Genomic DNA, 57,671 nt, shown 5'->3' with positions numbered 1-57,671 from the left:
GCCGGAGTTCAGCATCCGCGAGTGGATGACCGACGCGCAGTACGACAGCAGCTGGCTGTTTATCTCCACCACGGCCCGCCACCGTAAAGCGGTGCGCCCGCTGATATCGATGTGGCTGTCGCTGGCCACCCTGCTGCTGCAGAGCATGGGGGAGAACAGCGATCGGCGCGTGTGGTTCGTCGGCGATGAAATTGCCAGCCTGCAGAAGATACCGGAGTTTAACGAAACGCTGGCCGAGGCCCGCAAGTTCGGCGGCTGCTTCGTGCTGGGCATCCAGAACATCCCGCAGCTGGTGCACATCTACGGCCGCGAGATGGCCAAAGCCATCCTGGACCTGCTCAACACCCGCGCCTACGGCCGCTCGCCGAGCGCCGAGGTGGCCAAAATGGTGGAGGAGGAGCTGGGTCACCAGCGCCGGCGCGAGGCGCGCGAGCAGAACAGCTACGGCCTCGACCAGATTCGGGACGGTATCTCCATCAGCAAGGACAAGGTCAACGAGCCAATCGTGGACTACGACCAGATTATGAAGATGCCGAATCTGCAGTTCTATGTGCGCCTGCCCGGCGAATACCCGGTGGTGAAGCTGAGCCTGAAGTACCGCAGACAGAAGAAATATCATCCGGCGCTGATGGAGCGCGACTTCCGTGACCGGCTGAGTCCCGAACTCGAGCGCATTATCGAAAACAACGAGCGCAGCGCCCGGGCAGCGGACATTGCGTTCCCGACCGGAGAGGAGTGGCTGGAAGGGGAGGACCGCGCTTCCGCGCCCGCACCGGTTAAACCTGCGGCTGCCTCGCCGTCCGCCGCGCCGGCAAAAGCTGACGTCCCCGTGACGACGCCGGAGCCGGCTACCGTGAGAGAGGTGAAGCCGTCTGTCGCACCGGGCCAGCCTGCTGTTCCCGCTACGCCTGCCCCCGGCATAAGCGCATCGTCAGGGTCCTCTAACGTGCGACCGTTCCCGCGCCGCGAAGTGGTTCCGCGCGTCACTACGGTTCCGGCTGAATCATCCACACCTGCCATTCTCCCGGAGGGCGGTACCGCCACAGCACCGAAGGAAATCATCAGGGCTGTTTCCACGCCGGCACCGGCCAGGAAAGAGGCGGGTTCGCCGCTTTCTCCACTGGAGAGGATGAGAAGGCTCCAGAACACCACATCTGGTAATGCAGAAACCGACAGCGAAGCCCCCGCAGGTGAAGCCCCCGAACTGCACATGCAGATGGAGAAAGACGACGGGGGCCGGCTGACCGTGCGGCACATCAGCCCGCGTAAAACCGAACAGCAGCGTGAGGAGGAGCGCGCCGCACTGCACGGCGACGCCAACGAGCGCATGGCCGACGACGAAAAAAACATCCTGCGGCACCGCGACGACTACGCGGCGTACCAGGAGATGAGTGACAGCCTGGACCCGGGAGGATATGAACGATGATGACCGTTGCTCCGGTGGCCTCTGCCGCCGACGCTGCCGGCTACTACAGCAGCAAGGATAACTATTACTTTCTGGACGACATGCCCACCCAGTGGCTGGGGGAGGGCGCGCGCGAGCTGGGGCTGGAAGGCCCGGTTGATCTCGATACTTTCACCGGAATTCTGCACGGCAGCCTTCCCAACGGTGTGGTACTGGGTAAGGAAGTTCAGGGTGCACACGTGCACCGCCCCGGTCATGACTTTACCTTCTCGGCACCCAAGAGCGTCTCAATGCTGATCCTCGCCGGCGGCGATAAACGCCTGCTGGAGGCGCACCACGATGCGGTGAAAGAAACGCTGGCCATCATGGAACAGATGGTGAGCGCGCGCGACACGAAGGACGGCGTCACGCGCATCACGCCAACCGGAAAAATGGTCGCTGCGCTGTTCACGCACGACACTTCGCGTAACCTCGACCCGCAGATCCATACTCACGCAGTGGTGGCCAACGTGACGGAGTTGGACGGGAAGTGGAAAGCGCTGGCTACCGATGCGATCCACGGCGCCGGCTTCATCGAAACGGTGTACCGCAACCAGATAACGTACGGCAAAATTTACCGCAACCTGCTGAAAGGTAAGGCGGAGGATATTGGGTATGAAACGTTGCCCACCGGCGGCCGGCACGACCTGTGGGAAATAAAGGGCTTTACCGGGGCGGTGCTGGACGAATTCTCATCGCGCCATCGTGAAATTCATGCGCGCGCAGGCGAAGACGCTTCGCTGAAAAGCCGCGACGTGGCAGCGCTGGATACGCGCCAGCGCAAGCAGGATATCAGTCAGTATGGCGCAGACGAAACGGCACCGTTACGCACCCGGCAGGAACCGCCCGCCTCACCAGAGCTGGCTGTGAATACGTCTGACAGAGTCCCTGAAGCAGGCACTGAGGCGACGTTAAAATCTGCAGTCCGGGAGCAGGAAGAGCCGATCGCCAAGCCGGAAACCGCAGACGGACGGGCCCGTCTGCGCGATCGCTGGCAGCGGCAGATGGACAACGTCGGTTTTGATCTTCAGGGCGTCATGAATGAAGCCCGCGAGCGTGAAAAATCCCGGCCTGATGCCGGTGAGGTGCAGGACGCGCCGGTGCAGGCGATGGAGGCGGTCCGCACCGCCATTTCCGTGCTGAGCGACAACAAAACGCGGTTTACCTATGGGGACATCCTGCTGACCGCACACAACGCCGGTGAACTGCAGAACAGCATTCCGGACCTGCGCAGGGCGCTGGATCAGGCGATTCATGACAACCTGCTCGTGCCTCTCGACGGAGATAAGGGCGTATTTACCTCGCACATTCACCTGCTGGATGAACTGTCGGTGCAGTCGCTGGCGGCGGATATTCTGAAAGAGAACAGGGTGGTCAGTTTTAGCCTCACCGGCAGTCCGGTTCCCGGGCACCTTGAGCACGTGGCCCGCGCGCCCGCCGTTATCATCAGCGCACCGGCCTCAGTCGGCCGTCTGCGTGCGGTAACAGAGGAACTGGTGACAATGTCACGCGAGCAGGGGCGTGAGGTCAGTGTACTGACCAGTTCAGCCGAGCGCGCACTCAGCTTTGCCAAATCACCGGCGCTCAGAGACCGGCTTCTCCACCGCAGCCGCATGCTTGGTGGCACCTTCAGCCTTGCTCCCCAGAGTACGGTCATCGTGGAAAGTGCGGAAAAGCTCAGCCTGAAGGAAATGCTGGTGCTGACCGGAGAGGCTCAGCTGCAGAACGCGCAGCTGCTGTTTCTGGACAGCGCCGGCCGGCAGTCAAACGCGAACGCACTGTCCGTGCTGACCGCAGCGGGGGTAGAACGTCAGAGCCTGAACGCACCGTCTGACGGTATTGAGGTCCGCGTGACCAGCATTCAGGACAAGCGCGAGCGCTATCGTGCACTCGCAGAGCGTTTTGCCGGAATGGACCCCGCAGAAGGTCACGTGACGGCGGTTGTGGCCGGTCCACGTGAGCAGGCCCAGCTGACCGGTGTCATCCGGAATGCGCTGAAAGATGCCGGACGACTGGGGGAGGCGCCGGTCAGCATTGCGGCGCGCACGCCGGTGTATATGACAGCAAAAGAGCGTCGCCTCCCTCAGACCTACCGCGCCGGTATGGTGCTGGAAGACAGGTCGGAGAGAAATGAAACGCGTCACTACGTCATTGACCGCGTACATGATGAAACCCGCATGCTCTCCCTGATTGACGGGGATGGTGTACTGTCCCGTGTAAAGCTCAGCGCACTTTCCGGTGACTGGCGCCTGTTTACACAGTCTCAGCTGGAGGTTGCTGCGGGGGAGCGGCTGTTTGCGCTTGCCGGCGACAAAAACGCCGGGCTGAAGGCACGTGATCGCCTCACCGTCACGTCCGTTGAGAATGGCGCACTTGTCGTGCAGCGGGAGGGGCAGAAAAAGCCGCTGCGTATCGACCCGGCAAATCCGCTTTACGTTACATACGGCTACGTCAGTGCCCCCGGAAGCCGGGACAACGAGCACGGTACCGTGCTGGCCAGCCTCGGGGCTCAGGATCTGTCGGTCAACATGATTAACGCGCTGGCGCAGTCTGGCCATGAGGCCGAAATATTTACCGGCGAAGCCCTGAGCCGGGCGGAAGAGAAGCTCGGCCGCCTGCGCTCAACACGCTCCCCGCTGTCTCTGGTCCGTCAGGCCAGCGGGAAGGAAGACGCCAGTGAGGCCATAGACACGCTCAGTACGCAGCTGCTCTCTGATGCGCAGAAAGCCGTTACGCGCGGCGTCGCGCAGATGCGGGAGGTCGCTTTCTCCCGGACAAAACTGCTTGATGAGGCGCTGACGTTCTGTGGTGACCTGAAGCTCATCGAAAATGAAATTACCCGGCAGGTCAAGGAAGGTGATCTCATCGGGGTACAGACCAGCGCCGGGCCCCACTTCGTTGCGCGGTCCACATGGGAGATGGAAAAAGCCATCCTCGGTGAAATCGATCGGGGTAAAAACACGCAGGTGCCGCTGATGGCACAGGTCGATCCGGCTCTCCTGTCAGGCCTGACGCAGGGGCAGAAAGAGGCCACCTCGCTGATTCTGAAGAGTCCGGACCGCTTTACGGCCGTGCAGGGGTATGCGGGCGTCGGTAAAACCACCCAGTTTAATGCGGTAAAGGCGGCTATTGATACCCTGCCGGCTGACGTGCGTCCGGTTATCGTCGGGCTGGGGCCGACTCACCGGGCGGTAAAAGAGATGGCGGGGACGGACATCGATGCGCAGACGCTTAAGTCGTTTGTACTGGACTGGCAGACGCGCAGCGCCGCCGGTGAGGACGTCCGCTACGACAATATGCTGTTTCTTATCGATGAGTCTTCCATGATCGGTAACCAGGACACCGCGGCGGCGTACCGCGCAATCGCTGCCGGCAACGGCCGTGCCGTGGCGGTGGGGGACATTGCGCAGCTGCAGTCGCCTGAAAGTGGCGCGCCGTTCCAGCTGATGCAGGAGCGGAGCCCGATCGACGTCGCGGTGATGAAGGAAATCGTGCGCCAGCGTGATACGGCGCTGAAGTCTGCGGTTTACAGCATCATCGGTAATGATTCCGCAGCGGCGCTGAGAAAGATTGAAAGCGTCGCGCCGGACGTTGTACCCCGCCGGGCAGGTACGGTGGTACCTGGCGGATCAATTGTTCAGTCAGCAGACCCGGTGTCCAGCATTGTGGCTGACTTTATGAGCCGCACCGATGAGGCGCGGGAGCAGACCATGATCATGGTGCAGTTGCATGAAGACCGCAGAGCCATCAACGAGGGCATCCATAATGCGATGGTGGTGGCGAAAGAGCTGGGCGGGGAAGCCCGGACCGTCTCAGTCCTGGACCGGATTAATGGCGGGCGGCACGATTTTAACCGCATAAAGGACTGGGAAACCGGTCAGGTGGTTATGGCAAACCAGCGGTATCTGCACGTTACCGGCGTGGACCACGAAAATGGCAACGTCACCCTGCGGGATGAAGCGGGGCGCACGCACTACTGGTCGCCGCAGGAGCTTAACGCAATGGAAATCGAGGTTTTTGAACACCGTGAAATTGAGCTGCGCACCGGTGACAGCGTCCGCCTGAGTAAAACCCAGAAGCAGGCCGGTCACGCTGCGCACGAGCAATACCGCGTCGATGAACTGCGCGAAAACGGTGAGATTGTTCTGCGTAACGGCAGCGGGGTGAAGGTCATCGACCCGGCGACAACGCTGGCAGACCGGCACGTGGATTACAGCTGGGCGGTCACCGGCTATGGTGCGCAGGGTGCCAGTGCCCGGTATTCGCTGGCGCTGGAAGGCGTGGAAGGTGCCCGTAAGCGGATGAGCGGCGCGCGGGCGTTTTATATCAACGTCTCACGCGCGAAGGACCATGTCCAGATTGTTACCGATGACAGAGCCGGCTGGATGGAGACGCTCGGCGTCCGAAAAAACGGACCGGCGACGGCGCATGATGCGCTTATGCCGGAGCCTGAGCGGGATCAGGCCCGGCGGATCTGGGCGATGGGGCAGGCCGCGTCGAAAACCGCAATTGGCCGTGCGTACCTGCGGTCAAACGGCCTCAGCGGCAGCCCCGTAACGGCACGTATCATCCCGCCGACGCGAAAGTTCCCTGAACCCCACCTGGCCCTGCCGGTGTTTGACGGTAACGGTAAACCGGCGGGCCTGACAATGGTTCCGCTGCGCCCCGGAAGCGGTGACGTCGATCGGGGGGCCGAGCGGCGTATCGTCACCGACGGCGCGCAGGCCGCTCTTGTACAGAAAAGCCGGAACGGAGAAACACTTGTGGTGGCCACGCTGGAAGAGGCGCTCAGCGAGGCGCGAAAATACCCGACGTCCGGCATTCTGCTGAAGACCGGGGACGCCGCTCCGTCTCCGCAGCTGCTGAAGGTTTCCGGCGGCCTGGAGCCGCTCGCCGGGGCGGCGGTGGAAGAGGCGGTCAGAAGCCTGCAGAGCCCGCCGCCTGTTCCGGATGAACCGGTCACGCCGGCGGCACCCGCCGGCATTGGCGACGAGACCATCAGAGACCTCGTCAGGCAGGACGCGCATCAGACTGATGTGCCGGACGCGCCGGAGGTGCAGATCAGCGTCAGAGACGGGCGGGCAGACGTGGCGGCAGAGGAAAAGCTCGCCGCAGACCTCAGCCGTACAGTTCCACAGGAGGCGGCTGACATTGAGCAGCCTGTGGACCCTGTCGCGAAGCCTGCCGTGGACGAAACGGATCTGGCCGGCCGGGCTCTGGAAGGCAGCCGGCAGGCTTATCCGGAGGTCAGGATGCCGGAGGAGAGCCGGGAGCAGCCGGTGCCTTCCGGAAAAGGAGAATCAGAACTGGCAACAGAGCTTGCCGCAGGTTCGCGGACGGACAAAGAGATTGCGGCGGGGATCAGCATGCCGGCTCAGCACGAGGGGCCCGAACGCCTGCCGCTCGAACTGTCTCACGAACCGTCCCGGAACATACAAAAAGAACGTTAATGACTGCGGCCCGCCCTGTGCGGCCGCCTCACCTTCCGCCTGCGCCGCGCAGGCATGCGAGAGAAATCATGAAACAGATCCTGAAACTGGCCGCCATTGCGCTGGCCATGAGCACCGCTTTGCCGTCAGCAGCATCAGACGCGGCCGGGGATGCAGAGTTTACCCCCGCGCAGCAGGTCCGCATTGGTGAAATTGCCGCTGACTACCTGGTGGCGCATCCCGACGTGCTCATTGAGGTGAGCAAAAAGCTGCAGGCGCGCCAGCAGGCCCTGCAGCAGCAGGCTTACGTGCAGTCAGTGCTGAAGGCCCACCATCTGCTGATGCAGCTCGACGGCGTACCGGTTAAGGGGCCGGCGGATTCGAAGGTCATCGTTACGGAGTTCTTTGACTACGAATGCATCGCCTGCAGCATGATGGCGCCGGTGATGGAAAAGGTGATGGCCGCCAACGCCGGCGTACGCTTTGCCTTCCGCGACTGGACCATCTTTGCCGCACGCTATCCGGAATCGCGGCTTGCCTCGCACCGCGGGCTGGTTATTTACCGCAGGCAGGGCGCGGAGGCCTACATGGCCTTCCACAACGGGATTTACCAGACCGGGCACAACGAGGGGAAACTCACGGCAGAGGATATTGAAAAGGTGGCCACGGCCGCCGGCGCAGGTACGGCTTCCGGTGATGACAGTGCTGCCTCCGACAGGCTCATCGAAAACAACGACGCGCTGGCGGAGATGCTGGGACTGACGGGCACGCCGGGCATCATCGTGATGCCCGCTGAAAATGTCACGGCAGACAATACCACCGTTATCCCGGGTGTCGTCAGTGAAGATGTTCTTCAGCAGGCCATCGTCCGCGCAGGCGGAAACTAAATGCCCCGGATATCGCCGATGGCTTGGCAACACATTTTGCTGAACGGGCATTATACTTTCCAAAATAGCATTGAAATTATTGACCTAGGTGTGCTGGTCACTGGGCTGAAACTGAGGTAACGGAAATTTCGGCGGTTCCGGCGTAAATGGTGCTGACAGAAAATGAATGGAGCGGCCGCCGCCAGCCGCGGCTCAGCCCGTCCGTTTCCGATATTTACCTCAGGCGCATCACGCTTGATAACACCTTTGACGAACACGGCCGGCAGCGCAGCCCCCTGCACGCGCGCATCACCAGCGACCTGGCCGCGCTGGATAAGCTGCTGCAGCGTTCGGGCTGGCGACGCGAGGCGGCCGGATGTTCTGATGAACATCTGCACCACCTGCTCGCGGACGGATTCAGCGCAGCGTGAAGGCAGGACGGAAAGGTAACGTACTTCACAGACTACAGTGAACCCCCGCGCCGGCCCAGGGGGGCCGGCCGGTAAACCCGCGTAAGCTGAATAATAAATTGTTTGATTCTACTCCCTAAACGGGGTGCTGCCTGGCGGCACCCCACTTTTTCGGACGGCGGCCACGTTAGCGATGCCCCTGACAAGTGCCACACTATGAACAGGCCTGAAGTGACGTCTCAGCTGTTTCGCAGTGCTGGATATGTCCCAACCACTGGCTTACTGGAACTGGAACGCGAAACGGACAACCTGCCCGCGCCGCATTATTACGCTTTTTGCCGTCAGCCTGACGTGCGGCCTCCGACATAGTCAGGGGCTGGTCAGCACCTTACTGCCCGTGTCAGCAATAGCGATTTCTGCAGGATTCGCTGCTCCGCTGACACCCACCGCGCCGACGACCTCGCCGTTAATTGTGACCGTGGCGCCGCCGCCCAGCGGCACTATATTCGGCAGCGTGGCTATTGCTGGCTCCGCGCCATTCGCGCGTGCCATATATTTATCGGTTGAGGTTCGGTACAACGCGGCCGCGTTACCTTTTTTAATGGAGGAGTCGATACAGCCCGGCGGCGCATTATCCATGCGTTTGAAGGCCAGCAACTGCCCGGCGCGGTCCAGCACGGCAATGCAAACCTGTGCTTTCAGCGACTGTGCCTGCTTCTCCGCGCGCGCAATCATGCGCTGCGCATCGTCGGCGTCAAGGATCGTTTGCGTCTGCGTGGCGCTGGCCGTGATGGTCCACAGCGCGGCCAGGGCGCAGAGAGCGCTACAGAGGGGTGATTTCATGTTGACTCCTTTTTATGGGATCGATAGCGCCATATCGCCAGACAAACCAGCAGCACCAGCAGGCCTGCTCCCGCCCAGGGCGCACGCCGCAGCCAGGGCGAATGTCTGGGATGGCGCAGGGTGTGATTGACCTGCTCTTCAGTAATATGCTGGTCGGCGGTGCCGAACTGCGTTGATACATAGTCCAGCAGGCTCGCCAGCTCGGCGCTGCTCATCTGACTGGAAAACGCCGGCATAAAGACGTGGCCTGCGGCGGTGGTGCGGTCTACGCCCTCTGCGACGGTCATAATCAGGTTTGCGGGATCGGAGTTGAGCACCGCAGAGGTACCGATCAGCCGGGGAAAGGTTTGCGGCGTGTCATGACTGCCTTCGCCCTGCGCGCCGTGACAGCTTGCGCAGGCAGCGTTATACAGCTGCGCGCCGTTCATCTTGCCTCCGCTGATTGCATCCTTCAGCGTCGCGGATGGTCCGGTCTCAAACGCGGCAATAGTGTGCGCTAGCGGTGGAAACGGCGCCTGCGCGTCTGCTGGCGCATGGCCCAGCGTCAGCAGATAGCGGGCCACGGAGCGTCGATCGCTGTCGCTCAGGTGGGAGAAGGAATTTTCCACCACGGTGGCCATTTCGCCTGCCGCCACCGCCTTGCCCGGCAGCGAACCGGTTTTCAGGTAAGACGCCAGATCGGATTCCGACCAGGTGTAAAGGCGTGCCTGCGTGAGACCGGGCGCCTGCCAGCTGCCGACCTCGCCGCCGCGCAGGAAATCGCCGCTTTTTTCCGCCATCAGCAGGTTGCGCGGCGAGTGGCAGCTGCCGCAGTGCCCCAGGGTTTTCACCAGATACTCGCCGCGCGCATTGCTGATCTTATCCGCACTGCCGCTGGCGAGCTGCTCCGGCGATAAAAACAGCCCGTTCCAGATCGCCATCATCGCGCGCACAGAGAAAGGGAAAGGAAGCTGCGTCGCGGGCACCTGGTGATCTTCGGTCGGCACGCCGTTCATAAAATAGTCGTACAGCGCGGCGATATCATCATCGGTCAGTGAAGCGAACGCGGTGTAGGGCATCGCCGGGTAGAGATATCCGCCATCCCGCCGCCGCCCCTCACGCAGGGCGCGGCGGAAATCCGCCAGAGAGTAATTGCCGATGCCGTTCACGCGCGACGGCGTGATATTGGTGGCGATAATGTCCCCCAGCGGCGAAGAAATACGATAGCCGCCAGAAAACGGGTGGCCGTTATCCGGGTTGCGATGGCAGGCGGAGCAGTCGCCTGCGATGGCCAGATATTCGCCGCGCTGCAGGGAAGCGCTATCGGGTTGCGCCAGCGCCAGCGCGGGTAAAAGTAGCAGCAGAAATGTTGCCGTTCGCATTTTTACAGCTCCTGGATCAGCGTATCGGCCAGACGGAGCGCCAGTGCGATGCCCGTCAGGGTGGGGTTCACGGTGGCGGACGTGGGCATCACGCTGGTCGAGGCGATAAACAGGTTGGAATGATCCCAGCTGCGGCAGTGCGCATCGACCACCGAGTCGCGCGGGTCATCCCCCATAATCGTGGTGCCCATAATGTGATACTGATTACGCCAGCCGGTGGGCGCCTCCACGATTTCGCCGTTAAACGCCATCAGAAAATTAGCGAAGTCGCGATAGGCCTGCGACCGCATGCCGCGCACATAGCTGTCCAGATGGTAGTTGACCCGCAGGGTCGGCAGGCCTGCCCCGTCGCGCCGCGTCGGGTGAGGCGTCACCCGGTTAGTGGGGCTGGGCAGGGTCTCGCTCATGGTGCTGATATTCATAATGCGCGAGGCGCGATCGCGTATCGCCGCGTCCAGCTCGCGTCCGGCCAGGCCCTGCTTCAGCAGCGCAGGCGTCACATCGCTATTCGGCACCAGATTACGCAGCGAGTAACGGATAGCGGAGTGTTGCGCGCGGCTAGGCTCATCGCGCCGGGTGACGATGCTGCCATGCTGGACCGAGCCGCGCCCGGTCCAGATCGGCTCGTCAGCGAGAAAGGTCAGGCTCAGCCCGGTGTGATCCATCAGGTTGCGGCCAACCTGGTCGGAACTGTTCGCCACGTCGGACATTAGCAACAGCTTGGGGGATTCCAGCCCGTGTGCGGCGACCACGAACGCCTTTGCGCTCAGGCGCACGTCGCGGCCGTCAGGTTTACGGTAGTGTACCGCGACGATCTGGTTCTTTGGGCCTTTCTCCAGCTTCCAGGCGACCGATTCGGTACGCAGATCGACCCCCAGCGCCACCGCTTTATCAACATGCATATCCCCGGAGTACATCGCCCCGATAGGGCAAACGGGTTCGCAGTTATTGTTGCCGGCGCAGGCGGGACGGCCATCGTAGGGACGGGAAACGCGCGCGTGCGGTTCATGGATCACCTGGTAGCCCAGCGGCCCAAGTTTCGATTGCATACGCTGTACCATGTAAGGCTTCGCTTCTGGCGGCAGCGGATAAGGCGCGGAGCGCGGCGGCCAGGCGTCGCGTCCCTGACCGCTCTGATCTTCTTCGGCGGTGCCGACAACCCCCACCTCGCGTTCGGCGCGCAGATACCAGGACTCCAGATCCTCATAGGCAATCGGCCAGTCTCGCCCGACGCCGTAGACGCTTCTCAGTTTGAAATCATTGGGCAGCAGCCGCCAGCAGGCCGACGCCCAGTGGCGTGTGCTGCCGCCTGCCACCTTGAGGAAGCTGGTAACGTAGTTGAAGTCGTCATCGCCCTCCGCCTCGATATAACCGTCGCTGTAGCTGTTTGACGCCCAGGGCAGGTTGGGGTAGGGGGCGCACCAGTTGCGTTTGCTGGCGCTGTTGCGATAGTTCTCGACGACCTTCCAGCGCGGGATATAGGGGCCGGCTTCCAGCATGATGACGGACTTGCCCGCTTTCGCCAGCTGAAAGGCCGCGTTGGCGCCTAACGCACCCGATCCAATAATCACCACGTCGGCGTCATACTGCGTCATGAGCGATCTCCTGCGCTATCGGTCAGACGCAGCGCCTCTGCGTAGGTTCTGGCGCGTCCTTCCACCATCGCCAGCCATGCGGGATGCGGCTCCGCGATATGCGATGCGGCGCGCGGCGACGCCTTTCCCCAGGCATGAATATTCGCCGGCATCGGCGGCGCGCTGACACCGTTCGGCACCTCCTGCCAGTAGTCGCTGCCGCGTTGGGAGTAGGAGGGGCGCGGCGTGACGTCGGCGGTGGGTTCGTACATCAGGGCGGAGAGAAAACTGACAAAGTGGGCGTCGTCAGTCGCGCGCGTTGTGGCGGGATCACCGGTATAGCCAAGATACCAGGGGGTAATGATAGCGAAAGCGGTATCGACATCTTCGTCGGACAGCGCTGCCACTCTGGCTTCAGGCGTGCGCGCGTCGCTGCGGCTAAGGTGCTCGGCCAGCTGCGTCAGACACTGGGGAAACTGCGGATTTTGGCGGACCAGCAGATTGTACAAACGCTGGCTAATAGCCGGATCCAGCCGCTGCCGCCCGGTTAACGCCTGGCTGACACGATGAAAGCGGCTCTCTGGCCCGGCGGATACGGCGGCCAGCGAATCAGTAGCGGGTACGATTATGATGATGCCTGATGCGAACATCATGCGCAGAAAGTGACGCCTGTTCATTTTTGCTCCGGGTACGGGTAAGGAAACGGGAATAACGATTATTTTTTTAAATTGAGACGTACTTATTATTTTTAAAATATTTTTTAAGCCAGTTATCCAGGCTCCAGTTGCCTGCGCCATGAATAATGAGCAGTAAAAACCCTGCGCAGCAGGAGATGTTTTTTAACCAGACCATAAGATGCGCATGTGAATAGCCAGGATAAAATAAAAAGACGGACATAATTGACAGGATCACCATAAACATACTGGTGAATCTCGTTAAAAATCCTGCGGTTATGGCAGTGCTTTCGGCAGCTTTCAGCAGGATCACCAAAGGGGGAAAATAACCTGAAACGTGATGTTCGCGCATCAGATTAATATTCTCGTCATAGTGCGTTATTTTATCCAGGCCGGACGTGAAATAGAGACCGACCGCAAACAGGTGCGACAACACCCATATGCCATTTTTAACATTGCTCATTTTTTATTTAGTCAGATAAGGGGACTTATTTTTTAAAATAGGCTGCGGAATAAATTATTTTTTTGACTTTTCGTGCGGTGGGTTTATTTCCCGCAGGCGAGAAGGCAGGGCGACCTCGTCACCACTGCCAGCGTTTCTCCGCCAGATCCACCAGCAGGCGCGCCGCAGGCGTCAGCTCGCTCAGGGAGCGAAACTGCAAGCCGAAGGTGCGCGGCATCATCACCAGCGGCAAGGGAATTTCCACCAGCGCGTGCGGCGCCATATCCTCCTGCAGCAGTCGACGCGAGAGAAAGCTCAGCAACTGCGTCTGCGCCAGTACCTGGCGCAGCGGCGACAGCGTGTTGCTCTCCATCTGCACGCGCGGCGGCGCATATCCGCCGCTGCGCAGGCGCTGTTCAAGCCACTGCCGGGTGGCGACCTGTGGCGACGGCAGCAGCCACTGAAACTGGTCCAGCTGTGCCGGGGTGGGATGTACGCCCGCCAGCGGATGGAAGCTGCTGGCCGCCACCACCACCGGATCTTCCGTAAGCGGCCGGGTAACAAACTCATGATTGTCTTCAGGCAGAAACCCCAGGATCAGGTCCAGCCTGTTTTCGCGCAGCCGCGACTGCAGCAGATCGTTCAGCCCGACCTGCACCTCAAGCACCACCGTTGGCGCATGCTGCAGCAGCTCGCGCGTTAAGTGCGGCAGCATAAATTCAGCGGCGGTAGCGGCCACGCCCAGGCGGATCACGCCTGCCGTTCCGGATCCCAGCGCGTTTAAGTCCTGGCGGGTGACCTGCATCAGGTGCAGTACTTTTTGAGCGCGTTCACAAAGTAGCAACCCCGCTTCGGTCAGTTTAATGCCGCGTCCCACCTTCAGGACCAGCCGGGTCGCGCACGATTTTTCCAGCCGCTGAAGGCATTTGGTTAGCGCAGGCTGAGTAATACCAAGGGCTTGCGCGGCATTGCCAAGATGCGCCGTCTCGCGCACCACCAGCAGGTAACTGAGATCTTTTAGCTCCACTCATTCCTCTCAGGAATCAATTAATAAGAAAATCAGAATACTTTTTATCGGTTCATCCTGTCAGGCTAAAGGAAAATTAACAAGGGAGTAACACATGAGCTGGACCATTCTGATGACCGCGCCTGTCCTGGGCGCCGGGGGAGTACATGCGCTGGCAGAAGCGGGCTGCGAAGTGCACTACCTTCACCGCAGCCAGGATGTGGCGGAGGTCGAGGCGCTGATGGCGCGTATTCCGTTCGACGCGGTGATTTCCCGCACCGTCATGCTAAGCCGCACGGCAATCGCCTCCTGCCCGACGCTAAAAGTCATCTGCAAGCATGGCGTCGGCGTCACCAATATCGACGTCGAGGCGGCGACGGCGTTCGGCATCCCGGTATTCACGACGCCCGGCACCAACGCGCAATCGGTCGCGGAACTGACGCTGGGGCTGATGCTTAACGCCGCACGGCGTATCAGCTGGCTCCAGCAGGAGATTGCCGAAGGACGCTGGACGCGCACCGGCAGCAGCATGGAGCTGAGCGGTAAAACACTGGGGCTGGTCGGCATGGGGGAGATCGGCCAGCGCGTCGCCCGCGTCGCTCGGGCTATGGGAATGCGGGTGCGATTTTACGATCCCGCGCTGCATGACCCACAGGCGATTTTCCCCGACGAGCAGGTTACTTCGCTCGACGCGCTGCTGGCGCAAAGCAACGTGCTGAGCCTGCACTGCCCGGTCAACGCCGCGACGCGTCAGATGCTCAACAGCCGCACGCTTGCGCTGCTTCCGGCGGGCGCGCTGGTGATCAATACCTCGCGCGGCGAGCTGATTGACGAGGCGTCGCTGGATGAGGCATTGCGCAGCGGCCATCTTTTCGCTGCCGGGCTGGATACCGTGGCGACGGAGCCGCTGCCGGCCGGGCACCCGTTTCGCGCCCTGGACAATCTGACCCTCACCCCGCATATCGGCGGCTCCACGCCTGAAGCGCTGGATGAAGTCGCCCGCTATGCGGCCCGTCAGTGTCTCGATTTTCTCAACGGACTGGCGGTGAATCCGCTGACCTGTGTTAACCGTGCGGTACTTAAGGAACCCTCATGACCACATCTGATACCTGGCCTGTCGGCTATTTTATCGGGCAACGCGATCGTTTGCCTGATACTGATACTGTCGATGCCTTTCGCCGTTTACCGGTGCCAAATATCGGCGACTGCATGGGGCGCTCTTGCGGCGCGCTGGGCCTGCAGCCCTGGCACAACGATCCCTTTCTGGTGCTTTGCGGCCCGGCGCTGACGGTAAAAGTACGCCCCGGCGACAACCTGATGATCCATAAGGCGATTGAGATGGCCCAGCCTGGCGACGTGCTGGTGATCGATGGCGCGGGCGATCTGACCCAGGCGCTGATCGGCGGGTTAATGCGCACCTCCGCCCTGACGAAAAAAATCGCCGGCTTTGTGATTGATGGCGCGATCCGCGACGTTAATGAGTGGGCTGAGGGCGGCGTCGCGGTCTGGGCGCGCGGCAATACGCTGCGCGGCCCGAGCAAAGAAGGGCCGGGCGAAATCAACGTCACTGTCCAGTGCGCCGGACTGGTCGTCAGCCCTGGCGACCTGATTGTTGCCGACGCCGACGGCGTTATCAGCATTCCTTTATCGCAGCTGGCTTCGTTGCTGCCCCGCGTGCGTGAACATGAGCAGCGCGAAGCCCGTATCCGTGAAACGAATCGTCAGGGAAGCGCCGATCCAGAGCGTTTCAATGCGATTTTACGCGCTAAAGGATGTCCGCTGTGATCGACAAAAGGAGAGGAAACATGAAAAGCACGGTAAAAATGTTGTCTCTGATGGTGGCGATAGTGATGGCGCCATCGGTCTGGGCGCAGGATCGGCTGCCGGTTACGCTGCCGACCCAGCAGGACAGCCGCCTGCAGCAGGTTGAAACCTCGCCGCGCGTCTGGAACGGGGTCGCGGTCAGCCCGGAAGGGCGCATTTTCGCGTCGCTGACGCAGTCCGAAGGGGCGGGGCCGCAGCTGGTCGAAGTGAAAAACGGCAAGATCGAGGCCTGGCCTAATGCGGCGTGGAACCGCTGGGAGATCCAGGATCCGGCTCATCACTTCCTGCACGTCAACGCGCTGCGCTTCGGCCCGGACGGCGATCTCTGGGTGATGGATGCCGGTAATAAAGGCATCGGCACCGGCGATAAAGCAGTCGAGCAGGGCGCGAAGCTGGTGCGCATTGATATTCACAACCGCAAAGTGGTGGCGAGCTACCTGTTCAGGGCGCCGACGTTAAAAGCCGAGAGCTATCTTGACGATGTGCGCTTTAACAGCGATTTCGCCTATATCACCGATCCCGGCGCGGTGGGGCTGGTGGTGCTGAACCTGAAAACGGGCAAAAGCTGGCGGGTGCTGGATAACCATCCGCTCTCTATTGACCACCAGCCTATCTATGCCGACGGGAAGAAACTCTTTTTGCGCGATGGCCGTGAAAAGCGCGTAGGGCTGGATCAGCTTGAGGTCTCGCCGGACGGCAAATGGCTCTACTACCAGGCGATCCCCGGCCCTATGGCACGCATCGAAACGCGCTACCTGAACGATGCCTCGCTCTCGAAGGATGAGGTCGCGCGCCACGCGAAGAAATTTATCGATACCTGGAGCACCGGCGGCACCGCGATTGACGCCGACGGCAATATCTATGCCTCGGACATCAGTACGCGCGCCATAAAACGGATAACGCCGCAAGGCGAGGTCAGCACGGTGGTGCAGGATCCCCGACTGGTATGGATTGACGCGATGTGGATCACTGACGGGCAGCTCTGGATGCCGTCGGCGCAGATTAACCGCACGCCAGCCACGACCGGCGGGAAGCCTTCAACCGTTGAGTACCCGGTCAAACTGTATCGTCTGACATTGCCGATACATCCGTCGCCCCGCGATCACCATTAACTGACCGCACGATTTAGCCGGCGCTGTAAATAACCGCGGGCGTGAAACGCTATAAAGTTTTCTGCCTAGAGTTTCACGCCAAATTATCATCACCTGGCGCAATTTTAAATTTATAAGAAATATGAAACGGCGCACAGTGGCAATCTTTTTACAGATTGCTTTGGCTGTTGATATTCATGATTATTCTTAAATAAAAAATATATTTAATTCCGATACGTTCTCGTTTGTCGCTGACAAGCGCGCCATCACCCTGCAACAGGATAAAACTATGCTGCTGATGATCAGTCTGCTTATGCTGGCCCTTTTTATTGGCTTATTAATGACCAAAAAACTTTCGGCGCTAACCGCCTTAATTGTGGTGCCGACTTTTTTTGCGCTACTAGCCGGTTTTGGCGTCGAGACGGGCGATATGGTGATTAAAGGATTGCGCACCGTGGCGCCAACTGGCGTGATGCTGATTTTCGCTATGCTCTATTTTATGAGCGTGACCGATGCGGGCATGTTTGATCCCGTTATTAAGCGTATTGTTTCCGCCGTGGATGGCGATCCCGTAAAAATATTCACCGGAACCGTGCTGCTGGGGTTTATTGTGGCGCTGGATGGCGACGGCGCCACCGTGTATATGATCGTGCTCTCCGCATTTTTACCGATTTATGAGCGTATCGGCCTGTCGAAATTAAAAGTCGCCTGTCTGCTGTTACAGTGTACGGGCCTGGGCAATATGCTCCCCTGGGGCGGCCCCACGGCCCGCGCGGCAACGGCGGTACATGCTGAAATCAGTACGCTTTTTATTCCTCTGCTGCTGCCCTTGTTTGCCTGTATTGTCTGGACGTTCGTGATGGCGTGGATCTTCGGCCGGCAGGAGCGCAAACGTCTTGGATGGCATCGCGACACGGCTACCCGCCACGATAACCTGTTTGAAGAGCGGCCGTGCGTCGCCTGGCGCTTCTGGACTAACTGGCTGTTGACCGTCGCCTTAATTGTTCTGCTGGTGCTGGATATCGTGCCGATGTCTTACCTGTTTATGCTGGCCACGGCGGTCATGTTTCTGTTTAACTTTCCGCAGCTTAGTCAGCAACAGGAGCAGTTGGCGCGCCATGCGACCGCGATCCTTTCGGTGGCGAGCCTGATTTTCGCCGCCGCGGTATTTACCGGAATTTTTTCCGGAACCGGTATGGCGAACGCACTGGCGCAGGCGATCGTCAACGTTATTCCGGCCGCGTTTGGCCCCTATTTAGCCGTGATTACCGCGCTGATCAGCGTGCCGGTAACCTGGCTGGTATCTAATGACGTCTTCTATTTTGGTATGCTGCCGGTGCTGGTGCAGGCTGCTGGTCATTACGGTATTGCGCCGGTTGAAATGGCGCGCGCCGCGCTGGTCGGACAGCCAGTGCATATCCTCAGCCCGCTGGTTGCCTCAACCTATCTGCTGGTGGGGATGTTGAAGATGGATTATGCGCAGACGCAAAGAAGCACGTTGCGCTGGTCGTTTATTACCAGCATGGTGTTTTTCGCAAGTTGCCTGATTCTTAGTGCTTTCCCGTTCTATCAGAGCGTATAAAAAGGCGCGGCGGTATTGATAAAGCAGGTTTTCGGCCATATGGCGTTGTTGTGGCAGCGCCTAATTTTTACGGCAGGCACGCCGGGCATTATCGTCATGCCGACAGAGAATGCCACGGCAGACAACACCACCGTCATCCCGGGCGTCGTCAGTGAAGACGTCCTGCAGCAGGCCATCGTCCGCGCAGGCGGAAACTAAAAAAGCCCGGTGCAGAACCGGGCAACCAGCAGCGCCGGCATTATCAGAATGGTTTCACTGTCGGCGTTTGAGGGGGGTATCGGCCATCCCGCCAGAACCTTTACCCCCTGACGGCCACGTCGTTCAGGCTGTTCGTTCCTCGCGCCGCTGCGGTACGCCTCAGCCTGAAAGCCCTGCCCGTCGCCTGAATGGCGATCGTCCGCGATCGTTCCGCTGAATAATGAAAAATTACCCGTCCCCCGTGCTCTCTGCCGTTTCAGCGTTCCGCCAGGCGCAGAACTGCGTTCAGCCACAACCGCAGTTGTGATGACGGTCACGGTAAAATTTATCGGTGAACTTTTTTTATCCATACGATTCGTGCTATGTGCAATCTGTGCTGGATTTAACCGGTTGAGATGGGTATTCTTTTCAGAATTCGCCGGGCGGCGATCCTTTTTAGATCCTTGTCGAATACTGTGGTGGTTGACGACGGGGATGTGCGAAAACCTGTGGCCGGACATGCGCGGCGCGGGCAGAATTGAACCGGATGGGACGTATCCGTTAAAACGTTCAGGGTACGGAGCGCGGGATTTACCGAACTCCGAATGCAAAACCCCCCCGAATTCTGTCTCAACTTGGCGGAAGGTTCAGAAATCAGGGGGGCCATAAGCAGGCGATGTGCCTGTAAAGGATTATAACGCATGCAGTTCATAAGACAACCCCTGTCCGCCATAAGTTCAGGACAGGGTGAATGACCAGATTTTAATCGGGTTAAACGACCCGACCTCCAGACCTGACGGGCGCCATCGCGGCGATCACGCCGTCACCTGCAAATGTCCTGAGCCAGTCTGGTTCGCGCCGCAGAACTATCGCCCGCTGCCGGGTGAGTTCGGCCACGCCATGCGCCGGCTCGTCGTGAAGGACCGGGCCACCGGCCAGCTGCGTCTGCGCCAGCGGCTCTCACGCAACCCGTATTTCGTCAGGCTGCGCCACGCGGCCGGCCGCGAGCGCGACTTCCGGCCGGAGCGCCGCGCGCTGATTGACGCGATCATTCCATTGCTGATACAGCGCGCTGATATAGCCACCTGGGTAGTCACCGTTAACGTTGGCAGTCTCGCAGAAGAGCTCAGCCCGAAAGATGAGAACGGCGACGTCATACCCGGCACCCGGGTCGAGCCGTGCCGGCTGTCGCGCCTTTTTCCGGAGCTGGCGCGATACGGTCTGCTGGAGATGCCTTCGCTTGAGTGGGACCCGGTTGAGAAATTCTGGATGCCGCGTCATATCGTGCTCACCGATCGTTTCTGGCAGCTGTGCGGCGTCAACATGGATAAGCTGTATTTCCAGCGTAACGAGCGCCTTGTAGCTGAAGCGGAGGGCATTATCGAGCCGGGTACGCATGAATCGGTGCTCGCCGCCCGCCAGCGCTGGTATGAGAACATGCGCATGGCCACGCTGTTAAAGCGGCGTGAAAAGGCCGTGAAAGAGAAGCGCCGCAAAAAGCTGGGCAAGCTTCCGCTCGACGAGCGCCGTACGGCGATGGCCAGCTGGCTTATCCGGACGCTGCCGAACCACGAGCTGATGAACACCGACGCGGAGGCCTTTGACCGCCTGGTGTGGCAGAACCTGAACCAGCTGGAGCTCGGCCTCGGCTACGAGCCCGCCCCGCCCGACGTCGTCCACTGACGAACACCTGCGAATTTTACCGCCTTGACTGGCGGTAAAGGCGTTTGTGCCGCAGATAAAATCGCGTATTTCCGGCCCGCAGCGGCATCCTTTTTCCCGCAAAATATCCCACATTCGCGCCGCTCTCCGGTCGCGGAATTCTTTATCCACACTTATCCGCAATCGTAAAGCGTGACTTACCTGCAAATGAAACCTGACATTACTCGCAAAACATTCCTGACTTACGTCAGAAAGAATTAATCAGAAAAGATAAATAAGGTGTTCATGCCGGCATTCTGCGGGGATAAATAAGGCCTTCGCTTGCAGCGGCCGGATACGGCCGCGCCGCTCAGAATCTAAAGCACCTCCCGCTGGCGCGGTCCCCCTTCTGAGCAGTTAGTTACAACAGACAAAGAATTCACTGTAATCAGCCAGTTCTGAACAATCCAGCCCCTCTTAAACCGGACCCGCGCCGTACCTGAAGCCCGGTTGCCCCCACTGACCAGCCCCGGCCGCCCGGCCCGGAGGGCCGGAACTGCAGTGGCTGATAAATGGATGCTGTAACTACAGAGTCTGAGCCGCTTTATGGCCAGAGGCCCGCGGTTTCTTTCTTTCGTCTCCGACCGTCTGACTGATAAGCTGCTGACAGGCCGCTGCTTAAACGGCGTCGGTCAGGGCGGGGTTGGGCTTTCGCCACCCTCGGCCCTGTAACCGGCTCCGCCGGGCTCACGGCGCCCGATGGCATCAGTGCCGTCCTGAACGGTTTCTGGCGCCTCCATGCCGCTCACGCGGCATTCACAGGCCGGGCTGCGCACTGCTCGCCGGCCACTGGCGCGTCGTACTGGATTACGGAAATTGAGGTTACTGGTTGATGGTGTGTATGTTAATGATTATCATTAGCGTTTAACTATCTTGTTTCAGGGAGGATGTTATGAAAAAAGTTGCCAAATTCGCAGCCGTTATGGTGATTGCAGCTGGTCTGGGAGCATGGGCAGTGCTGTCAGACATCAATGGGGGCCTCAGTGCCGACAGGCAGGTGTGTTTAACGCTGAATGCCGATGAAGTCGCTCATGCCGTGATCGCCGATGTCATCCGCCCGGATAACCGGACCTTTGCTGATCAGCACCTGACTGCCGATGATGTGCATATAAAAATGGAAACGATGCAGATTGGGCCAACCAGCGCTCATGTTCTTTTTACAACCAGCAAACATCCGGACGTTGAATGGGCCGGTATGCCACGTTGTGCTGACCTGAAGGATGTCGAATACGGGCATTAAAGGGGGCGAGCCCCCTCTGTATTATCTCTGACCCGATAAGTGAATTACATGTTCACCGTTCAGGTTGATATCATATTCGGTGCCGGGAATGGCTCTCAGTACATCAGTCAGCAGTTCGCCTACTTTACCCCTGCTGACGTCTTTATTGGCATCGTAGCGATCGTGAGTTCCCACGACACCGCCGTCGAATGTCCACTGCCCGTTTGGTTCAACTTTTAGCGTACCCTGAAGTGTCAGGCTTACGCGTCCAAGATAAGCCCATTCCCAGTAGCTACTGTTACGGAAATCGTAGCCAATTTTTTCATTAATCGGAAACGTTCCCGTCTGAACCGTGCTCAGGATAGTGTTAACAGGAGGCAACGTCTGCCGGTCAAAACTGAAGGAAAGCTTGGCCATATCGGCGCTCAGCGGAAGCCCTTCTCCGTAAATATAGTGATACAGAGCCGCCAGCGGTCCAAAGGCATTGTTGGTCAGTTCAGTCTGCTGGTTCGCCTCAAAATAATCTGCTTCATTGGCATTGAACATATCCCAGTAAGCCCAGTTGGGGTGTGTTACCCGCTGACTGTCGGCATAGGCTGCGGCGCCCAGGACGCGCTTCAGTATTTCAGGATGCTTTTGATACCATTCCCGGCACTGCTCAAGAATCTGAGCCGTTTTAGTACCGTCTTCACAGGCCAGGATACGTGCCTGTAAATAAACTGCATCAGCAAAACCTGCAGGGAGGCCATTATCCGAAAAGGCGGAATAATCATAGGATGAGGGGTATGATGGGGCCGGAACCGGGGTCGCAATAACATTGATCGGTGGCTGTTCTGCCATGATTAACTCCTTTAATCGAGTGGTAGTGAGCAAGATATTTATTAACACTAATGATAATCATTATCAAGTCGATGCTATTGTCTTACCGATGAATTTATAACTGCATCTGCTTTGTCCCCGGCAACTGGTGGGCTGTCACGCATGGGCATCGGCCTTGTCATATGCCACAACGTTTTTATCGTGATCAGTGCCGTCCTGAACGGTTTCTGGCGCCTCCATGCCGCTCACGCTGCATTCACAGGACGGACTACGCACTGCTCGCCCGTCTGAATTAAGGCTTCAGCCAGAGTGCTGCCCGGCGCTACATTATCGGTAAACCGACAATAACGGGCTCTGCCTTTCGCCAGTACGCTCATGTGCATCAGATCTAAACGGAAGAAACGCGGATGAAAGACTCAGAAAATGAACTGACAGAATCCACCTACTGGGAGGCATGCCGGATTACCGGAATGATCTGCCTGAATCTGGCCGACAGGGGCCAGCAGACCGATCGTGAACGACTGATACAGGAGCTGGTTACACTCGTAAAAGCCTGCATTAAAGAAAACCAAGTCTGTAATCCCTCACTGATCTTCGCGATTGAACAACTCCGGGGTGACGACCCTGATGAAGTCAGACTTCACAGCTGAAACGGGTGCAGGCTCTTCAGGGTTTTCTGAAGAATGGTGATGTCATAAAATGCCGGATTTCAGGGCCACTTTTTCCTGTGGTCCGTCATGAAGGACGCGGCTTATGGATAACGACAACCTGAACGTCAGTCACCTCGCCTGGTGCGGGCTGATTGCGCTGAATACCGCCCGGCAGGACGGTATTGCGACCTCTCCCGCACAGGACAACCTGTTTCTGACCCGCTGGCTGGCCACCGCCGAAAAGCAGCGCCGCTTTCCACGTGAGCTGGCCGGGGACATCAGCTGGCTGCTGAAAGAGGGACGGGAAAAAGGTCTGCGCGCCGACCTGCCCGGCAAGCTCGACTACCTGTGGCGCGCCAGCAGCGGCCATCTGCTGGCGCAGAACGACCTTTTCCGGCTGCAGCACACCCTGCACGCGGTGAAGCTTACCGGCTGGATTTACATGGTGCTGGCAGAGAGCGAGTGGAGCGGCCGCCGGCAGCTGCGCCTGAGCCCGTCAGTATCGGGCATCTACCTGAACCGTCACGCGCTGGACGCCGGCTTTGACGAACGTGGCCGTCAGCGCATTCCCCTGCCCGCACGTATTACCGGCGAACTGCCCGCGCTCGATAAGCTGCTGCAGCGCTCGGGATGGCGCCGGGAAGCGGCTGGCGGGGCGGATGAACATCTGCATCATCTGCTGGCGGACGGATTCCGGGCAGCGTGATGCGCGGGCCGGAATGGTCACGGACGTTACAGGCTACAGTGAACCTACATGCCACTCAGGTTTCAGGGCGGGCGGCCGATAACACCCGCGTAAGCAGAATAATAAATCGTTTTTTTCATTCCCTGAACGGGGTGCAGCCCGGCGGCACCCCACTTTTTTGGAAGGCGGCTGCGTGAGCCATCGCCATGACAGGAACCACACCATGAACAGGCATGAAGTGACGTCTCAGCTGTTTCGCAGCGCGGGCTACGATCCGACCACCGGCGTGCTGGAGCTGGAGTACCGGAACGGCGCGTGCCGGCGCTGGCTCGCGGTGCCGGCAAAGGTGTATCAGGCGTTCTGCGCGGCCGCGGACGGCGACGCATTTTTCAGGAGCAGCATCGAGGGCCGCTATATTTCCCTCCGGGGCAGCCTCAGCCTGCGGCGCGGCCTCTGACGCCATCATCTGCGCCCAGGCATCATAGTCTTCCGCGGCCTGCTGCCGCCAGCGCCGCACCGGTGCCCGGCGTTCAGCGCGCGCCCGGTAGCCGCAGCGCCGCTCGCGGGCCGCCCGGATCAGGGTCTCCTGCACCCACGTCCAGAACGCGCGCCCCGTGTGCGGCGTCATAGGGTAGCCCGCTTTTTTCATGATTTTCCGGGCGACGTTTTCGCTCCGGCTGCGGATGAGCGAAAAGGCACCATGGATATCGCCGCGTAACGTCATGATATTTAATTCGTGAAATGTATTCATATTACCTGCTCCCTGCCACGTAACTGTTATCGTCCAGTTACGGAATATCTTCAGCCCTGATTTAATATTTATAATGGATTCATATTAACATGTTTATATTAATAACTGTCAGGTGATAAAATCTGTTAACATTATTTTATTGCGGTGAAGGATAATGAAAAAAACAGGCTTTAATCATGACGGCATTACTGACCCTTCCCGTTATTCACGGCGCGGAGGCCTCCGTAACGGCCGGCTTTTCGCCCGGGGGCTCGGCGCTGGATCTGATACTGCAGTTCACCGGCAGCGCGCGTCAGAGCGCCGACGTGGCGGCCTGGGATTTCACCAGCCGGCCGGTGGCGCAGGCGCTGTCAGCGGCCGTTGCGCGGGGCGTTAAGGTCCGGCTGGTCGCCGATGAAAAGAAAAGCCGGGACCGCTGGTCTCTGGTCAGCCAGCTCGCGTGCGCTGGCGTGGACGTGCGCCTTAACGGCATGTACAGCATCATGCACAACAAGTTTATTGTGGCCGACGGCAGTGCGGTGGAAACCGGCTCATTTAATTACACGTCTTCTGCTGAAAAAAGAAATGCGGAGAACGCGATGGTGATTAAAGACGAACCTGATATTGCCCGTCAGTATCAGGCTGAATTTAACCGGTTGTGGAATGAATCCTCACCGGTAATCTGCCCGGCAGCCGGCCTGAATTAAAATCACGCAGGTCGCATATTCAGCGTTCTTTACGGAAAGGAGGGTATGATGGCGGCAAAGAAAACGTATCCGGTCCGGTTCACCGGGCTGCGGGGCTCGCGTGAATGCGGTGCGGATTTCCGCAGCGCTGAGCCGGAGCAGTGGCAGCGCTGGCTGAAGCACGCGCGTGACAACAAGGCCACCACGGTGGTCACCTGCCTGTGCCATCCCCCGAAGGAAGACGCGCAGCGCCGGCGCCTGAAAGTGCATCTGTCACAGAAAACAGACCAGTGCTGGCTCGCCTCATGGGCCTTCTCCGGGCACGAACACGCGCCAGACTGCCGCTTTTACTCCGTCTGGCCGGATGAGCGACAGGCCGCCATCTATGCGCCCGACGTGGTCAGAGCGGCGGCGGATGGCCGGCTTGTGGTCCGCCTGCCCACCGGCCTGCAGAAGAAAGACGTTCCTGATAAAACCCGTGATGCGCCTCCGGCCGGTGCCGGACCGGGGAGGCGGCGCCGGCAGCCCTCGATGCGCCTGCTGGGGCTGCTGCACCTGCTCTGGGAGCAGTCCGGCATCAACGTCTGGCATCCTGCATTCGATAAAAAGAAACGCTCGCCGGGCTGGGTGAGCTGGCGCCTGAATGAGACTGCAGCGCGCATCCGCATCGGCCGGATCCCGCTGCAGCAGTCGCTGATGCTGATGGCCATGAAGGATTCGCCGCAGGTCGCGCAGAACCGCCAGACTGCGAAGGACGCCGGCAGCGCCTCACGCCGCCTGATTTTTGTTTCACAGCTGGCCACCTGGAGCGACGCCGCCGAAGTACGGCTGCAGCACACGCTGCCGCTGGGGCTGTTTGCCGGCTTTCCCGCGCTGGAGCTGCCTGACGACGTCAGAGACCGGCTCGCACGGAGCTTTTCGCGGGAGCTCGGAGACTGGCGACGCGGCGCCCGGACGATGCTCATCTGTGAAACCGAGCCGCCGGAGACCGCCTTTATACGTAAAGAGGGCCGTAACGTGCCGCGAAGCAGCTGCAGGGTTATCGACGTGGCGCTGATGACCGTCAGTCCGCGCTATATTCCGCTGGACTCCCGCTATGAGGGCATGGTTGAGGCGCGCCTGTGGGAGGAAAAGCGCGCGTTCATCAAGCCGCTGCGCTACGACGGTGAAGAGGAGGTTTTTCCTGATTTTGTGCTGAAGGACGTTTCCGGTGTGGATGCGCTGCCGATGGAGGTCTTCGGCATGATTACGCCGGAGTACCTGCAGCGTAAGCAGGTGAAAACGGCCCATTACGACAGGGAATACGGACCGGGTAACTGGTGGTACTGGACCGCTACTGAGCATTCCGAAGTGCCCGCCCTGCCTCCCCGATGAGTTTCGCATTCAGGGCACCTGCAATACGCTCTGGCTGCTCATGACTGGCCACCGGGAAGCTGACGGGATTTGGTTCAAACCAGACCAGCGTCCCAGAAATGCTCATGCCTGAACCCTTTCAGCCATACAACATGATAAATGTTTAATTACTGACAGACTTGTCTGCCTTATATATGGACCAGATGCGCTTTACCTGACTCACGCTGCATCCCGCAAGAGTTGCTATGCGCGCAATCGCCATACCGGACTCGCGAAGCGCAATGATGCGCTCATGCGTTTTGGGTTCAGGCCTGCGCCCTTTATACTTACCTGAAGCCTTCGCCAGCTCAACGCCCTGCCGTTGCCTTTGACGACTGGTCTCGTAGTCGTCCCGTGCGGTCTGAAGGGCGACCTTAAGCAGCATGTCCTGAATGGACTCAAGCACGATTCTGACCACGCCGTTTTGGCTGACGGCCAGCTCGGACAGGTCCACGATGGCGGCTATAGCCACGAAGGTCAAGGTAAACAGACATAAAAAACCGCCTTGCGGCGGCATGCGCTAAATGTCACCGTCCGGGCTGTTCCTCTTTTTTGGCGGTTTGCAGCGTGCGAACGTCATATTCAGACATCCACTGATCGGTGGCCTCCGTATACCCGTCAGCTTCGGTGAACACGATAATTTCATAAGCGGGATTCAGACTGGACTGGTATTCCACGGCTTTCAGCAGGTCAGGGCCGGGGAAGAATAATAAATATACGCCTTCCGTCATATAGCTTTTGTTCAGTGTCAGGGTTGTATGCAGGCTCATTTTTCGCCCGTATACGTCGATAATCTTATTTGACTTAAGTCTGTTTACCACACTTTTCTCAAAGATGCGCTCCAGTATATGATCGCCGTGAGCTTTGGTGTTCACGCACAGATAAACGTCACACTCATAGTGCTCAGCCCGATCAGCGGCATATTTCAGGATGCTTTCGTGCAGCCTGTCTATAAGCTCAGAAAAATCACGCTGTAATATAACCCGGTCAGTCATTTTTTTCCCTCATGATCAATGAATTGTGGCTTCCATCATATCGGTAATGTCCTATGCGGCACAGCGCGGAAGCTCGTCCTGTTGCTTTACCTATCGGCGGAAGAAAGGCGTAAAAAACCGCTGGAGGCGGACAGTGGGCATCTCTAGAAACGCGATCGCTTGCTCTGCCAGGCGACAAGGGTCAGCGCAGCTAATGCGCCGAGCATTACCAGATAGACGGCTTTGTGCGCGTCTGCGCTGCTTACAGCAAACGCTGAATGACTTTACCTGAAAATGTAATGGTGCTTATATATTCAGGCTTCAGCATAATTAATTATCCGGGCCTGTAACATACATGGCCCGCTCAGCGTCTTTGCCGTAAAGGATTGGGTATGGAAATTGAAATTAATAGCTGCAATAACATCGATAAAGCAAATATCACTCTGGCCGAGAAGAAATTAAATATTAAATTTGCGCCTAATGGCACCGGAAAAAGCACCATTTCCCGCGCGATTCAATGCACAGTCAACGGGGATGAGCAGGGGCTGAGTGACCTGCTTCCGTTCAGATATCGTGGTTCTAATCCTGACGCAGTCAGGCCAGGCGTAATCGGCGCCGATGGTCTGCAGAACGTCATGTGCTTTAATGAAAAATATGTCGATCAGTTTACTTTCCAGCCGGACGAACTCGTAAGCAACAGTTTTGATATTTTCATCAAAAGCGAAGCGTATCACGAGACAGAACGTGAAATTGAAGCCATGGTCGTGGCCATACGGCAGCAGTTTGCTGATAACGCCGGGCTTGAGGAATTCATCACGCACCTGGGGGAGCTCAGCGCGGCGTTTAAACTGAGCAGTACCGGGATTGCAAAAACCTCCACAGGGATGAAAGGCCTGTCTGCCGGTAACAAGCTTCAGCACATTCCTGAAGGCCTGGAACTGTATAAGCCATACATCCAGAGTAAGAGCAGCGTGGAGTGGATTGAATGGCAGACCCGGGGATATGAGAAATTCTCCGCGCTTGCTGAAGGTTGCTGTCCGTTTTGCACCGGTGACTCCCGCGAAAAGGCGGAGCAGATTGGTCGCGTCAGCACAGAGTATGATAAGGCCGTCATTAAAAACCTGATCGGCCTGATTGGCGTGCTGGATAAACTCGGTGAATATTTTTCAGAACCTGCCCGCGCCCGCCTTGCCGATATCACCACACGGAAAAGTGGCCTGGAAAAACAGCACGAAGAATATCTTGTGACGGTGAAGAAACAGACAGACAGCTTGATTGGAATGCTGAATACCCTGAAAACCCTTAACGGCTTTACGTTCAGCGCGTCCACCAACGTTAAGGCGGCGCTGGAATCCTGTCGCCTGGATGTGAAGTTTTTCCCTGAGCTGCAGTCAGATAAAACGGCCAGCACCGTGGCCATCCTTAATGCCTCCCTGGATGACCTCACGACGCAGGCCGGGCGCCTGCAGGGACAAATCAACAAGCAGCGCCAGGGCATGCAGAAGCTGATCCTCAAGCATAAAACCGACATCAATACCTTTCTGGCTTATGCTGGCTATCGTTATCAGGTGGACATCACGGGAGAAGGCGATAAATGCCGGCTTAAGCTGCGCCACGAAGATTTTGACGGCTACGTCAGCGGCGGCAGCCAGCATCTCAGCTATGGTGAACGTAATGCCTTTGCCATCGTCCTCTTCATGTACGAATGCCTGGCTAAGAAGCCGGACCTGATCATTCTTGACGACCCGATTTCATCGTTTGATAAAAACAAAAAGTTTGCCATTCTGGAGATGCTGTTTCGCCGCAATGCCGGTGAATGCCTGAAAAACGAAACGGTACTGATGCTGACCCACGACGTTGAACCCATTATTGATACGCTGAAGTCCGTCAGGAAGCTGTTCAGTAATCTGGTTACGGCTTCACACCTCCGCTACAGCTCAGGCTGCATCACCGAGCAGCTCATAGGCGAAAGCGATATCCGCACCTTTGCTCAGATCTGCCAGTCCGTTACTGACTCTGACAGTGAAGACGTGATAAAGCTGATCTATCTTCGCCGGCATTATGAAATTATGGACGACCGCGGTGATGCCTATCAGGTGCTGTCAAATCTCTTTCATCACCGGGAAACGCCCATTGACAGCCGTGAACCCGTTCAGCCGGGAGTGGGATATCCTGAAATGGCCGCAGAGAAAGTCGCTAATGGCTGCCAGGCAATTGCCTTACGTATACCCGGATTTAATTACGCAGCGACTCTTGTGCAGCTAACGGACCCGGATCGTGTTCGTGCGCTCTATTCTCTCTGCCGGAGTGGCTACGAGAAACTGCAGGTATTCAGGCTGCTTCAGACTGGACTCGAAAATGCGGTCATACGTAAATTCATGAACGAGACCTACCATATTGAAAATGAATTTATCTGTCAGTTGGATCCCACCCGGTTTGATCTCATTCCTGAATATGTCATCAGAGAGTGCGATGCGCTGATATTCCCTCCTCCGTCTGCGAATGACGATGCTATGGAAGAAATTGCCTGACTTGTCAGAGGTATAGGGCGGTAACACGCTTCAGTTTTCAATCCGATTCCAGTCTGGTCCTATCACAGCCAGCAGGCGGTTACGGTCCGTTATCCGGATTGTTTTCCCCTGCTGCAGCGACCGGATAAGCTTTCGTGCCTCGCGGCTGGGCCTGACGTTCAGAGAGTGAGGAACCTTGTCTCTTTCCGTATAGCACTGCAGTCCCTCACGCGTGGACAGCGTCTCAAACCGCAAATGATGGCCTTCCGCAATAAACGCTGCATGGCGTGTCGGGCTGATCCAGTAAAGCGCTTCCAGCACATCTTCCCATGCCCGGCGTAGCAGGTGCAGTGAGGCGTTCAGACCATAAACGGGACGGCTATAGTCGGGCTTGCCATTCGCATCCAGTTCCTGAAACTTCCACACGGCCTCATGATGAGCCAGACGGTTGCGCAGATCGCGGATACGGGTAAATTTACTCTCAAGGTGATGCCGGCGGATGCCCGCCGGTCGCGCAGGGAAGACGTCCGGCGTCAGGTGGGGCCACAGCAGAGAAGAGTTTCTGGGCTCCTCGTATTCTGCCGTGAGCAGATTGGTCCAGAACCCGAAGTCCAGCCCGGAGATCACGCGCTCCGGCGTCAGGGGCTTTCCGGCGTCGCTGATGCGTTTTGATACTTTGCGCACGCAGCCCTCCTCCCAGGCGGTAAAGTGATACATCGGGCTGCCGTCCGGCAAGCTGCGGGGATTTCCCTGTCTGTCCGTTTTGAACCGCTTGCCCTGCCGAATATAGGTTTTATCCCCGATGAAGCGCGGCAGATCGTAGATCCAGTAAGCGTCGGTCCGCCACAGTCCAGCCGCGCCAGGCGGAGGATTATGGCGGATGGCATAGTCAATGGCGTTGCGCAGCGTCACCTCAAGGCAGTGCAGGAGCGGCTGCATAGCCGCCGAGAGCGCTTTATTCCAATTGTAGCCACCAAGCGCCTCTTCGGGCTTCAGCTTGAGCACGTCCGTGTAAATTCTCAGACGTTCGGGTGAAATGTAGTCTTCCAGGTACATGCCGCCCTCCGCGACGCTGAACAGATATAAGGTTGACGCTCTCGTCAGATTTGGGTAAATTAAGCATTATCAAGGCGCGGACTTCTTCGGACCCGTGCGTTTAAGTTAGTACCGGAAAAGCCATCCCTCGGGGTGGCTTTTCTCGTTCTGCGCCCTCAGAAAACCGGCCAGTCAAAAGGCTTCATCCGCATGGCCCTGCGCAGTTCATCGGCCATCGCCTGAAAAGACTCGTCGGGCATCAGGCTGAAAAGTGAACGGTGCAGCGCCATCGCGGTATCCGCGTCGCGCGATACCGCACTGGCCAGCATCGCTGCATAGAGCGAATTCCCCCTCGCCAGGTACTTAACGCCCTTCAGCTGCTTCACACGTACCTCAAGCAAAGGCATGCCAAATAGCATCATGCGCTGCAGGTCTTCTTCATCCTTTATTCCGAGAATACGACAGAATTCCCGGTGCCCGGCCTGAGTCATTGCGAGATCGTACAGATTATCACTCAGCTCTGTCCCGGCCATTCGCGCCATCTCCCGATCCATCAGCGCAACCAGCTCACTGGTTCGGATAAAGTTCCCGATCAGGTCGTTGAAGTGCGCCGTCAGAAATTCCTGCACGTAGTCGCTCTTGGATTTACCCGCCAGCTTCGCCTGCTCGGTGATGGCCGCGTCAACCTGGTGCGGGACGTTGCGGACCGTGATAGTGGATGGCGGAAGCAGAAGCGGCAGTATTTTTTTTGATTTGATGCTGTCAGACATGATTCAGTTCCTGAAAAGCGATGAGCTCATCATTTCACCAGAAAGCATTAAATGCAATAAAAAAAATCAATATCATAAATATGATTCATTTTTGCGATTATGCATCACTATTAAGTAAAATACTCTAACTGGCCTGAAACACGTCAAAATTCATTCGGCTCCGCCTGCCGCCCTGTCTCCGCATCCAGTCAGTTCCGGAAAAGTACAGAAGCGGATCTTTCCTCCCCGGTGGCGGCTTTCAGCGCCAACCACTACATATAGTGGCTGATTCAGCTGCTAATGGCACAACATACGGGGCGGGCCGGGCGGCCCCGGCCGCAGAAACGACGCTGTTCCCCGCCATCGGCGCGTGCTACGCTTCCGGTTACTGCCATATAAGGAAAAACCCGGATCACTTCGGTATGAGTGTACGGTAATTGCAGAGTGGTAATATCACCTGTGGTATGCGTCCGGACTTTTCTGTATGAAAGGGAACTATCACGGATGGTTCCACCCACGCTGTTAATTATTAAAGATGAAATAATAAGGCGGATTGCAGTGAACCTGATCGACAGGCACACGATGGACGACATTGCCGCCCTCACGCGGGGCGTGTTCCGGCTGCGCGAACTCTGGCTCAGGGAAACCCGGACCGTCGGGGGCACGTGGCAGGCAGCGCAGGTGCGGCGCGAGATCGTCACCGGCGGCGGGCGGGTCATCTGCACCCTCAGCGACGGCGGCGGCCTTGTGCCAGGGACATATCCGCGCCGGCGGTTCAGGGGGGACGCGGGCAGCCCGGGAATTACGCACGTCGGGGATGCCGGCGTCCGGCTGGAGCGGCTTGACGCGCACCTCGACAGGATGCTGGCGCAGGCCGCCCTCCCGGGGCTGAGCCGCGACGGCGATCGCGCCCGCTGAACGTTCCGGTTCCGGATGGCTGGCGGGAAAACACAACAGAGCAGGAGCACAGGGGTATGGATAGCGGGATTTAAAGGAAATGGAGAAAAAACGATGATGAAGGCAGATGATTATCGCATCATCAGCAGGGGATGACAGTTTTCAGTCAGCATCGCCGTGGTGTGGCTGCCGATAAAGAACCGGCGCAGCCGGGAGTGTCCCCAGGCCCCCATCACGATCAGGTCCATGTCTTTCTCCTCCGCGTAACGGCACAGCCCGCGCGGGACGGATTCATCCTGAATTATCCGGGACTCTGCATTAATGCCGGCCGCCTGCAGGATATGCTGCGCATCGCGGAGTGAAGCATCATCGCCATTCACCATCATAACGTGGCTGGTCAGGCCCCGAAGCAGCGGGTTCACGAATAGCCGGGCCGGTTTCTGCGGCTGGCCTCGCTACTGCCCCGGGCGAAGAGCACCCGGGATGGCACTCTGAATGTTTCCCGCACGACCAGTACTGGCTCTTTCTGCAGGCGGATGATGCTTTCCAGATGGCCGCCCACGGTATGTGCCGTGCCGCGCCGGCCGAGTACCATCAGCCTCACGTCATCCAGCCCGGCAAGAATTTCATCCAGCGCTCCGTGCATCTGTAGCTGGCGCACTTCCGGAACTCCCGCACTGAACATCCGCTCCGCGCAACCAGCCAGAATAGCTTTACCCTGTGCCATGAGCAGGCTGCTGCGCTCACCCTCCACGCGCACAAGCTCTTCGGTCAGCAGCTCTTTGCTGTCGATGCCAATGCTCCCGCTCAGGTCAGAGACGGCAGGATGACCGTCTTTTTCCAGCACGTGCAGCAGGGCCAGCGGCGTGGAAAGGCCGGCGGCGGCCCACGCCGCGTAGTCACAGACCGGTCCGGTTGACGGCGAACCGTCTACGCAGGCCACAACGGTATTGTTCATAGCTGAATCTCCTGTCAGTTAGTGACCGCCCATCAGTTTTTCCGCTTCTTCCGGCTTGTCATGCACGCCGAAGCGGTCAACGAGGGTGCGGGTGGCGTCGTTCATGCCCAGTATTTCCACCTCAGCGCCTTCCCGGCGGAACTTAATCACCACCTTATCCAGCGCGCTCACGGAGGTAATGTCCCAGAAGTGAGCGTGCGTGACGTCAATGACCACGCGCTCTGCCGCTTCCCTGAAGTCAAAATGGGTCATAAAGCGATCGGCGGAGGCAAAAAAGATCTGACCGGTCACGGTATAGGTCCGGGTATCGCCCTCCAGTGACGATTTGACCGTCATAAAGCGAGCTACCTTGGTGGCAAAATTCAGCGAGGCAATCAGCACCCCGGTCAGCACGCCGAAGGCCAGATTGTCGGTTGCCACCACCACAACCACGGTGGCCAGCATGACCACGCTGGTCGACAGCGGATGGCGGCGCAGGTCGGTAATGGAGCGCCAGGAGAAGGTGCCGATGGAGACCATGATCATGACCGCGACCAGCGCCGCCATCGGGATCTGCGATACCTGGTCACGGAGGAAGATAATCAGGCAGAGCAGCACCAGTCCGGCAGTCAGGGTGGAGAGCCGCCCGCGCCCGCCGGACTTTACGCTAATCACCGACTGACCAATCATGGCGCAGCCCGCCATGCCGCCGATAAACGCCGTGCAGACGTTGGCGATACCCTGCGCCTTGCACTCGCGGTTTCTATCGCTCGGCGTATCAGTCATGTCGTCCACAATAGTGGCGGTCATCATGGATTCCAGCAGTCCCACCACGGCAAGGCCGGAAGAATAAGGCAGGATAATCATCAACGTATCCAGGTTCAGCGGAATGGCCGGAATGAGGAATACCGGCAGGCTGTCAGGCAGTTTGCCCATGTCGCCCACGGTGCGCACGTCCAGGTGCAGCCACATGGAGATGGCGGTCAGCACCACGATGCAGACCAGCGGAGAGGGAATGGTTTTATTGAGGTACGGAAAAAGGTAAATGATTGCCAGACCGGCGGCGGTGAGCGCATACACGTGCCAGGTCACGTTGGTCAGCTCCGGAAGCTGCGCCATGAAAATCAGAATGGCCAGCGCGTTGACGAAGCCCGTTACGATCGAGCGCGACACGTAGCGCATCAGACTGCCGAGCTTCAGGTAGCCGGCTATCAGCTGGATGACCCCGGTCAGCACGGAGGCAGCAAGCAGATACTGAAGGCCGTGGTCTTTCACCAGGGTTATCATCAGCAGCGCCATGGCGCCGGTCGCGGATGAAATCATGGCGGGGCGTCCGCCAAAATGGCCATCACCACGGGAATACAGAACGCCGAGTAGAGACCGACCTGCGGGTCAACTCCGGCAATGATGGAAAACGCGATCGCTTCAGGAATGAGCGCGAGCGCGACGACAATACCGGCGAGCACGTCACTACGGACGTTGCCCAGCCAGTCCTTACGCGTCGAGGACAGCAGCATAGTAATTTCTCAGATTTTGAATACAGTCAGCCCGTGAGGGGAAAAATTTCAGATACGAAACAGCACATCCGCAGACGGGATGTTTTTGAGTGCGCGACTGGGGTTACTCAGTGCGACAGGGGAGGGTTACGACTCAGGGTGGCGTAAGACGCATGGTTTTTAAATTCTCCCTTATGGCAAAAGGTGCCTTCAGGACTGAATTATGCCAGCGAAATCTTGTGAAAGTGCGCTGACAGCGAAGCCTGATCTTGTCAGAACAGGGGCTTAACTATAAACGAAAGCAAAAAGAGATCAATGTTTCACCATGCAGATCATTGGCAGGGAAGAGATCAAAAAGGCGCTACTGCTAACGTCTGCTACTGGCACCAACTGGACAAGCTTACTGACCTGAAGGTCCGCTGTGAGCGAACAGCAGACGTTGGACTTAGTAACCTTACAAGCTAGAGTAGCTTTCACGGTGAATTGCCACAGGTTTAACAGACATCTCAGGGTCATTTAAGATGGCTTAAAGAGAGGTGCCCATGAGCGGTAAGCGTTATCCCTTGACCTGCCCCCAAGATTAAATACAAAACTCAGTAGGTAATGTCGGATCATTCACTCTCAGAATTACCCTTTCTCCAGCTCGCTGCAAATTCAGACGGCGTCTGATAATTCAGCGTGGAGTGCACGCGACATTCGTTATAATCCTGACGCCATTCGCTGCTGGTTTTCCTGGCATGACTGACGTCGCTGAACTAGTGTTCATTCAGGCATTCATCGCGAAAGCGTCCGTTAAACTCTCAAAAAATCCGTTCTGTGTCGGCTTATAAGTCGCAGCTCCACTCCATGCTCAAAGGCCCACTGATCGAGCGCGAGGCAGGTAAACTCCGGGCCCTGATCGGTTCTTATCGTAGCCGGATAGCCGCGAAACAGCGCAATGCTGTCCAGAATACGCGTGACCTGCACGCCTGAAATCCCAAAGGCAACGGTGACCGTCAGGCATTCCTTTGTGAAGTCATCGACGCAGGTAAGACACTTGATCCTGCGACCAGTAGCCAGCGCATCCATGACGAAATCCATCGACCAGGTCATGTTGGCACCGCCGGGCGGTGCAGCGGCAGACGTTCTGTTGCAAGCCCTTTACGACGACGCCTGCATTTAACGCCCAGCCCGTTCAGATGATAAAGGCGGTACACGCGCTTGTGATTAACCAGAAGCCCTTCACAGTGCAGTAACTGCCATATGCGGCGGTAGCCAAAACGCCTGCGCTCCAGTACCAGTTCAGTAATGCGCCCTGATAAATGGGCATCAGCCGCCGGACGCTGAGCGTCATAGAGGCAGGTCGATAGGGACAAACCTGTGAGTCTGCAGGCACGACGTTACGACAGACCGGTCGCATCACACATCAACACCACGACTTCGCGCTTCTGGTCTGTCGTCAGTACTTTTTCCGCCCAAGAGCCACCTAAAGCGCCTCCTGATCCGGCATTAGGGGGGGCGCAGAGACGCACTTTACACAGCCCTGGGGCGGCCTTAGCTCTGGGGAAAGGCCGAAATGAGCCAGCTGCGTGTTTGATCAAGTAATACTTAAAACACGCGCAAATTCACACGCGCTAAAGTAAAATATTCATGCGCGTACATTTGCGCATACCATAATTGCTCACGACCAGAAAGGGATAGTTTATGATTGCCAAAGCAGCTACTCGCCAGAACGTGAACTTATCTATTGATAAAGAGTTACTTAACAAAGCGCGCGATGCGGGGATGAATCTTTCACGCACCCTGTCCATGGCTATTGATGAAGAGTTACGTCGTTATGCTGCCTCACGCTGGCAGGAAGAAAATGCCGAAGGGATCAATACGCTGAACCGTATCGGTCAAGAAACAGGATGCTTTTCAGATAACTACAGGAATTTCTGACGGATGCAGTATGTAGTTTACAGAACTAAAGGTAAAAATCCTGACTTTCCCCTGATGGTGGATATAACCAGTGATATCATTGGTCGCATCAATCGCCGACTGGTTATTCCGCTTATGCCATTAGAGCGTCTTAACGGAAGCCCCATTCCAAAGCGGCTGACCCCCGTGCTGTCGCTAAATGGTGCTGAGTATGTATTGATGACACATGAGGCCGCTACTGTTCCTCATACAGCCCTTGGCGAGGAATTCTGTAACGCCAGTTATTGCAAAGGGGTGATCAAATCTGCCTTTAATTTTCTTACCGACGGCATTGATTGACGCCGCAGCACAATACTTCAGGCCGTCTGCCGCGGGCTGGAGAGATACAAAACCTGAAGGTAAACAGGCCGGCATTACGGGCTTAGCGTTTTATACCATACCGCAGGCTGATCACTGACATTGAAGACGAACGACTCTCTGCCTGATGAAAAAAGAACCGCGCTTACGCGCGGATTGAATGGGGTCACAAAACGCATGTCTTGTTAGAGTATTTCTCCATAGTAGTCGTTGCTGATGATACGTCAAGGAAAGCTGCGGCTGTCGTGCCTGATATCAGGGGAGGGAGGGCTGAGGTGCAGCGCGGGGTGGTTAAGTCAGCTGTGCAGCATATTGCTGGCAATAAAAACCATAATGATTAAAAGAGCACTGCAGAACTGAGTTTTTCTGAATCGACCCGCTACACATTTTAACCGGATATGGTATTAAAAGCGCTATTACCCTGCCACCGTACGCGCATGGTTCCGTGAAGCGACTTCATTCCCGGTATAAAAATATGTCAACTGCCAGGCTGGCTGCCATAAGCGCACGCCATTGCGCCCGGCCCGTTTTACTTCATACAGAGCCTCATCCGCATTGTGAAACCACTGGTTTATGGTTTCAGCCTCAGTGGCTGAAGCGATGCCAATGCTTACCGTACAACGAAAATCATCCGAAGCGGGTAAACGTATCTGCAGGATTTTTTCCTGTAAGATTCTGGCCATCGCCACTGCAGATTCGTTGCAGGCATGATACAAAATGACGCCCAGTTCATCTCCGCCAAAGCGTGCCGGCGTGTCCTGCATGCCCGCGTGCTGCCGCACAACGGCGGAGATCTCAGCTAACAGGAAGTCTCCTGCTTCATGGCCCCAGTTATCGTTAACTGCCTTGAAATTATCAATATCCAGCAGCATCAGGTATCCGGAGCTATCGCCGCGGCGCGAACTGAGAAATGCTTTCTCAAGGCAGCGTTCGAACATGCGCCTGTTTGGAATTTCCAGCCCGGGATCCATTAACGCGATACGCTCCAGCTCGCGGTTACGCTGACGCAACCGCCAGGTAAGATTGTACGAAGTGACGCTTAGCGCCAGTAAGTAGCATGTCGACAACGGAATGCTCAGCCAGACAGTACGCATACTGAATGTCATATTCAGCTCCAGACCATTCATCAGCCACACCACTCCAGAAGCACACACAAATGCCCACACAGAGGCGATGAGTTGCGCTGAACCGCCGGCGGCGTATCGATCGGATGCCAGCACCGCCATTATGGTAAACGAGGGGAAAGGGCTCAGCGCCATCAGGGCTACCCAGATGCCACCAAACGCAGCGTCAAGAGTCAGGTTCTGCTTTTCCGTAGTGGTGGCATCTTTGGCGCGCAGCGCGCGGCGATAGGCCAGCCATGGCCAGATAAAAGCGTTCACTGACAGCAGGATGGTAAACGTCAGGCCATGCTCCATTTCCATTAATACAGAAAGAATCGGGAAAAAACATAGGGTGGTGCCTAACTGTCGCATCATGAACATACGACGAACAAAGCGTCCGGAACGCTGCGCGAGATGGCTGTTCTCTGGGGAGTAGTAAGGCATTGTCGTGAATTCTGAAGAAGGCGGAATCTATTTTTATCGGAAAGGATCCACCGACACCACTTACTTTTTAACTCAACTTAACCATCTGATAAAACATAAAAACTGTTCGGATAACGGCTCAGCCATAACCGGAAATACTGCCTCGATCAGGTAACCTGTGAAGACAGTGGACTCAGCGCATGCCGGGGCTGCACGCCGGCAGGGAAGTGTTCACCGAATTCATGGATGTGGTGAAACGGAGTTTCATAAAAAAGGCAAGAGTGATACGAATCGAAAGCCAGGACCGCTCTCACGGGAAAAATCAGCGGGGCACCCGGGCCTTATGGAGCAGTGCAGGAAGCCGGCATTGACACGGTGACGGGCGAAAATCAGCTCTGTCGCCACCGCCCCCATTGCCATTATCAGGGCCATCCCGGCCGCTCAGGATGTTAATGAGGAAATGCACCCTGACTGTATTGTCAGGCTCATCAGCTGTCACTGCGGCATCCGGTGCCGTGGATCAGACGTGCTGCTTCATCAGATCGATCATTGCCCCCGCGTGCGCGTCAACGTGGCGGATATAGCGCATCACCGTTTCCGGCTTTTTCCAGGTTCCTTCCTGCATGATTTGCGCGGTACTGTATTTCTTCGTGGCCATGTCGATGGCGGCGCCGACCCGGGCGCTGTGACCGGACCAGGCGCGGTAGCGGTTTTTATTCGGCCGCACAGTGCCGGCATCGCCGGCTTCCTGCCAGGCGCGGGCAAAAATATCCTCCAGCGCCCGGGCGGAAAGCGGCTTATCCGCGGCGACGATCGCCCGGTTCGCGCGGTGAACGGGACCAAAGATGAAAGCGTCGGGCTCATCGGCCAGCCCGGAAAGCGTAAGCCATTCCGTAAGGCGCTGCGAGGAGAGGTCGCCCAGGGCTTTGATAAGCCCCCCGGTCATCACAATGGTTTTGGTCCACGCCACGTCCAGAATAACCCGGCCGTCCGCCGCGCGCGAGATGTCACGCACCCGCAGGCGGCCCAGCTCGCTGATACGCAGCAGGGTGGCGTAAGCCACATGCAGAAACGCCAGGTCGCGCCGCTGCTGCAGGCGATCGGAAACTGACCAGCATGCGTCAAGAACGAGCAGATTATGCAGGCGGAAGGGAATGGCCTGCCCGGCGCGCTCACCGGCGATAACGGCGGTACGGTTAATCTTCTTGACCGCGCGAAACACCAGCGGCGAGGCGTTGGGCGGCATCAGCCCGGCGTTACGGTGTAACATAGAAATGAGCGCGGCGTGCGTGCTGATAGTGGAGGAGGCGCGCCCGGACGCCTGCAGCCACAGCAGGTAATCTCGCAGATCGGCCGGCGCCATCGGCAGCAGCGCCCGGCCGTGATCTGCCGCCCAGCGGCCGGCAATGCGCATCACGCTGAGCAGCTGCTGCCACGTGTTGTCCGAGAAGGCTTCCCGATCGCTGACGAACTCGCGCAGCCGCCCGGTGATGTCGCCGTCCTCCGGGCCGGTCAGGCCCGGCAGGAGTGCCGTATGTGTCATGTTTCCGCCGATTATCCGCCTGGCGTCGCTACGTGAATTCTGAGAAAAAAGCAAGGGATTACTCCTGCAGATTTCACGCAGCGCTGCCGCATTTTTATTCGCCCTGAGCCCGTAAAGGCCGGATCCCTATCATACCCGGATCCTAAGGCGGATCCCAGCTTCATATAAACCCTATTATATGAAGTCAATAAATTTAGTTTGATTTAGTAAAATATTCAACGTTAAATTAGATGAACTTAATAATTCACATGGACCAGAAATTTCTTGAGGTTAATATGTCGAACATCGAAAGATTAAGTGGTAAAGTTCCAAACACAAACAAGATAATCGATATAGATATTGGTAAAAAAAACTTAGTTATTATAGGCGGAAATGGATGTGGTAAAACGTCGCTTATAACGAGTTTATATGAAAAGATGAAGTTTCTTTATCTTGAAAAAAATTACTCCACACAAAAAGAAAACATAATTCAACATGGTTTCTGGAAAGAGAGACTGGAAGGATTAACTAAAGGCTCACAGGAACATTCCCAAACATTACAACAAATAAATTATTATGATGAAAAATTAAATAAAGCAAATGACGGGTTGAAGATTATTATTCCTGAGGAGGATGTCTTTTCATCTGATCTCGAAGATAAAAAAGCAGTACTGCAATTTTTCCCGGCGGTAAGAAAATCAGAAATAACAGAGAGCACTGGTAGCAACCAGTCAATATATAAGTCAACTCAAGGAAACTTTCAAAATACAAATGATGGTGCTCATTTGGAGCAACATTTAGTTAATTTAAAGACTATACGATCATTTGCTATTACCGAAGATAAAAATGAATCATTAGCGACTACTATACAAGAGTGGTTTAATGAATTTGAAGACAATCTTCGTTACTTGCTTGAAGATGATAGTTTTTCACTTGAATTCGAATCCACGACTTTCAAATTTTATTTAGTTCAAGAGGGTAAACCAAAATATAATTTTCAAAATCTATCGTCAGGGTACTCTGCTATTATGGATATACTTGCAGATCTGATAATGAAGGCTGAACTAGGAAAGCTTTCACCTAAAGATCTAACTGGCGTTGTTATAATTGATGAAATTGATGCTCATTTGCATATTTCTTTGCAGAGGAAAATACTACCTTTTCTTACTAAAAACTTTCCTGGATTGCAATTTATAGTTACGACTCATTCACCATTTGTCATTACTTCAGAGGAAAATGTCGTAATATATGATCTTAGTAAATTGTCTCAATATGAACAACTCACTATGATTTCGTATGAGTTTATAGTTGAGGGACTTTTAGGTATTCCACCTGTATCCACTACCTTTGAGAAGAAGATTAAAAATCTAAGCAACCTTATTAATGATTACTCCGCAAATGAGAGTCTAATTAAAAGCTTAACCTCTGAGCTCTTGCCTTTCAAGGATAAAATGGATAGTGAGTCACTTAATTTTTTACTGAAAGCAGAAAGTGAAATAATGCTGAACAAGGATAACTCAAATGTTTGAAGTTAGGAGAAGAGAAAAGGCACCAGCAAGCCTAGCGCTTAGGAAAAGCTATAGTGAGCCGGATGTAATAGCTGCATTAGAAGAGGATTTTTATGGTAAATGTTACATATGTGAGACAAAAGGGTTGCTAAGTTTAAACGTGGAGCATTTCATTGCTCATGAGGAAAAAAATGATGATTTGAAATATTCTTGGAACAATTTATTCTTTGCATGTGCACGATGTAATAATTTCAAAAGGCATTTTTATAATGAACTATTAGACTGCACCGACAATAGAATTAATGTTTGTCGCCTGATAAAACACGTGTTTCCTACAACCCCGTTTTCAGGAAATGTTACAATAGAGGCGATGGCCACTGACAATAAAACAATAAAAACCACCGAGTTAATTAGAAGAGTTTTCAATGAGAGCAATACAGGAAATAAAGAAATCACAGTACTAACTTTAAGAAAAAAAGTATTCTCTCAATATAATATATTTCTGACGTACCTTAACACTTATTTAGATGAGCAGACTCTGCCCAAAGATAAAGAGTTAGCAATTGAACATATGAAGCATATGATGAATCCAGAGCAAGAATATTCTGCTTTTTTACGTTGGGCGGTAATAGATTCACCAAAACTTAATGATTTGCTAAAAGATGTCATAACATTTTAATGTTACTTGGGAAAATGGGCTTCCCTGGGAGCTGGCGTGATGATCCTCTTTGGACCCGTACCGTTAAACTACTCTACCAGAGCACCAGACCGGATCTACCCGAAAGCTGAGAACTCTTCATTGTTGTGGGTAAATCGCCAGACATAATACGAGGTATCGATGAAATTAATTCATGAAAGTCTAAAATTCGATTGGTCACTTCAGCAGGATGAACTGCCGGCTGATGCCATGGATCGCGCGTCTCATGCCCGCTTTCTGACGTCACTGCTGCTGTCAAAAAGCGAAACGGGCAGCTACGTACTGAACATTAATGCTGGTTGGGGAGCGGCTAAGTCATGGTTTTTGCGCCGCTGGCAGGCCGAGATAGGCAGTGTTTATCCGACCGTCTACGTGGATGCATGGAAAAATGACCACCTGCAAGATCCACTACTGAACGTTGTGGCCGAAATTCGTCACAGCTTAATTGCCCATACTGATAAAGCGGTGCTTGACTCCAAACTGCTGAAGGGAACTTGGCGCCTGTTTAAAGCGATTGCGCCAGACGTCACCAAAGCACTACTTAAAAGCCGACTCGGTATCGATTCTGACGATGTTATGGCAAAAATTTTAAGTGACGACTGCTCAGCAGACGCTGGCGCAAAGCTGGTAGAAGCTGCGCTAAGGGCACACGATGAGGCCGGTAATAGCGTAGAGGAGTTTCGTGAAGGCATCACTGGCTGGCTACGCGCCGTCATTAATACCGCATCCCCGGCACTAAGCTATCCGCTATTCGTGTTTATAGACGAGCTGGATCGCTGCCGCCCAACGTATGCTATTGAGATGCTTGAGACAATCAAGCACATTTTCAGCATTGAACATGTTGTATTCGTAATAGCTACCGACAAGGCTCAGTTGCAGCACTCTATTAGGGCGATATACGGTAGTGGATTCGACTCGCGGCTGTATCTAGATCGCTTCTTCAACCGTTCGGTGACACTTAATGAGGTCAGCCGGAAATCTTTTATCCTAGAGCGATATTTCCAGCTGACGCAGTTGCAGCATTATTGCACCAGCGAGCCCGGTGCCTTTCTGCTCGGAGACGTGCATGAATGAGAGAGCGCAGTGATTGAAATCCTTACGGGCATTGCAGACGGATTTTCCATGCAACTGCGCACGGTTGATTTATGGCTCGATCGGCTAGCCATGGCCGTTGCGGCAACGACAAAAAAGCCGGACGTGCCTTTCCTAGCGTTTCTAATGGCGATTGAGACACACGCCCCAGACAAACTGGAAGAAGTAATCAAAGGCCGCGACATTTTTGCCACCAATGGGACCACGCCCCCAGACTCCCTTACATTCAAAGCATTCACGCTGAAGTTGCGGTGGAATTATCTGTTGTGCGGAGAGGACATCATACGTGAACTGGAGCGTTACGCCGGGAGGCTTGAGCAAGTGTTTACCTCAAAAATAGGCATGGTTTACTACTTTCTTGTGCTCAAAGCCGGGCTGATGGAATCTGAAAAGGAACAAAACGATCCCGTGAAATTTCTCCAAAATAGTTTTAATGAATATCTAAGAAATCAGTATCCACGCGCATCATCCTATCAGGGAGACGATGCTTCGAACGCATTTCATCAAGAGGTTAAACAAATTTTACGGCTACGGCATGCAAAAAATAACCTCACGCTCGGGGACTATTATGCGTTGTGTCGCCTAGCAACTCATTTAGAATAAACAATACGACACTGCTGTTAATGGTAGTTGAAGCTGTAGGGAAGTTAATTCACAAGGGCTCAAGATTATAATTTAACATAATTATGATTTCATAATCCTATACATATTTTTGATAAATGACGTTTTTTATGTTATTAAAGTCTAGATCCGCTATCCAAAAACTGGCAGAGTGGTTGATTTAAAAATATTTAAGCGTGGGTAAATTTCATAAGAAACTACTTGACCTCTAGGTCAGTACTAAAGGGCTAAGTCTTGTTTCACTATCTTGAGTAATGAGCATATTTGCAATGGAGTCAGGTGCTATCAATTCATCATAATGGCAGTGCCTATACTCTGAGTTAACCCCCTTAACTCACGAAGGAGTAGGTATGCCCTGTAAACTTCGCGCTGTACTGTTTACTGCCAGTTTTTTCTCTGCTTCGGTTAGCGCCGCCCCTGACAACACTTTGCTTATCCGGCAGGGTTATCTGTTACCTATGACAGCCAACGGAGAGGACCAGCCTTCTGCCGACATATTGATTCGAAATAACCAGATAGTGAAGATTGGCAAAGATCTTGTGGCCTCCGATGCAAAGATAATAGACGCCCGCGGTAAGTATGTAGTGCCGGGGTTTGTAGATGCGCATAATCATTTATGGGTCACCACCATGCGCGGCCAGTTCCGAAACAAACAGGGTAAATTTTTCCCTGTCAGCAATAAGTTAGCAAAGAAGATGCAGCCGGATGACATCTGGCAGGCAATGTATTCTGGTTCGCTTGAATTGCTACAGTCAGGAGTCACTACTACTGGCGATTACTTTGATAACATTCGTGGCCCTGCCTGGGGTGATGCTGGATTTAGGGCGCTGGAAAAAAGCGGCATTCGTGCCGTTATGTATTATGGTGGTCCAGATAAAACCACAAAAAACATGATTCATTTGAAACACCTGGCTTATCTTAAAAAGCAATCAACAGATCGGGTCCAACTCGGGCTGGGCTGGCGAATCCCCCGGGACTTATCTAGCCAGCAGAATTGGGCAATGCGGGATGAAGAATACAGGTTTGCTGTTCAGCACAAACTGCCGATTCAGGTGCATGTCAGCGGCGATGCCCACGCAATGTTTGATGCACTGACAGACCGTCAATATTTATCGCCATCGCTGACAGTTATACACGCAAGCGATGCGCTACCGCAGCAATTGAACGCTCTGCAGAGAGCAGGCGGTGGGCTGGTGTTAACTCCAGTCAGCGAACAACGCGTCGGCTATGGATTGACGCTGCTTAATCAATTTAAGGGGGTTGAAAGGCAGGGGCTGGGCATAGATGGGAATGCTTTGTCTGGCGGAGCTAATATGTTCGAGACGCTTCGCACTGCAGCGCTGAGTGAAAGCGGTAATGCTAAAGATGAAGCACTTCCAGACCCGCGCGAGCTTCTGACGCTGGCAACCCGTCGCTCTGCAGAATCGATTGGACTGGGTGCATTAACCGGAACCCTTGAAGAGGGTAAGCGGGCAGACATTCAGATCATCAATCCTAATACTCTGAACATGGCCGGCTTTGGCGGAGGGGACCCGGCAGCGCTCATCGTCTACTCGGCTCAGCCGGAAAATGTTGAGACAGTCATTGTCGATGGTCGTATTATCAAAGCAGATGGAAAACTGCAGGGCATAAATGTGGAAGAGCATCTGAGAGCCACTAATGCATCAGCCAAGAGACTTCTGGAGCAAAGTGAAATAACCCAGTAGCAAGGCCAGCAAATGTCCCTTATGAGATGAAATATTGAAAAATCTCAGGGGCATTTTTCCTATTGAAAGCTTTAGCGAAACGTTGCTGGCCATTGCATGTCGTCCCCCCTGGAATCGAAATTCATCTGATATCAAGAGATGGTCACATTAATGATGATTTTAGAGTGATGCATTCTGTAACTCAGAGCTAATCCTAACCCCCTAACTGCCCGGATTTTAATGGCAGATAGTGATGAGTCTTACCATAGTTGCCTAGATTGTATATCCCTTTAGGAAGCGCCCAGTTCTCCCCCCTTATCCCCCAGATCACACGTATGATACAGGCCTGGCTCACCTTTGAGTCATTTTGAATCATTTCGTTTAGAGCTTCGCTTTCAGACATTCATAGTAACTTCAATTCCGCACAAATTTGTCATTTTTTTAGAGTGAACGGTTCATATCAAGAAGTATTTGAAATGAAAAATTCGATTTGGGTCTCACTTTTGATTTTCTTTAATTGTCTTCGATCTCAAGAATGATCTAATTTGTCTCCATTATGATTAGATATGCATCAAAGATAGACATATTGCCGCATAAGGCGATATTTCATAATAATAATGGCAGGTAAGTGGAAGAAGACGCTATGAAAAAATCTGTTTTACTACTGGGCGTTATCGGCGCTCTGGTAACTTTAACGGGGGTTGGGCTGGCAGCTGGCGGTGCGTATCTCGCGGTTTTAGGAGGAGCTTGGTTCTATTTGTTAGCAGGGATCCTTTTATGCATCACGGGCCTTGGGTTAATGCGGAGGCGTTTCTATGCCTGGCCGGTGGCAATCGCACTGGCGCTTTACAGTGTAATATGGGCTTTCTGGGAAATTGGCGACGACTTCTGGCAATTCCTGCCGCGCGTAACGGTATTCATCGGTATAAGCATGCTGGTATCTCTGTGCGTGCCGTGGCTAAACCGGAAAGATGGTTTGCCGGCACGCAAAAAGTTTGCTTTCACCATGGCTGGCTTATGCTTTGTTGCACTGATTGCACTGATTAGCGGTATTTTTTTTCCACATGCGGAAGTCACCGCAACAGGCGAAGCCGCTAAGGTCATCAATCCTCAGGCTGGTCACGAAGGTGGGAACGACTGGTCAGCCTGGGGACGTAACACCCTCGGCGAAAAATATGTCCAGTTTGATCAGATCAATAAAAGCAATGTCAAGGACCTGAAAGTCGCCTGGACCTATCGTACCGGAGACATGGCGGTTGATGGTGCTGAATATCAGGTTACACCTTTGAAAGTGGATGACACGGTTTATCTGTGTACTCCGCTCAGTAAAGTGATTGCGGTTAATGCCACCACAGGCAAGGAGAAGTGGCGTTTCGATCCACATCCGCAAATCTTTGAAAGTAACAAAGGCTGGAAGCGATGCCGTGGGGTGGGGTATGCCGATATTGACCAGTTGTCAGTTAAGAACCCCACCTCTGGTGAGGTTGCTGCCAGGGCAGTTTCCTCTGCGGCTACTTGTCGCAAACGTATCATTGAAACCACCATTGATGCCCGCATCGTGGCGCTGGATGCTGAAACCGGAAAACTGTGTGAAGACTTCGGTAACGGGGGTTACGTCGATCTGACAGTGAACATGCCCGCTGACGCCAAAGGCGGGCAGCAGGGTAGCTACAACGTGACCTCTGCGCCACTGGTGGCCGATGGCGTAATCATGGTGGGTGGACGTCTGAACGATAACCTCACCGTAGGCGAACCTGGCGGCGTGGTCCGCGGATATGATGTGGTCAGTGGCAAAATCCTTTGGGCCTGGGATGCGAAACGCGGTGCCAGCGACAGCAGCCCGCTGCCAGCCGGTGAGACTTACCCTCTTGAAACGCCTAACTTCTGGGGTACCGCCGCTTACGATCCTAAACTGGGTCTGGCCTATTTCCCGACGGGCAACCAAACACCTGACTTCTGGACCGGCGATCGCCATCCGTACTCGAACGAGTATACCGATGCCATCGTGGCCGTTGATCTGAAAACCGGCAAGGAGCGTTGGCACTTCCGTACCGCCAACATTGACCAGTTTGACTACGACGTTTCAACACAGCCGATTCTTTACGACATGCCACAGAAGGATGGCACAACCCTTCCGGTGATAATCCAGGGCACGAAACGCAGTCAGATCTTTGTGCTTGATCGCCGTACCGGCAAGCCGGTCTATCCGGTAGAGCAGCGTAAAGTGCCAACTGATGTGATGCCAGGCATGCAGGTCTCTGAAACGCAGCCTTATTCCGCGTTATCAGTAGGCGTTGATAAGCTGAAAGAGTCTGACATGTGGGGAGCCACAATCTTTGATCAGCTCTACTGCCGCGTCCAGTTTAAGAAATTGCGTTATGAAGGTGAGTGGACACCGCTTTCGGATAAACAGGACACGCTGATTTGGCCTGGCTATTACGGTGGTCAGAACTGGGGCAGCATGGCGATCAACCCGGCCACCGGTACGCTCTATGTGAATGACATTCGCATGGCGATGGTGGGGCGTTTCCTGTCTCGTGAGGAAGCAGCAAAAGGTGGCCTGAAGCCGTCAACCGAAGGCGAATATTCAGAGCAGAAGGGCACGCCGTGGGGCGTGGAACGCGGTATGTTCCTCTCACCACTAGGCACACCATGCTTCAAGCCGCCATTCGGTTCGCTGACCGCTATCGACCTGGCGAGTAACAAGGTGAAATGGCAGGTGCCGCTCGGTGGGATCCAGGATGCGCCAATTCACAACAACTTCTTACCGAAAGAGGGCATTGTGCCGAACCTGTATATCCCACTTGGCATGCCAAACCTCGGCGGTCCGCTGGTAACGGCAGGTGGCTTGAGCTTCTTCCATGGCACGCTGGACTATTACCTGCGCGCGTTTGATAACGATACCGGCAAAGAAGTCTGGCGTACCCGCCTGCCAGTCGGTGGCCAGGGTACACCCATGAGCTATATCGGCAAGGATGGTAGGCAGTACATCGTGGTGGTGGATGGCGGTGCGACCCGCACTGGCACCAATAAAAACCGCGGCGATTATGTTATTGCCTACGCCTTACCATAAATAGTCTCTTGAACGGCGCTCTGGCTATGCAGAGCGCCTACCGTAAACGCGATTAATAATATCTGTATTCGATAAAACAATATTATTATCTACATATCATGGTGATTATCATGCTTACCTCTTTACACGGTATTTCGACAAGTCACGGCAATTTAGTAACGGATGTTCGCCTAGCTAAAGAGGCGGGATTTGATTCATTGGAAATATTTTACCCTAAGCTTGTGCGTTACTTAGAAAATGGCGGAACAACTCATGACATTAAAAAAATCATTGCTGATGCCGGGCTATCAATTTCTTTTCTTAGCGCACTGGACAGAATTGAACGACATCAGGTAAGTGAGAAACAGCAGCTGCTGAATGAAGCAGAAAAGATCACTCAGGAAGCCTCTGAGCTGGGTGTAGAAACCATCATGGTATTGCCACGTAATGGCATAGACCACTATTCCGATGAAAAGATCGTGGAAATCATGAGCGAAAATATTGCTGCTATTGCCGCCATCGGTGAACAGCATGGTATTCGCTATATGATCGAGTTACCCGCTTTCACCAAATTCCGTACGTTAAGCCAGGCGCGGGAGGTGATTCGTCGCATTGGTAAAAAAAATGTCGGTGTGGTGGTTGATTTCTGGCACTTCTATGCCTCAGGCGCAACGCCGCAGGATGTGGCGAAGATGGATAACGAGATGATTTTTGGTGTGCACTTCGGTGACGGCCGCGTGCCGCACAGCCCTGAGGAACCCTGGGATGAAACGGTATTACGCGACTGCATACCCGGCGAAGGGGAAATCGATTTGCGCGCCTGGTCAGAAGCCGTTAAATCAACTGGATATAACGGAGCTTGGTCGATTGAATTAATTAGCCCGCGCTTATGGGAACGTGATCCGGCGTTGTTAACAAAAGAACTATTATCCTCCATTAAGAAATATGCTTTTTAATTTAGAAAAAATCAGACTTTAGGTGATAACAATCATTAATGACTATTCACTTCGGATTGATATCACCTTTATTACCTCCCTGTATCTATGAGTGACTGAGAGAATAATATGAATAAAATGATCAAAGCTCCTCGCTTAACAGTGAGAGTGGCCATCAGTCCACTCTCGTGGGCCAATGAAGTGATTGAAGAGTTTGGGAAAGATGCCACGGCGGATATATGCCTTACGGGTGCATTGGCTGCGGGTTATGAGGGCGTCGAAATGAGCCGCTTATTTCCCCGCAATCCTGATGAGCTGAGTAAGCTGTTATCCGATTATAAACTCTCCCTCGCATCCGGCTGGCACAGCGGCTTTCTGGCTGAGCGCAGCGTGGATGAAGAGCTGAGTGCAGTGCATGAGTTTGCCACGCTGCTACAAAAAACCGGTGCACAGGTAATGGTGTATGGCGAATGTGCAGCAATGGCAGAGAATGCCCTGGATGTTCCGTTGTCCCGCCGCCGCCGCTTGACCCCGGAGCAGATGGCCGCCTATGGCGCACGCCTGACCGAATTCGCCAGAAAACTGGCGCAGGGCTATGGCCTGGCCATGGCGTACCACCACCACCTAATGATGGTCGTGGAAACGCAGGATGAAGTCCGCCAGCTGATGGCGGCAACCGGTGATGAAGTTGGCCTGCTGCTGGATACCGGACATGCGCTGACAGGTGGATTCAGTTATGTCGATCTGATTAATGAGTTTGGCCCACGTATTAAGCACATCCATCTAAAAGATGTACGTACGCCGATACTGGAATTCATACGCAGCCAGGACCTCTCTTTTAACGAGGCAGTTCGGGCCGGCATGTTTACCATCCCTGGTGATGGCGCGATCGACTTCCTGCCATTGTTCGAGTTTATCAACGACTCTGGTTACGCTGGCTGGGTGGTGGTGGAAGCTGAGCAGGATCCTTCGCTCGAACGTCCGGAAATCACCGTGGCCAGAGCACGTGACTGGCTCAATACTATCCTGCCTACCCGAGCATAAAGGAGAGAAACTTCATGTCTTATCAACACAAGTTTAATGCTCGGTATGTGTATATGCTTTGCCTGGCAGCTGCCGCTGGCGGATTTATGTTTGGTTACTCCGAAGGGGTGATTGCCGCTACGCTGGATTCGATTCAGAAGGTCTTCGGGTTGAGCTCGATAGAAACCGGCTGGGCAGTTTCAAGCGTCATTTTTGGCGGCGTCATCGGTGCGCTGACAGCCGGAAAAATGGCGGATAAAACCGGTCGCAAACCAGTCATGCTGGTCAGTGCGGTACTGTTTGTGGTGACTTCTTATCTTTCGGCCGTTGCCGATTCGTTTGTGTTGTTTACCAGTGCAAGACTGGTATGTGGCATTGCCGTTGGACTGGCGGCGACGGTAACGCCAATGTATATCTCTGAAATTTCGCCAGCCAAAATGCGCGGTAAAGCCACAGGTACTTACGACCTCTCTATCGTGGCCGGGGTGCTGGCGGTATTTACTGTCAACTATCTGATTGCGCGTGGCATGCCGCAGGCATGGATGGTTGAAACCGGCTGGAGAATCATGATGGCGGTACAGCTGGTGCCGTCGCTGTCAATGCTGGTCTTGATCATTCTGGTTCCTGAGTCACCGCACTGGTGCATCCGACATAACCGAGGCGAGCAGGCGATCAAAGTGCTCTCGCGTATCTATCCGGAATTTAATCAGGAAGAGGCGCGTCAATTATTCCAACTGCCATCTTCCGCTGCCAAAAAATCAACCACGGCGCGCAAGGGCGTGATGCCGGAAAATCCGGTACTGCGCTATATCCTGGTGGTTGGGGTAGCGATTGCTGTTCTGCAGCAGTTTACCGGCATCAACGTCATCAACTACTACACGCCGATGATGCTGGAAGGCACCACCAGTAATAAAGACATTATCTTCTTCGAAACCATTTTTGTGGCCTTGCTCAATGGTGTTGGCGCGTTTATCGGAATGCACCTGTTTGACCATTATGGCCGCCTGCCGATCATGAAGATTGGCACCATGGGGGCCATCATCGGACTGCTAATCGCCTCTTGGGGTCTGTATACCAATGATGTCGGCTATATCGCCATTAGCGGCATCCTGATCTTTACGTTGTTCTTTGGTATGGGTTGGGGAGCAGGTGCATGGGTGATGATCTCAGAAATTTTCCCGGACAGAATCCGTGAATCCAGCATGGGGTTGGCCGTGGGCCTGATGTGGGTCACCAATTTCCTGATCACCCTGGTGTTCCCAATCGTCAACGACAATGTCTGGTTGCAGGAGCAGTTCCATGGCGCATTCTCCATGTGGATCTTCGTAGTGTTCAACGCGTTCTGTTACTGGTTCTTGTCGCGTTATGTACCGGAAACCCGTGGTGTCGCCCTGGAAGATATTGAAAAAGTAGCGGAAGCGAAGATGCTGAAAAATACGCTTTCTGTGCAGACGGAGAAAGTCTGAACCCACGGAAATTCTCCGGCGGGTTTTCCGGTAGAGAACAGAAAAAGCACAGTATCAGTATCCTGTATTAGTCATATCATCTGTCAGGCGAGGAGATTAATTCTTTTGGCAGATGATATTTATTGTGTCCAAAATCGGGATGCCGGATTCGCAGTGTTTTTAATTTATGAAAAATTCACTCTCAGTTAATTCATCAGGACTCTATATGAACAATAAATATTTAGCGATCAATGTAGCCCTTATTGGTTATGGATATGTCGGCCAATATTTCCATGGCCCTTTACTCAGTGCCATTGAGGGCTTATGTCTGAAAACCGTGGTTTCAAGCCAGGTAGATAAAGTGAAAGCTGATTTCCCTGACGTGATAGTGGTTAGCTCAGCCGAAGAAGCGATAAAAGATAGCGATATTGATTTAGTGGTGCTGGCAACCCCAAATGAGACCCATGCCCCTTTGGCTGAACTTGCCTTAAAAGCCGGTAAAAATGTTGTCGTAGACAAGCCTTTCACTTTAACCCTTGACCAGGCTCGCTACCTGCAACAAGTAGCGGAAGAAAACCAGGTTATACTTTCTGTTTTTCATAACCGTCGCTGGGATAGCGATTACCTTGGCATTAAAGCTGTCATTGAAAGTGGCAAGCTTGGGCGCATTGTTCATTTTGAGTCTCACATTGATAAATTTCAGCCACGGGTGATAGATCGTTGGCGCGACAAGAATTTACCAGGCAGTGGTCTATGGTTTGATATCGGCCCCCATATCGCGGACCAGGCATTACAGTTGTTCGGCTTACCGGAATCTATTCAGGCCAACATAGCCAACCTGCGTGATAATGCTGAAATAGATGACTGGGCGCATGTGGTTTTAAATTATGCAAAACACAAAGTCATTTTAAATTGCACAATGCTCTCAGCCGGTGGCGTTTCACGGTTCACTGTCCACGGAACTGAAGGCTCTGCCGTTAAAAGCGAGGCCGACAAGCAGGAAGACCAGTTGATTGCAGGGATAAAACCGGGAACGCCGGAGTGGGGTATAGATTCAGACGATGTAATATTGTTTGGTGAGAATCTAAGCCCAATACCACAGGCGACACCTAAAGGTGACCAACGCCAGTATTATTTTGCCATCCGTGACGCCCTGCTGGGTCAGCGGCAGAATCCTGTAACTCCTCTGCAAGCAATTGCGGTAATGGCAGTAATAGAAGCTGCCTATTCTTCTGCAAAATCCGGTAAAGTCGTTGAATTACCTTTAACCTCTGCCGAAAAAGAAAAATGGCTTTAAACTAAAACTTACACAGCTGGAGAGCCTTAAGCAATGGCGATAAAAAGTCAGATAAATGCGGAATTTTAGACATTTGCTGAAAAACCTTCTTAATCAATCAATTCTCCGGCTACCCGTTCCCTCAAGAAAGCTTTATAAGCCGAATAGGCTCCCATCCGATGGGTAATGACTGGTTGCCTGTGCTCGCCAGCACTTAAATGATGCATTAATAATCATTACTGAGTGATATTACAATGCAAATTAATCCTTTTCGCCTCATACTATGATCTTTCTCACATAACTGAAATGAAAACGTAACTTGCATTTTTCCAATACTTTCAATACGATAGTATGAAATTGGACTTTGCTTGGTGAAGCCGATGGGATACGAAGAAATTATGGTGGTATAAAATGACTCAAATAACTCTCATCATAAGTCATGATATGTAACTAGAGGCATTATGCTTCAACCTGATTGTACGGGGACTTGAGCTGTAAAATGAGTTAACATTCAATAAATGAACAAGTTATTACAGGCAAAAATTAATGAATCGCAAACCCACTATGAAAGAGCTTGTTGATGCAACTCATCTCAGCAGAGCGACTATAGATCGCGTATTGAATAATCGCCCTGGAGTAAATCCCAAAACCATTGAAACTGTACAACATGCATACTCAGCACTGCTTGTAGAGGCTGCCGGCTTGGTTCACGCCCCTAAAATGCGAACTTCAAGTGTATTTTCTGTTGTGGTTCAGGCCGGTGATGAGTACAACGCTTCATTGAAATCGGCCGCTGAGCGAATTAAAGCGAGTTTAGAAACTAAAGGTATCACTCTTAATGTTTGCTGCAGCTCAGATATGAATGACAATGAAGTCATCAGGCTGCTGAATACACAAGCTGAGCATGCTGACGGTATTGCCATTGTAGCTAAAAATACTCCCGCTATTAATTCTGCAGTGCACAAATTAAAATTGGAAGGAAAGCATATTATCGCATTGGTAAGTGATATTGAACCCGATGTAAGAGATGCGTATGTTGGCATAAATAACCGAGCTGCAGGGCAGGCTGCGGGATTTATTCTTGGTAAGCATTTGCAATATTGTACTGATGCAAGTGTTGCTGTCATCGTTGGTACATTGTCTTATAGTTGCCATGATGACAGAGAAATAGGATTCAGAGCACAAATTCGTAAAACCTTCCCGGCGGTGAGCGTATCTGAGGTTATTTCAGGCAATGACAATACCCAACAAACCTATGATGCCGCAATTCAACTTTTAAATAATGTTAAAAATATTCGCGCAATATATAATGTTGCTGGAGGAAACGCAGGTCTTGTTGCCGCTCTGGATGAGATTGAAAGTGAAGTCCGTCCAATTCTTATCACACACGAGGTAAATGAAGTAACCGAAGAATTAATTATTAACGAAAAGATTGATTACATAATTTCTCAGGACATGTCGCAACTCTTGATAAAAACCGCAGAGAAACTTCAAAACATCAAAGAAGGAAATAATTTTGGAATTCATACCTTCCTTCCTATCGAAATAATCACCAGATTTACGCTTCCAACATTAATGTAAAATGATGGTGTGTTTATTTACTGATCTCGATGCTTTGGCTGTGCATATCGAAATTCATTGAGAAATGTAAAGCATGATGTAATGTCACAGCGTTGCAGGCATCATTATTTAACATAATGAACATTACGCGTACTTTTATAACCTATTGAGTTATATGACTTATATTGTATAATCTTGTTTTACAATAACTTCTGCTGAATTCAACGAGGCAATATTTACGCTGTGATGCAGCAGAATGACTTTGCATCCCGTGTGCGGATTGTCCACCATCACATCGGCATCACTGCCTCGGTGAACTTATCCAGATTGACGGACCGCGTCTAAACTGATTTGAGAGTGCACAATGTTGCATGCTTTTTTACGAAGAAGTTGCCACCTGTGATCTTAAGCATCTATGCTTGTGTCAGTGTGAATCAGCCACTGATTACATGAACTCCACGCATGCCAATTTCGATAAACACGGCAAGACGGCTGAGCACTACAACAAGTGAATATCATTCTGTGCCGATAATTCTCAGTCAAAGGGGCGCATTTAACGCGTCATGATCAAGCTTTTAGCAATGATTTCACCAGTTTGATTCGTAGTAAATTCTTTACTTGGCTTTGGCTTGGTTAGGCCAAATATAAGGGCCTAATGATAAGTTTGAACTCAAAAGAATAAGAGATTTGTGATTATTCACTTAATGGCTCAAAAACTAAATTTTGAGCCAAATTTTTATTTTATATCTTTCATTACTTCTTCAAGTCGCTGAGCGACCGCTTCTTCTCCCTGAGCGTCAAACATCTCCCGGAGTTCGGCAAGTTGTAATTTGTCGAAGCCGACATTCATGCTGACGCGCAGATGCGACCGCAGTTGGGACTCGACACCGCTCATTCCCGCCAGAGCACCCACGGTAGCTAACTCACGACTTTTCCAGTCCAGATTGTCGCGCGCGAAAATATCGCCAAACAAGTGCGCTTTAAGGAACTGATCGATAGCCGGGGCGAATTCAAACAGCGGCCCTTTTACCGGGCTCCCCACCAGCGCCGTCTGATTGCGCGTACCGACGGCGAGCATGTTATCAGGCGTTGGAACCGGCCCGGCCTCGCTACCTGGCTGATCATCTTTGCCCTGTAAGCGACGGGCATCAATCACTTTCATCAATTCTCCCAGCGCGTTGAGGCTGCGAGGGAAGCCCGCATAAGCATAAAGCTGAACCAGTACCTCACGACACTGGCTGAGGGTCAGGCCCGCATCCAATCCCTGATTTAGCGCGTCATTCAGTTTGGCAATATTGCCTGTCGCGGCGTAGGCCGCGATCACCGCGATACTTTTTTGTTGCAGGGTCAACGGATGTGTCTGTTTTTGCAGTAGCGCGACATATTTTTTCTGTTCTGGCTCGGAAGGTTCCTCAGCCAGACTCACTGATGAGGCAAGCGCAGCGCACATCATTAACGAGGCATTGATGCTTTTCATCATCCTTCACTCCTTACAGAGAGGCCGTAGATCCGTACTGTTCATCGCTGACTTTCTCCAGCCACTCAACCACTTTGCCGTTTTCAGCTTCAGCGATAGCAATATGCGACATGCTGTTCTCGGGTGCGGCGCCATGCCAATGTTTGACGCCTGCCGGGATCCACACAACATCGCCCGGACGGATATCACGTGCTTCACCGCCCCACTCCTGCACACGTCCCAGACCTGCTGTCACAATCAGTGTTTGCCCCAGCGGATGGGTATGCCATGCCGTGCGCGCGGAGGGTTCAAAGGTCACCGTCGCGCCGCCAATACGTGCGGGTTCGCTTCCCTGAAACGGCGCATCAATACGCACCGTACCGGTGAAATACTCTGAGTTGCCTTTAACCGAAGGTTTTTCACCACTTTGCCAGACAGTGATCATCGATGTGTTCTCCTTTGCAGAAACCACTGAGACAGATAACGCCAGTATGAGTGCAGCAGCAATTCTCATTATGTAGGCTCCGTGCTTCAGGTTCGGGTTCGGGTGATGACCGCTCTGAAACGGGCGGCCACATTGATTGCAGCTAAAAGTGTAGGACCGTGAGGATTAATTGATAAGGTAGTCAAATCAGAATAGGTTTATGAACAAAATTCAACAATCAAAGCGAAGTAATTATCCCCCCGCTCTACGATCCCTCTTTAGCCATCGGATAATCGCTGAGCTAACAGGCTGAGCATCGCGGGCGTATCTACATCCTGCAGGCACCCCTGATCGGTTAATTTGACTGGCATTACGGTATGGGTGCTGAGC

The 57,671-nt window shown here is 54.4% G+C and carries 48 protein-coding genes and 3 pseudogenes (2 of these 51 cut by a window edge); 31 read left to right on the top strand and 20 right to left on the bottom strand.

What is annotated here, in order from left to right; all coding sequences use genetic code 11:
• From traD to F3J36_RS19620, 4 genes are all read left to right on the top strand, one after another.
• Positions 1 to 1,426 carry the 3' portion of a type IV conjugative transfer system coupling protein TraD gene (gene traD / locus F3J36_RS19635; protein WP_166720346.1) on the top strand. The gene continues 1,109 nt to the left of window position 1, outside the view, so the window shows 1,426 of its 2,535 coding nt (coding positions 1,110-2,535); the start codon falls outside the window, past its left edge; its stop codon occupies positions 1,424 to 1,426.
• Positions 1,423 to 6,894, top strand: coding sequence for a MobF family relaxase (gene mobF / locus F3J36_RS19630; protein ID WP_166720345.1), 5,472 nt, complete (start codon positions 1,423 to 1,425; stop codon positions 6,892 to 6,894). The genes traD and mobF overlap by 4 nt, the downstream gene beginning before the upstream one ends.
• Positions 6,895 to 6,962: 68 nt before the next feature.
• Positions 6,963 to 7,760, top strand: coding sequence for a DsbA family protein (locus F3J36_RS19625; RefSeq protein ID WP_166720344.1), 798 nt, complete (start codon positions 6,963 to 6,965; stop codon positions 7,758 to 7,760).
• A gap of 146 nt (positions 7,761 to 7,906) precedes the next feature.
• The gene (locus F3J36_RS19620; RefSeq protein ID WP_211073218.1) at positions 7,907 to 8,170 is read left to right on the top strand and encodes a hypothetical protein; all 264 of its coding nucleotides are present in this window, start codon (positions 7,907 to 7,909) and stop codon (positions 8,168 to 8,170) included.
• 348 nt (positions 8,171 to 8,518) lie between these two features.
• On the opposite strand, the gene F3J36_RS19615 is transcribed toward F3J36_RS19620, so the two are convergent.
• The 6 genes from F3J36_RS19615 to F3J36_RS19590 all read right to left on the bottom strand — a co-directional run bounded on the left by F3J36_RS19615 (position 8,519) and on the right by F3J36_RS19590 (position 14,070).
• Positions 8,519 to 8,992, bottom strand: coding sequence for a heme-binding protein (locus F3J36_RS19615; RefSeq protein WP_166720343.1), 474 nt, complete (start codon positions 8,990 to 8,992; stop codon positions 8,519 to 8,521).
• Entirely contained in the window at positions 8,989 to 10,353 is a 1,365-nt protein-coding gene (locus tag F3J36_RS19610; protein ID WP_166720342.1) for a cytochrome c, read from the bottom strand. Before F3J36_RS19610 ends, F3J36_RS19615 begins: the two co-directional genes overlap by 4 nt.
• 2 nt (positions 10,354 to 10,355) lie before the next feature.
• Positions 10,356 to 11,948, bottom strand: coding sequence for a GMC family oxidoreductase (locus F3J36_RS19605; RefSeq protein WP_166720341.1), 1,593 nt, complete (start codon positions 11,946 to 11,948; stop codon positions 10,356 to 10,358).
• Positions 11,945 to 12,604: a sugar dehydrogenase complex small subunit gene (locus F3J36_RS19600; RefSeq protein WP_166720340.1), complete on the bottom strand. Its 660-nt coding sequence runs from the start codon at positions 12,602 to 12,604 to the stop codon at positions 11,945 to 11,947. Before F3J36_RS19600 ends, F3J36_RS19605 begins: the two co-directional genes overlap by 4 nt.
• A 46-nt stretch (positions 12,605 to 12,650) precedes the next feature.
• Positions 12,651 to 13,064, bottom strand: a complete 414-nt coding sequence (locus F3J36_RS19595) for a DoxX family protein (RefSeq protein ID WP_166720339.1) — start codon at positions 13,062 to 13,064, stop codon at positions 12,651 to 12,653.
• 118 nt (positions 13,065 to 13,182) lie between these two features.
• Positions 13,183 to 14,070 (bottom strand): LysR family transcriptional regulator, encoded by an 888-nt coding sequence (locus F3J36_RS19590; protein ID WP_166720338.1) that lies wholly within the window; start codon positions 14,068 to 14,070, stop codon positions 13,183 to 13,185.
• A gap of 94 nt (positions 14,071 to 14,164) precedes the next feature.
• On the opposite strand from F3J36_RS19590, the gene F3J36_RS19585 reads away from it, so the two are divergent.
• The 5 genes from F3J36_RS19585 to F3J36_RS19565 all read left to right on the top strand — a co-directional run bounded on the left by F3J36_RS19585 (position 14,165) and on the right by F3J36_RS19565 (position 18,744).
• Positions 14,165 to 15,145: a hydroxyacid dehydrogenase gene (locus F3J36_RS19585; protein WP_166720337.1), complete on the top strand. Its 981-nt coding sequence runs from the start codon at positions 14,165 to 14,167 to the stop codon at positions 15,143 to 15,145.
• Positions 15,142 to 15,834, top strand: coding sequence for an RraA family protein (locus tag F3J36_RS19580; protein WP_166720336.1), 693 nt, complete (start codon positions 15,142 to 15,144; stop codon positions 15,832 to 15,834). Before F3J36_RS19585 ends, F3J36_RS19580 begins: the two co-directional genes overlap by 4 nt.
• 20 nt (positions 15,835 to 15,854) lie before the next feature.
• Positions 15,855 to 16,985 carry an L-dopachrome tautomerase-related protein gene (locus F3J36_RS19575; protein ID WP_166720335.1) on the top strand — a complete coding sequence of 377 codons (1,131 nt, stop codon included), beginning with the start codon at positions 15,855 to 15,857 and terminating at the stop codon, positions 16,983 to 16,985.
• Between the two features lie 268 nt (positions 16,986 to 17,253).
• Entirely contained in the window at positions 17,254 to 18,546 is a 1,293-nt protein-coding gene (locus tag F3J36_RS19570) for a CitMHS family transporter (protein ID WP_166720334.1), read from the top strand.
• Between the two features lie 15 nt (positions 18,547 to 18,561).
• Entirely contained in the window at positions 18,562 to 18,744 is a 183-nt protein-coding gene (locus tag F3J36_RS19565; protein ID WP_371742057.1) for a hypothetical protein, read from the top strand.
• Here F3J36_RS19565 and F3J36_RS19560 read toward each other — a convergent pair.
• Positions 18,741 to 19,094: a hypothetical protein gene (locus F3J36_RS19560; RefSeq protein WP_166720333.1), complete on the bottom strand. Its 354-nt coding sequence runs from the start codon at positions 19,092 to 19,094 to the stop codon at positions 18,741 to 18,743. The genes F3J36_RS19565 and F3J36_RS19560 overlap by 4 nt on opposite strands.
• A 376-nt stretch (positions 19,095 to 19,470) precedes the next feature.
• Here F3J36_RS19560 and repA point away from each other — a divergent pair, with 376 nt between their 5' ends.
• Both repA and F3J36_RS19550 read left to right on the top strand, forming a co-directional pair.
• Positions 19,471 to 20,406, top strand: a complete 936-nt coding sequence (repA, locus tag F3J36_RS19555) for a plasmid replication initiator RepA (protein WP_166720332.1) — start codon at positions 19,471 to 19,473, stop codon at positions 20,404 to 20,406.
• Positions 20,407 to 21,316: 910 nt separating this feature from the next.
• Positions 21,317 to 21,664, top strand: coding sequence for a hypothetical protein (locus F3J36_RS19550; protein WP_166720331.1), 348 nt, complete (start codon positions 21,317 to 21,319; stop codon positions 21,662 to 21,664).
• Positions 21,665 to 21,685: 21 nt separating this feature from the next.
• Here F3J36_RS19550 and F3J36_RS19545 read toward each other — a convergent pair whose 3' ends face one another.
• Entirely contained in the window at positions 21,686 to 22,483 is a 798-nt protein-coding gene (locus tag F3J36_RS19545; protein WP_166720330.1) for a lipid II-degrading bacteriocin, read from the bottom strand.
• Between the two features lie 386 nt (positions 22,484 to 22,869).
• On the opposite strand from F3J36_RS19545, the gene F3J36_RS19540 reads away from it, so the two are divergent.
• The 5 genes from F3J36_RS19540 (at position 22,870) to F3J36_RS19520 (ending at position 26,587) form a co-directional block, all read left to right on the top strand.
• Positions 22,870 to 23,112 carry a DUF2767 family protein gene (locus F3J36_RS19540; RefSeq protein ID WP_166720329.1) on the top strand — a complete coding sequence of 81 codons (243 nt, stop codon included), beginning with the start codon at positions 22,870 to 22,872 and terminating at the stop codon, positions 23,110 to 23,112.
• Positions 23,113 to 23,215: 103 nt separating this feature from the next.
• Entirely contained in the window at positions 23,216 to 23,818 is a 603-nt protein-coding gene (locus F3J36_RS19535) for a DUF2913 family protein (protein WP_166720328.1), read from the top strand.
• A gap of 202 nt (positions 23,819 to 24,020) precedes the next feature.
• On the top strand, positions 24,021 to 24,254 hold the full coding sequence (locus F3J36_RS19530; RefSeq protein ID WP_166720327.1) for a KTSC domain-containing protein: 234 nt from the start codon (positions 24,021 to 24,023) through the stop codon (positions 24,252 to 24,254).
• A gap of 470 nt (positions 24,255 to 24,724) precedes the next feature.
• Complete coding sequence (locus F3J36_RS19525) at positions 24,725 to 25,234, top strand: phospholipase D family protein (protein WP_166720326.1); 510 nt, start codon at positions 24,725 to 24,727, stop codon at positions 25,232 to 25,234.
• Between the two features lie 45 nt (positions 25,235 to 25,279).
• The gene (locus tag F3J36_RS19520; protein WP_247653213.1) at positions 25,280 to 26,587 is read left to right on the top strand and encodes a DUF1173 family protein; all 1,308 of its coding nucleotides are present in this window, start codon (positions 25,280 to 25,282) and stop codon (positions 26,585 to 26,587) included.
• Positions 26,588 to 26,729: 142 nt separating this feature from the next.
• On the opposite strand, the gene F3J36_RS19515 is transcribed toward F3J36_RS19520, so the two are convergent.
• Both F3J36_RS19515 and F3J36_RS19510 read right to left on the bottom strand, forming a co-directional pair.
• Entirely contained in the window at positions 26,730 to 27,122 is a 393-nt protein-coding gene (locus F3J36_RS19515; RefSeq protein ID WP_247653212.1) for a helix-turn-helix domain-containing protein, read from the bottom strand.
• 10 nt (positions 27,123 to 27,132) lie between these two features.
• Positions 27,133 to 27,600: a hypothetical protein gene (locus tag F3J36_RS19510; RefSeq protein ID WP_166720325.1), complete on the bottom strand. Its 468-nt coding sequence runs from the start codon at positions 27,598 to 27,600 to the stop codon at positions 27,133 to 27,135.
• Positions 27,601 to 27,971: 371 nt separating this feature from the next.
• Here F3J36_RS19510 and F3J36_RS19505 point away from each other — a divergent pair, with 371 nt between their 5' ends.
• Positions 27,972 to 30,110: an AAA family ATPase gene (locus F3J36_RS19505; protein WP_166720324.1), complete on the top strand. Its 2,139-nt coding sequence runs from the start codon at positions 27,972 to 27,974 to the stop codon at positions 30,108 to 30,110.
• 30 nt (positions 30,111 to 30,140) lie between these two features.
• Here F3J36_RS19505 and F3J36_RS19500 read toward each other — a convergent pair whose 3' ends face one another.
• Together F3J36_RS19500 and F3J36_RS19495 are read right to left on the bottom strand one after the other, a co-directional pair.
• On the bottom strand, positions 30,141 to 31,145 hold the full coding sequence (locus tag F3J36_RS19500; protein WP_166720323.1) for an Abi family protein: 1,005 nt from the start codon (positions 31,143 to 31,145) through the stop codon (positions 30,141 to 30,143).
• A 155-nt stretch (positions 31,146 to 31,300) separates the two neighbouring features.
• A complete protein-coding gene (locus tag F3J36_RS19495; protein WP_166720322.1) occupies positions 31,301 to 31,894 on the bottom strand; it encodes a hypothetical protein in 594 nt (197 codons plus the stop codon).
• A 483-nt stretch (positions 31,895 to 32,377) separates the two neighbouring features.
• Here F3J36_RS19495 and F3J36_RS19490 point away from each other — a divergent pair, with 483 nt between their 5' ends.
• Positions 32,378 to 32,791 carry a hypothetical protein gene (locus F3J36_RS19490; protein WP_247653211.1) on the top strand — a complete coding sequence of 138 codons (414 nt, stop codon included), beginning with the start codon at positions 32,378 to 32,380 and terminating at the stop codon, positions 32,789 to 32,791.
• A 110-nt stretch (positions 32,792 to 32,901) separates the two neighbouring features.
• Here F3J36_RS19490 and F3J36_RS19485 read toward each other — a convergent pair.
• The 3 pseudogenes from F3J36_RS19485 to F3J36_RS19475 form a co-directional block, all read right to left on the bottom strand.
• A pseudogene (locus tag F3J36_RS19485) lies at positions 32,902 to 33,728 on the bottom strand (universal stress protein).
• 18 nt (positions 33,729 to 33,746) lie between these two features.
• Positions 33,747 to 35,224 (bottom strand): annotated as a pseudogene (locus tag F3J36_RS19480) (SulP family inorganic anion transporter).
• A 590-nt stretch (positions 35,225 to 35,814) separates the two neighbouring features.
• Positions 35,815 to 36,654 (bottom strand): annotated as a pseudogene (locus F3J36_RS19475) (IS3 family transposase); the annotation flags it as partial.
• A gap of 232 nt (positions 36,655 to 36,886) precedes the next feature.
• Here F3J36_RS19475 and F3J36_RS19470 point away from each other — a divergent pair.
• Positions 36,887 to 37,123, top strand: coding sequence for a type II toxin-antitoxin system CcdA family antitoxin (locus F3J36_RS19470; RefSeq protein WP_166720321.1), 237 nt, complete (start codon positions 36,887 to 36,889; stop codon positions 37,121 to 37,123).
• 3 nt (positions 37,124 to 37,126) lie between these two features.
• Complete coding sequence (locus F3J36_RS19465) at positions 37,127 to 37,441, top strand: CcdB family protein (protein ID WP_166720320.1); 315 nt, start codon at positions 37,127 to 37,129, stop codon at positions 37,439 to 37,441.
• 434 nt (positions 37,442 to 37,875) lie between these two features.
• Here F3J36_RS19465 and F3J36_RS19460 read toward each other — a convergent pair whose 3' ends face one another.
• Positions 37,876 to 39,006: a diguanylate cyclase gene (locus F3J36_RS19460; protein WP_166720319.1), complete on the bottom strand. Its 1,131-nt coding sequence runs from the start codon at positions 39,004 to 39,006 to the stop codon at positions 37,876 to 37,878.
• 499 nt (positions 39,007 to 39,505) lie between these two features.
• A complete protein-coding gene (locus F3J36_RS19455; protein WP_166720318.1) occupies positions 39,506 to 40,528 on the bottom strand; it encodes a tyrosine-type recombinase/integrase in 1,023 nt (340 codons plus the stop codon).
• Between the two features lie 275 nt (positions 40,529 to 40,803).
• Here F3J36_RS19455 and F3J36_RS19450 point away from each other — a divergent pair, with 275 nt between their 5' ends.
• From F3J36_RS19450 to F3J36_RS19400, 11 genes are all read left to right on the top strand, one after another.
• A complete protein-coding gene (locus F3J36_RS19450; RefSeq protein WP_166720317.1) occupies positions 40,804 to 42,036 on the top strand; it encodes an AAA family ATPase in 1,233 nt (410 codons plus the stop codon).
• Positions 42,029 to 42,694: an HNH endonuclease gene (locus F3J36_RS19445; protein WP_166720316.1), complete on the top strand. Its 666-nt coding sequence runs from the start codon at positions 42,029 to 42,031 to the stop codon at positions 42,692 to 42,694. Before F3J36_RS19450 ends, F3J36_RS19445 begins: the two co-directional genes overlap by 8 nt.
• Before the next feature lie 159 nt (positions 42,695 to 42,853).
• The gene (locus F3J36_RS19440; protein WP_166720315.1) at positions 42,854 to 43,786 is read left to right on the top strand and encodes a P-loop NTPase fold protein; all 933 of its coding nucleotides are present in this window, start codon (positions 42,854 to 42,856) and stop codon (positions 43,784 to 43,786) included.
• Positions 43,787 to 43,795: 9 nt separating this feature from the next.
• Positions 43,796 to 44,407: a hypothetical protein gene (locus tag F3J36_RS19435; RefSeq protein ID WP_166720314.1), complete on the top strand. Its 612-nt coding sequence runs from the start codon at positions 43,796 to 43,798 to the stop codon at positions 44,405 to 44,407.
• Between the two features lie 368 nt (positions 44,408 to 44,775).
• Positions 44,776 to 46,131 carry an amidohydrolase family protein gene (locus F3J36_RS19430; RefSeq protein ID WP_166720313.1) on the top strand — a complete coding sequence of 452 codons (1,356 nt, stop codon included), beginning with the start codon at positions 44,776 to 44,778 and terminating at the stop codon, positions 46,129 to 46,131.
• Positions 46,132 to 46,753: 622 nt separating this feature from the next.
• A complete protein-coding gene (locus F3J36_RS19425) occupies positions 46,754 to 49,183 on the top strand; it encodes a membrane-bound PQQ-dependent dehydrogenase, glucose/quinate/shikimate family (RefSeq protein WP_166720312.1) in 2,430 nt (809 codons plus the stop codon).
• Between the two features lie 110 nt (positions 49,184 to 49,293).
• Complete coding sequence (locus F3J36_RS19420; RefSeq protein WP_166720311.1) at positions 49,294 to 50,118, top strand: sugar phosphate isomerase/epimerase; 825 nt, start codon at positions 49,294 to 49,296, stop codon at positions 50,116 to 50,118.
• A gap of 108 nt (positions 50,119 to 50,226) precedes the next feature.
• The gene (iolE, locus tag F3J36_RS19415; protein ID WP_166720310.1) at positions 50,227 to 51,141 is read left to right on the top strand and encodes a myo-inosose-2 dehydratase; all 915 of its coding nucleotides are present in this window, start codon (positions 50,227 to 50,229) and stop codon (positions 51,139 to 51,141) included.
• A gap of 14 nt (positions 51,142 to 51,155) precedes the next feature.
• On the top strand, positions 51,156 to 52,586 hold the full coding sequence (locus F3J36_RS19410) for a sugar porter family MFS transporter (protein ID WP_166720309.1): 1,431 nt from the start codon (positions 51,156 to 51,158) through the stop codon (positions 52,584 to 52,586).
• Positions 52,587 to 52,791: 205 nt separating this feature from the next.
• Complete coding sequence (locus F3J36_RS19405) at positions 52,792 to 53,862, top strand: oxidoreductase (RefSeq protein ID WP_166720308.1); 1,071 nt, start codon at positions 52,792 to 52,794, stop codon at positions 53,860 to 53,862.
• Positions 53,863 to 54,387: 525 nt separating this feature from the next.
• On the top strand, positions 54,388 to 55,422 hold the full coding sequence (locus tag F3J36_RS19400; protein ID WP_166720307.1) for a substrate-binding domain-containing protein: 1,035 nt from the start codon (positions 54,388 to 54,390) through the stop codon (positions 55,420 to 55,422).
• Between the two features lie 715 nt (positions 55,423 to 56,137).
• Here the strand turns inward: F3J36_RS19400 and F3J36_RS19395 are convergent.
• The 3 genes from F3J36_RS19395 to F3J36_RS19385 all read right to left on the bottom strand — a co-directional run.
• Complete coding sequence (locus F3J36_RS19395; protein WP_166720306.1) at positions 56,138 to 56,881, bottom strand: carboxymuconolactone decarboxylase family protein; 744 nt, start codon at positions 56,879 to 56,881, stop codon at positions 56,138 to 56,140.
• A 10-nt stretch (positions 56,882 to 56,891) separates the two neighbouring features.
• Entirely contained in the window at positions 56,892 to 57,302 is a 411-nt protein-coding gene (locus F3J36_RS19390; protein WP_247653208.1) for a cupin domain-containing protein, read from the bottom strand.
• A gap of 257 nt (positions 57,303 to 57,559) precedes the next feature.
• Positions 57,560 to 57,671: the 3' end of an NTP transferase domain-containing protein gene (locus tag F3J36_RS19385; RefSeq protein WP_166720304.1), read on the bottom strand. The gene runs 467 nt beyond the window's last position; 112 of the gene's 579 nt are visible here — the last part of the coding sequence; its start codon lies beyond the right edge, outside the window — the gene reads right to left on this strand; it ends in the stop codon at positions 57,560 to 57,562.

The sequence above is a fragment of the Pantoea sp. Cy-640 genome, assembly GCF_011752635.1.
Taxonomy (GTDB): Bacteria; Pseudomonadota; Gammaproteobacteria; order Enterobacterales; family Enterobacteriaceae; genus Pantoea; species Pantoea dispersa.
Note: the sequence above shows the minus strand (reverse complement) of the source record. Positions and strands in the feature narration are given on the sequence as shown.

Coding starts and splice junctions, on each gene's coding strand:
- mobF (WP_166720345.1), top strand. CDS start 1,423: ATGATGACCGTTGCTCCGGTGGCCTCTGCCGCCGACGCTGCCGGCTAC.
- F3J36_RS19625 (WP_166720344.1), top strand. CDS start 6,963: ATGAAACAGATCCTGAAACTGGCCGCCATTGCGCTGGCCATGAGCACC.
- F3J36_RS19620 (WP_211073218.1), top strand. CDS start 7,907: ATGGTGCTGACAGAAAATGAATGGAGCGGCCGCCGCCAGCCGCGGCTC.
- F3J36_RS19615 (WP_166720343.1), bottom strand. CDS start 8,992: ATGAAATCACCCCTCTGTAGCGCTCTCTGCGCCCTGGCCGCGCTGTGG.
- F3J36_RS19610 (WP_166720342.1), bottom strand. CDS start 10,353: ATGCGAACGGCAACATTTCTGCTGCTACTTTTACCCGCGCTGGCGCTG.
- F3J36_RS19605 (WP_166720341.1), bottom strand. CDS start 11,948: ATGACGCAGTATGACGCCGACGTGGTGATTATTGGATCGGGTGCGTTA.
- F3J36_RS19600 (WP_166720340.1), bottom strand. CDS start 12,604: ATGAACAGGCGTCACTTTCTGCGCATGATGTTCGCATCAGGCATCATC.
- F3J36_RS19595 (WP_166720339.1), bottom strand. CDS start 13,064: ATGAGCAATGTTAAAAATGGCATATGGGTGTTGTCGCACCTGTTTGCG.
- F3J36_RS19585 (WP_166720337.1), top strand. CDS start 14,165: ATGAGCTGGACCATTCTGATGACCGCGCCTGTCCTGGGCGCCGGGGGA.
- F3J36_RS19580 (WP_166720336.1), top strand. CDS start 15,142: ATGACCACATCTGATACCTGGCCTGTCGGCTATTTTATCGGGCAACGC.
- F3J36_RS19575 (WP_166720335.1), top strand. CDS start 15,855: ATGAAAAGCACGGTAAAAATGTTGTCTCTGATGGTGGCGATAGTGATG.
- F3J36_RS19570 (WP_166720334.1), top strand. CDS start 17,254: ATGCTGCTGATGATCAGTCTGCTTATGCTGGCCCTTTTTATTGGCTTA.
- F3J36_RS19560 (WP_166720333.1), bottom strand. CDS start 19,094: ATGGATAAAAAAAGTTCACCGATAAATTTTACCGTGACCGTCATCACA.
- F3J36_RS19550 (WP_166720331.1), top strand. CDS start 21,317: ATGAAAAAAGTTGCCAAATTCGCAGCCGTTATGGTGATTGCAGCTGGT.
- F3J36_RS19545 (WP_166720330.1), bottom strand. CDS start 22,483: ATGGCAGAACAGCCACCGATCAATGTTATTGCGACCCCGGTTCCGGCC.
- F3J36_RS19540 (WP_166720329.1), top strand. CDS start 22,870: ATGAAAGACTCAGAAAATGAACTGACAGAATCCACCTACTGGGAGGCA.
- F3J36_RS19535 (WP_166720328.1), top strand. CDS start 23,216: ATGGATAACGACAACCTGAACGTCAGTCACCTCGCCTGGTGCGGGCTG.
- F3J36_RS19530 (WP_166720327.1), top strand. CDS start 24,021: ATGAACAGGCATGAAGTGACGTCTCAGCTGTTTCGCAGCGCGGGCTAC.
- F3J36_RS19525 (WP_166720326.1), top strand. CDS start 24,725: ATGACGGCATTACTGACCCTTCCCGTTATTCACGGCGCGGAGGCCTCC.
- F3J36_RS19520 (WP_247653213.1), top strand. CDS start 25,280: ATGATGGCGGCAAAGAAAACGTATCCGGTCCGGTTCACCGGGCTGCGG.
- F3J36_RS19515 (WP_247653212.1), bottom strand. CDS start 27,122: ATGCCGCCGCAAGGCGGTTTTTTATGTCTGTTTACCTTGACCTTCGTG.
- F3J36_RS19510 (WP_166720325.1), bottom strand. CDS start 27,600: ATGACTGACCGGGTTATATTACAGCGTGATTTTTCTGAGCTTATAGAC.
- F3J36_RS19505 (WP_166720324.1), top strand. CDS start 27,972: ATGGAAATTGAAATTAATAGCTGCAATAACATCGATAAAGCAAATATC.
- F3J36_RS19500 (WP_166720323.1), bottom strand. CDS start 31,145: ATGTACCTGGAAGACTACATTTCACCCGAACGTCTGAGAATTTACACG.
- F3J36_RS19495 (WP_166720322.1), bottom strand. CDS start 31,894: ATGTCTGACAGCATCAAATCAAAAAAAATACTGCCGCTTCTGCTTCCG.
- F3J36_RS19490 (WP_247653211.1), top strand. CDS start 32,378: ATGGTTCCACCCACGCTGTTAATTATTAAAGATGAAATAATAAGGCGG.
- F3J36_RS19470 (WP_166720321.1), top strand. CDS start 36,887: ATGATTGCCAAAGCAGCTACTCGCCAGAACGTGAACTTATCTATTGAT.
- F3J36_RS19465 (WP_166720320.1), top strand. CDS start 37,127: ATGCAGTATGTAGTTTACAGAACTAAAGGTAAAAATCCTGACTTTCCC.
- F3J36_RS19460 (WP_166720319.1), bottom strand. CDS start 39,006: ATGCCTTACTACTCCCCAGAGAACAGCCATCTCGCGCAGCGTTCCGGA.
- F3J36_RS19455 (WP_166720318.1), bottom strand. CDS start 40,528: ATGACACATACGGCACTCCTGCCGGGCCTGACCGGCCCGGAGGACGGC.
- F3J36_RS19450 (WP_166720317.1), top strand. CDS start 40,804: ATGTCGAACATCGAAAGATTAAGTGGTAAAGTTCCAAACACAAACAAG.
- F3J36_RS19445 (WP_166720316.1), top strand. CDS start 42,029: ATGTTTGAAGTTAGGAGAAGAGAAAAGGCACCAGCAAGCCTAGCGCTT.
- F3J36_RS19440 (WP_166720315.1), top strand. CDS start 42,854: ATGAAATTAATTCATGAAAGTCTAAAATTCGATTGGTCACTTCAGCAG.
- F3J36_RS19430 (WP_166720313.1), top strand. CDS start 44,776: ATGCCCTGTAAACTTCGCGCTGTACTGTTTACTGCCAGTTTTTTCTCT.
- F3J36_RS19425 (WP_166720312.1), top strand. CDS start 46,754: ATGAAAAAATCTGTTTTACTACTGGGCGTTATCGGCGCTCTGGTAACT.
- F3J36_RS19420 (WP_166720311.1), top strand. CDS start 49,294: ATGCTTACCTCTTTACACGGTATTTCGACAAGTCACGGCAATTTAGTA.
- iolE (WP_166720310.1), top strand. CDS start 50,227: ATGAATAAAATGATCAAAGCTCCTCGCTTAACAGTGAGAGTGGCCATC.
- F3J36_RS19410 (WP_166720309.1), top strand. CDS start 51,156: ATGTCTTATCAACACAAGTTTAATGCTCGGTATGTGTATATGCTTTGC.
- F3J36_RS19405 (WP_166720308.1), top strand. CDS start 52,792: ATGAACAATAAATATTTAGCGATCAATGTAGCCCTTATTGGTTATGGA.
- F3J36_RS19400 (WP_166720307.1), top strand. CDS start 54,388: ATGAATCGCAAACCCACTATGAAAGAGCTTGTTGATGCAACTCATCTC.
- F3J36_RS19395 (WP_166720306.1), bottom strand. CDS start 56,881: ATGATGAAAAGCATCAATGCCTCGTTAATGATGTGCGCTGCGCTTGCC.
- F3J36_RS19390 (WP_247653208.1), bottom strand. CDS start 57,302: ATGATCACTGTCTGGCAAAGTGGTGAAAAACCTTCGGTTAAAGGCAAC.